The sequence below is a fragment of the Streptomyces sp. MGP-P1 genome (genome assembly GCF_057766565.1).
The window spans coordinates 563,433-620,514 of sequence record NZ_JBYMEM010000007.1; the positions used below are offsets into that span (position 1 = coordinate 563,433).

General features: G+C 71.7%; 50 protein-coding genes (2 of these 50 only partly in view). 19 read left to right on the forward strand and 31 right to left on the reverse strand.

Going from position 1 to position 57,082, the window contains the following annotated elements; all coding sequences use genetic code 11:
• Positions 1-99, forward strand: the 3' end of a protein-coding gene (locus tag AC3CH1_RS24190) for a TetR/AcrR family transcriptional regulator (RefSeq protein WP_488464843.1). It extends 471 nt beyond the left edge of the window; 99 of the gene's 570 nt are visible here — the last part of the coding sequence; the start codon falls outside the window, past its left edge; its stop codon occupies positions 97-99.
• Between the two features lie 259 nt (positions 100-358).
• On the opposite strand, the gene AC3CH1_RS24195 is transcribed toward AC3CH1_RS24190, so the two are convergent.
• On the reverse strand, positions 359-3,469 hold the full coding sequence (locus tag AC3CH1_RS24195) for an acyltransferase family protein (RefSeq protein WP_488466727.1): 3,111 nt from the start codon (positions 3,467-3,469) through the stop codon (positions 359-361).
• Between the two features lie 23 nt (positions 3,470-3,492).
• Positions 3,493-5,229, reverse strand: a complete 1,737-nt coding sequence (locus AC3CH1_RS24200) for a glycosyltransferase family 2 protein (protein WP_488464844.1) — start codon at positions 5,227-5,229, stop codon at positions 3,493-3,495.
• Positions 5,230-5,598: 369 nt separating this feature from the next.
• Here AC3CH1_RS24200 and AC3CH1_RS24205 point away from each other — a divergent pair, with 369 nt between their 5' ends.
• Both AC3CH1_RS24205 and AC3CH1_RS24210 read left to right on the forward strand, forming a co-directional pair.
• Positions 5,599-6,441, forward strand: coding sequence for a phosphatase (locus AC3CH1_RS24205; protein WP_488464845.1), 843 nt, complete (start codon positions 5,599-5,601; stop codon positions 6,439-6,441).
• Positions 6,442-6,519: 78 nt separating this feature from the next.
• The gene (locus tag AC3CH1_RS24210) at positions 6,520-6,954 is read left to right on the forward strand and encodes a YdeI/OmpD-associated family protein (RefSeq protein ID WP_488464846.1); all 435 of its coding nucleotides are present in this window, start codon (positions 6,520-6,522) and stop codon (positions 6,952-6,954) included.
• 173 nt (positions 6,955-7,127) lie between these two features.
• Here the strand turns inward: AC3CH1_RS24210 and AC3CH1_RS24215 are convergent, their stop codons facing one another.
• The 3 genes from AC3CH1_RS24215 to AC3CH1_RS24225 form a co-directional block, all read right to left on the reverse strand.
• On the reverse strand, positions 7,128-8,102 hold the full coding sequence (locus tag AC3CH1_RS24215; RefSeq protein ID WP_488464847.1) for a cation diffusion facilitator family transporter: 975 nt from the start codon (positions 8,100-8,102) through the stop codon (positions 7,128-7,130).
• A 100-nt stretch (positions 8,103-8,202) separates the two neighbouring features.
• Positions 8,203-9,084: an acyl-CoA thioesterase gene (locus AC3CH1_RS24220; RefSeq protein ID WP_488464848.1), complete on the reverse strand. Its 882-nt coding sequence runs from the start codon at positions 9,082-9,084 to the stop codon at positions 8,203-8,205.
• 18 nt (positions 9,085-9,102) lie between these two features.
• On the reverse strand, positions 9,103-10,260 hold the full coding sequence (locus AC3CH1_RS24225; RefSeq protein WP_488464849.1) for an acyl-CoA dehydrogenase family protein: 1,158 nt from the start codon (positions 10,258-10,260) through the stop codon (positions 9,103-9,105).
• Positions 10,261-10,504: 244 nt separating this feature from the next.
• On the opposite strand from AC3CH1_RS24225, the gene AC3CH1_RS24230 reads away from it, so the two are divergent.
• The 4 genes from AC3CH1_RS24230 (at position 10,505) to AC3CH1_RS24245 (ending at position 14,395) form a co-directional block, all read left to right on the forward strand.
• Positions 10,505-10,846: a DUF5713 family protein gene (locus tag AC3CH1_RS24230; protein WP_488464850.1), complete on the forward strand. Its 342-nt coding sequence runs from the start codon at positions 10,505-10,507 to the stop codon at positions 10,844-10,846.
• 76 nt (positions 10,847-10,922) lie between these two features.
• Positions 10,923-11,342 carry a helix-turn-helix transcriptional regulator gene (locus AC3CH1_RS24235; RefSeq protein WP_097867123.1) on the forward strand — a complete coding sequence of 140 codons (420 nt, stop codon included), beginning with the start codon at positions 10,923-10,925 and terminating at the stop codon, positions 11,340-11,342.
• Between the two features lie 10 nt (positions 11,343-11,352).
• Positions 11,353-11,766, forward strand: a complete 414-nt coding sequence (locus tag AC3CH1_RS24240; protein WP_026290780.1) for a VOC family protein — start codon at positions 11,353-11,355, stop codon at positions 11,764-11,766.
• 241 nt (positions 11,767-12,007) lie between these two features.
• Positions 12,008-14,395 (forward strand): ATP-binding cassette domain-containing protein, encoded by a 2,388-nt coding sequence (locus tag AC3CH1_RS24245; RefSeq protein ID WP_488464851.1) that lies wholly within the window; start codon positions 12,008-12,010, stop codon positions 14,393-14,395.
• A 31-nt stretch (positions 14,396-14,426) separates the two neighbouring features.
• Here the strand turns inward: AC3CH1_RS24245 and AC3CH1_RS24250 are convergent, their stop codons facing one another.
• Positions 14,427-14,648: a DUF397 domain-containing protein gene (locus AC3CH1_RS24250; RefSeq protein ID WP_488464852.1), complete on the reverse strand. Its 222-nt coding sequence runs from the start codon at positions 14,646-14,648 to the stop codon at positions 14,427-14,429.
• A complete protein-coding gene (locus AC3CH1_RS24255; RefSeq protein WP_488464853.1) occupies positions 14,581-15,441 on the reverse strand; it encodes a helix-turn-helix domain-containing protein in 861 nt (286 codons plus the stop codon). The genes AC3CH1_RS24250 and AC3CH1_RS24255 overlap by 68 nt, the downstream gene beginning before the upstream one ends.
• 133 nt (positions 15,442-15,574) lie before the next feature.
• Here AC3CH1_RS24255 and AC3CH1_RS24260 point away from each other — a divergent pair, with 133 nt between their 5' ends.
• Both AC3CH1_RS24260 and AC3CH1_RS24265 read left to right on the forward strand, forming a co-directional pair.
• Positions 15,575-15,919: a hypothetical protein gene (locus AC3CH1_RS24260; RefSeq protein ID WP_488464854.1), complete on the forward strand. Its 345-nt coding sequence runs from the start codon at positions 15,575-15,577 to the stop codon at positions 15,917-15,919.
• Between the two features lie 59 nt (positions 15,920-15,978).
• Positions 15,979-16,545, forward strand: a complete 567-nt coding sequence (locus tag AC3CH1_RS24265) for a YciI family protein (protein WP_488464855.1) — start codon at positions 15,979-15,981, stop codon at positions 16,543-16,545.
• Between the two features lie 19 nt (positions 16,546-16,564).
• Here AC3CH1_RS24265 and AC3CH1_RS24270 read toward each other — a convergent pair whose 3' ends face one another.
• Positions 16,565-17,059 carry a hypothetical protein gene (locus AC3CH1_RS24270; RefSeq protein WP_488464856.1) on the reverse strand — a complete coding sequence of 165 codons (495 nt, stop codon included), beginning with the start codon at positions 17,057-17,059 and terminating at the stop codon, positions 16,565-16,567.
• A 26-nt stretch (positions 17,060-17,085) separates the two neighbouring features.
• Between AC3CH1_RS24270 and AC3CH1_RS24275 the strand changes: the two genes are divergently transcribed.
• Positions 17,086-17,676, forward strand: a complete 591-nt coding sequence (locus tag AC3CH1_RS24275) for a GNAT family N-acetyltransferase (protein WP_488464857.1) — start codon at positions 17,086-17,088, stop codon at positions 17,674-17,676.
• Here AC3CH1_RS24275 and AC3CH1_RS24280 read toward each other — a convergent pair.
• Positions 17,663-18,580, reverse strand: a complete 918-nt coding sequence (locus AC3CH1_RS24280) for an alpha/beta hydrolase (protein ID WP_488464858.1) — start codon at positions 18,578-18,580, stop codon at positions 17,663-17,665. The genes AC3CH1_RS24275 and AC3CH1_RS24280 overlap by 14 nt on opposite strands.
• Before the next feature lie 130 nt (positions 18,581-18,710).
• Positions 18,711-19,013: a DUF1905 domain-containing protein gene (locus AC3CH1_RS24285; protein WP_488464859.1), complete on the reverse strand. Its 303-nt coding sequence runs from the start codon at positions 19,011-19,013 to the stop codon at positions 18,711-18,713.
• A 235-nt stretch (positions 19,014-19,248) separates the two neighbouring features.
• Here AC3CH1_RS24285 and AC3CH1_RS24290 point away from each other — a divergent pair, with 235 nt between their 5' ends.
• Positions 19,249-19,929 (forward strand): GOLPH3/VPS74 family protein, encoded by a 681-nt coding sequence (locus AC3CH1_RS24290; protein WP_488464860.1) that lies wholly within the window; start codon positions 19,249-19,251, stop codon positions 19,927-19,929.
• 159 nt (positions 19,930-20,088) lie between these two features.
• Positions 20,089-21,048: an N-acetyltransferase gene (locus AC3CH1_RS24295; RefSeq protein ID WP_488464861.1), complete on the forward strand. Its 960-nt coding sequence runs from the start codon at positions 20,089-20,091 to the stop codon at positions 21,046-21,048.
• A 40-nt stretch (positions 21,049-21,088) separates the two neighbouring features.
• Here the strand turns inward: AC3CH1_RS24295 and AC3CH1_RS24300 are convergent, their stop codons facing one another.
• Complete coding sequence (locus AC3CH1_RS24300; protein ID WP_488464862.1) at positions 21,089-21,985, reverse strand: class I SAM-dependent methyltransferase; 897 nt, start codon at positions 21,983-21,985, stop codon at positions 21,089-21,091.
• A 178-nt stretch (positions 21,986-22,163) separates the two neighbouring features.
• On the opposite strand from AC3CH1_RS24300, the gene AC3CH1_RS24305 reads away from it, so the two are divergent.
• Positions 22,164-23,585 (forward strand): FG-GAP repeat domain-containing protein, encoded by a 1,422-nt coding sequence (locus tag AC3CH1_RS24305; RefSeq protein WP_488464863.1) that lies wholly within the window; start codon positions 22,164-22,166, stop codon positions 23,583-23,585.
• Between the two features lie 61 nt (positions 23,586-23,646).
• On the opposite strand, the gene AC3CH1_RS24310 is transcribed toward AC3CH1_RS24305, so the two are convergent.
• From AC3CH1_RS24310 to AC3CH1_RS24375, 14 genes are all read right to left on the reverse strand, one after another.
• A complete protein-coding gene (locus AC3CH1_RS24310) occupies positions 23,647-24,072 on the reverse strand; it encodes a hypothetical protein (RefSeq protein ID WP_488464864.1) in 426 nt (141 codons plus the stop codon).
• Entirely contained in the window at positions 24,053-24,628 is a 576-nt protein-coding gene (locus tag AC3CH1_RS24315; RefSeq protein WP_488464865.1) for a hypothetical protein, read from the reverse strand. Before AC3CH1_RS24315 ends, AC3CH1_RS24310 begins: the two co-directional genes overlap by 20 nt.
• Before the next feature lie 89 nt (positions 24,629-24,717).
• Complete coding sequence (locus tag AC3CH1_RS24320; protein ID WP_488464866.1) at positions 24,718-25,008, reverse strand: hypothetical protein; 291 nt, start codon at positions 25,006-25,008, stop codon at positions 24,718-24,720.
• Positions 25,009-25,023: 15 nt separating this feature from the next.
• Entirely contained in the window at positions 25,024-27,663 is a 2,640-nt protein-coding gene (locus tag AC3CH1_RS24325; RefSeq protein WP_488464867.1) for a hypothetical protein, read from the reverse strand.
• A complete protein-coding gene (locus AC3CH1_RS24330; RefSeq protein WP_488464868.1) occupies positions 27,660-28,106 on the reverse strand; it encodes a DUF6507 family protein in 447 nt (148 codons plus the stop codon). Before AC3CH1_RS24330 ends, AC3CH1_RS24325 begins: the two co-directional genes overlap by 4 nt.
• A gap of 72 nt (positions 28,107-28,178) precedes the next feature.
• Positions 28,179-28,490, reverse strand: coding sequence for a pore-forming ESAT-6 family protein (locus AC3CH1_RS24335; protein ID WP_488464869.1), 312 nt, complete (start codon positions 28,488-28,490; stop codon positions 28,179-28,181).
• A gap of 60 nt (positions 28,491-28,550) precedes the next feature.
• Complete coding sequence (locus AC3CH1_RS24340; protein ID WP_453714060.1) at positions 28,551-28,883, reverse strand: hypothetical protein; 333 nt, start codon at positions 28,881-28,883, stop codon at positions 28,551-28,553.
• 149 nt (positions 28,884-29,032) lie between these two features.
• On the reverse strand, positions 29,033-30,451 hold the full coding sequence (locus AC3CH1_RS24345; protein WP_488464870.1) for a DUF6177 family protein: 1,419 nt from the start codon (positions 30,449-30,451) through the stop codon (positions 29,033-29,035).
• An 85-nt stretch (positions 30,452-30,536) separates the two neighbouring features.
• A complete protein-coding gene (gene eccCa, locus AC3CH1_RS24350; RefSeq protein ID WP_488464871.1) occupies positions 30,537-34,529 on the reverse strand; it encodes a type VII secretion protein EccCa in 3,993 nt (1,330 codons plus the stop codon).
• Positions 34,530-34,692: 163 nt separating this feature from the next.
• A complete protein-coding gene (locus tag AC3CH1_RS24355; RefSeq protein ID WP_488464872.1) occupies positions 34,693-35,850 on the reverse strand; it encodes a MinD/ParA family ATP-binding protein in 1,158 nt (385 codons plus the stop codon).
• A 55-nt stretch (positions 35,851-35,905) separates the two neighbouring features.
• Positions 35,906-37,249 (reverse strand): type VII secretion integral membrane protein EccD, encoded by a 1,344-nt coding sequence (gene eccD / locus AC3CH1_RS24360; RefSeq protein ID WP_488464873.1) that lies wholly within the window; start codon positions 37,247-37,249, stop codon positions 35,906-35,908.
• 173 nt (positions 37,250-37,422) lie between these two features.
• Positions 37,423-37,713: a hypothetical protein gene (locus AC3CH1_RS24365; RefSeq protein ID WP_488464874.1), complete on the reverse strand. Its 291-nt coding sequence runs from the start codon at positions 37,711-37,713 to the stop codon at positions 37,423-37,425.
• A 73-nt stretch (positions 37,714-37,786) separates the two neighbouring features.
• Positions 37,787-38,671, reverse strand: coding sequence for a GNAT family N-acetyltransferase (locus AC3CH1_RS24370; protein ID WP_488464875.1), 885 nt, complete (start codon positions 38,669-38,671; stop codon positions 37,787-37,789).
• 140 nt (positions 38,672-38,811) lie between these two features.
• Positions 38,812-40,398, reverse strand: a complete 1,587-nt coding sequence (locus AC3CH1_RS24375; protein ID WP_488464876.1) for a PucR family transcriptional regulator — start codon at positions 40,396-40,398, stop codon at positions 38,812-38,814.
• 104 nt (positions 40,399-40,502) lie between these two features.
• On the opposite strand from AC3CH1_RS24375, the gene AC3CH1_RS24380 reads away from it, so the two are divergent.
• The 3 genes from AC3CH1_RS24380 (at position 40,503) to AC3CH1_RS24390 (ending at position 45,134) form a co-directional block, all read left to right on the forward strand.
• A complete protein-coding gene (locus AC3CH1_RS24380) occupies positions 40,503-41,978 on the forward strand; it encodes a sodium:solute symporter family protein (RefSeq protein ID WP_488464877.1) in 1,476 nt (491 codons plus the stop codon).
• A gap of 493 nt (positions 41,979-42,471) precedes the next feature.
• On the forward strand, positions 42,472-43,455 hold the full coding sequence (speB, locus tag AC3CH1_RS24385; RefSeq protein ID WP_488464878.1) for an agmatinase: 984 nt from the start codon (positions 42,472-42,474) through the stop codon (positions 43,453-43,455).
• On the forward strand, positions 43,452-45,134 hold the full coding sequence (locus tag AC3CH1_RS24390) for a thiamine pyrophosphate-binding protein (protein ID WP_488464879.1): 1,683 nt from the start codon (positions 43,452-43,454) through the stop codon (positions 45,132-45,134). The genes speB and AC3CH1_RS24390 overlap by 4 nt, the downstream gene beginning before the upstream one ends.
• A 171-nt stretch (positions 45,135-45,305) precedes the next feature.
• Here AC3CH1_RS24390 and AC3CH1_RS24395 read toward each other — a convergent pair whose 3' ends face one another.
• Positions 45,306-45,518: a hypothetical protein gene (locus AC3CH1_RS24395; RefSeq protein ID WP_488464880.1), complete on the reverse strand. Its 213-nt coding sequence runs from the start codon at positions 45,516-45,518 to the stop codon at positions 45,306-45,308.
• A 474-nt stretch (positions 45,519-45,992) separates the two neighbouring features.
• Here AC3CH1_RS24395 and AC3CH1_RS24400 point away from each other — a divergent pair, with 474 nt between their 5' ends.
• The 3 genes from AC3CH1_RS24400 to AC3CH1_RS24410 all read left to right on the forward strand — a co-directional run bounded on the left by AC3CH1_RS24400 (position 45,993) and on the right by AC3CH1_RS24410 (position 52,006).
• Complete coding sequence (locus tag AC3CH1_RS24400; RefSeq protein WP_488464881.1) at positions 45,993-49,724, forward strand: ABC transporter ATP-binding protein; 3,732 nt, start codon at positions 45,993-45,995, stop codon at positions 49,722-49,724.
• Between the two features lie 350 nt (positions 49,725-50,074).
• Positions 50,075-50,398 carry a hypothetical protein gene (locus AC3CH1_RS24405; RefSeq protein WP_488464882.1) on the forward strand — a complete coding sequence of 108 codons (324 nt, stop codon included), beginning with the start codon at positions 50,075-50,077 and terminating at the stop codon, positions 50,396-50,398.
• Between the two features lie 123 nt (positions 50,399-50,521).
• Complete coding sequence (locus AC3CH1_RS24410; protein WP_488464883.1) at positions 50,522-52,006, forward strand: S28 family serine protease; 1,485 nt, start codon at positions 50,522-50,524, stop codon at positions 52,004-52,006.
• 69 nt (positions 52,007-52,075) lie between these two features.
• Here AC3CH1_RS24410 and AC3CH1_RS24415 read toward each other — a convergent pair whose 3' ends face one another.
• The 5 genes from AC3CH1_RS24415 to AC3CH1_RS24435 form a co-directional block, all read right to left on the reverse strand.
• The gene (locus tag AC3CH1_RS24415; RefSeq protein ID WP_488464884.1) at positions 52,076-53,908 is read right to left on the reverse strand and encodes a glycoside hydrolase family 3 protein; all 1,833 of its coding nucleotides are present in this window, start codon (positions 53,906-53,908) and stop codon (positions 52,076-52,078) included.
• 255 nt (positions 53,909-54,163) lie between these two features.
• Positions 54,164-54,952 carry a sugar phosphate isomerase/epimerase family protein gene (locus AC3CH1_RS24420; protein ID WP_488464885.1) on the reverse strand — a complete coding sequence of 263 codons (789 nt, stop codon included), beginning with the start codon at positions 54,950-54,952 and terminating at the stop codon, positions 54,164-54,166.
• 94 nt (positions 54,953-55,046) lie between these two features.
• Positions 55,047-55,736, reverse strand: coding sequence for a GAF domain-containing protein (locus AC3CH1_RS24425; RefSeq protein ID WP_488464886.1), 690 nt, complete (start codon positions 55,734-55,736; stop codon positions 55,047-55,049).
• Positions 55,672-56,517 (reverse strand): S8 family peptidase, encoded by an 846-nt coding sequence (locus AC3CH1_RS24430; RefSeq protein ID WP_488466728.1) that lies wholly within the window; start codon positions 56,515-56,517, stop codon positions 55,672-55,674. Before AC3CH1_RS24430 ends, AC3CH1_RS24425 begins: the two co-directional genes overlap by 65 nt.
• 198 nt (positions 56,518-56,715) lie before the next feature.
• On the reverse strand, positions 56,716-57,082 hold the 3' portion of the coding sequence (locus tag AC3CH1_RS24435) for an AAA family ATPase (RefSeq protein ID WP_488464887.1). It continues 3,080 nt past the right edge of the window; the window shows 367 of its 3,447 coding nt (coding positions 3,081-3,447); its start codon lies off the right edge, out of view; it ends in the stop codon at positions 56,716-56,718.

A 57,082-nucleotide genomic window follows, 5' to 3' on the forward strand; every position in this document is an offset into this window, starting at 1 on the left:
GTCGGCATCGCCCTGGCCACCGAGCACTTCGCCGAACCGTCGGTCCAGGCCGACCGCCTCTTCACCCTCGCGGTCGAAGGCCTCAGCCCCAGCCCGTGAGGCCGGGGGCCGGGCGCCCCCGGCCGGCCGGCCCGAGCCCTGCCCGAGAGCCGGACGTGGCCAGCCCAACCCATTCTGGCCGCCCCGTTCCGGCTCGTCAGCCGGCCGGGGTTGCCCAGCCCCTGGCGGGCCGGAGCCGCCCAGCCTCAGACGGCGGGCCGGAGCCGCGCCCAGCCCCTGACGGGCCGGGGCTGCCTAGCCCCTGACGGGCCGGAGCCGCCCAGCCACTGACGGGCCGGGGCGAGAGGCGGCCCCCCGGTCAGCCGGCCCGGTCTCTGGTCGCGACCCTGACCAGGTCGACCCGCATCGGGTGGCCCGGCTCGGTCGCGGGGCCCACCGTCGCCCCGTCGGCCTCCGGCAGCTTGCCGCCGACCGCCACGTTCAGGATCAGGAACACCCCGTGGTCCACGGCCCGCTTCCAGGTCCCGGTGTCCATCGCGTCGGCCCGCACCCGGTGGTACACCCGGTCGTCCAGATACCAGCGCACCTCCTCCGCCCCGGGGGAGAGGTCGACCTCGACGGCGTACGTGCGGAACGCCCCACGGCAGTCCGCGCACGCCTGCGGACCTGACGTCAGCCCCACGGGCTCCTCGCACGGGCCGCCGTCCAGGATCCCGCAGTGCATCGAGCCGAAGAAGCTGTCCCGGCCGTTGACCGACTCCATCACGTCCAGCTCGCCGACCCCGGGCCAGCCGGTGTATCCGTCGCGCAGGGGCGCTCCCAGGGTCCAGAACGCCGGCCAGTAGCCCGCCGCCTTCGGCCCCGTCACGTCCGGCAGCGCGATCGACGCCTCGATCCGCAGCACCCCGCCGGGCGGCGGCGCGAAGTCGGACCGCACGGTCGTGATCCGGCCCGAACTCCACTGCCCGCCCTGCCTGGTGGGCACGATCTCCAGTGCGCCCTTCCCGTCCAGGCGTACGTTGTCGGTCGAGTCGGTCATGGTCTCGATCTCGCCGGTGCCCCACCGCGGCGCCGGGCAGCCGGGATAGCAGGTGCCGAGGTCGTGACTCCAGTTCGCGGGGGAGGGGCGGCTGTTCGCCGGTCCGTCGAAGTCGTCCCGCAGCAGTTCGGTCCAGCCGTCCGCCCCGGGTGCGGCGGAAGGCGCGGGAGCGGGGCCGCCGGCCGGGGGCAGTGCGCCCGACTCCGTCAGCAGCCGCTCCAGCCGGGGGGCCAGCACGATGGCCGCCACGTTCGTCAGGTGGGCGTCGTCCCGGTAGAGCAGGATCCGGTCCCGTACCGCCGGGCAGGTCGGGCCGTCTCCCGGGCACAGCACCGGGTTCACACTGACGGACCGCACGCCCGGCACCGCACCCGCCGCGATCCGCCGCGCCAGCGGGTCGGCCACGACCGCGTCCGCCCGGCTGAACGCGCAGGCGGCGGTGGAGTCCGGGGCGCCGGACACGCAGGCGGGAATGTCCGTACCCGGCACGGGGGTGTCCTCGATGTACACGATCGGCGCGCCGGTCGCCCGCAGCGGCTTCAGCGTCTTCTCCCAGGCGGCGGAGAGGAGTTCGCGGTCTGCGGTGTACCGGTTGAGCGAGGCGATCACGATGAGCCGGGGCTTCGGCCCCGTACGCAGACGGTCCAGGGCGTCGGCCCGCCAGGTGTCGCATTCGCGGTACTCGCGCCCCAACTGAGGGTTCGTCACGGTGAGTTCGGGCAGCGGGCAGCCCTGCTTCACCAGCTCCTGGAGCGCCCAGCCGCGCTGGGAGGCCAGCGCGAGCAGCGGGGAGAACCACTGCCCGGCGTGGGAGTCGCCGAGCAGGACGACGCGGTCGGGGCTGTCCACCGCCCCGAACAGGCACTTCGGGCTGCGGGTCACCGCGGGCGCGACCTGGCAGGACCCGTCCGGCGGGAAGTCCTTGCGCGCCTGGGCCGGTCCCGGCACCAGGGGGCCGTCCGCGAGCGGTGAGCTGTCGGCCCGGGCGAGCAGCGAGGGGCCGGCGGCCGCACCCGGGGGGAGGCCCTTGGCGTCGACGGGGGTGGCCGGGCCCATCAGGTGCAGCGTCGTCGTGCCGACGACCAGCGCGAGCACGACCGGCAGGACGACGGCGGAGATCCCCACCGCCAGTCCCCGGCGCGGGAGTTCGGAGACCGTACGGCTGCGGCGCAGCGGCTGCTCGACCCAGCGCATCGTGGCGAGGGCGGGCAGCGCGGCGGCCAGCGTCAACGCCGTCTTCGCGGGCCAGCCGAGCGTCCCGAGCCGCGCCTCGGCGAGGACCAGCACCGGCCAGTGCCACAGGTAGAGGTTGTAGGAGAGCCGCCCGAGGGCCCGAGGGGCCCGGCCGCTCAGCAACCGGCCGACACCATGGGCTTCCTGGGCCTCGCGCTCGCCCCGGCCCGGGATCGCGGCAAGGATCACGGCGGCCGTGCCCAGGGTGGGGACGAGCGCCGCGTAGCCGGGGTACGGGGTCGACGCGTCGTACGACACGACGCACCAGACGATCGCCGCGGCCCCCGCCCACCCGCAGGCCAGCCGCAGCGGGCGCGGCCCGCGCAGCAGGTGCCAGGGCAGCAGTGCCAGCAGCGCGCCGACGGCGAACTGCCAGACCCGCGAGGGGGTTCCGAGGTACGCGAGCGAGACGGAGTCCCGCGTCCAGTGCAGGGACAGCGCGAACGAGGCGAGCGCCACGGCGGCGGTGGCGAGCGCCACGACCGCGCGCACGGCCCGGCCCCGGCGGACCGCACGGGCGGCGACCAGCACGATCACCGCCAGCAGCGGGGCCCAGAACAGGTAGAACTGCTCCTCGACAGCGAGCGACCAGAAGTGCAGCAGCGGGCTCTGGTCGTGCCCGGCGGCCAGGTAGTCGGTCTGCTGGGAGACGAACCGCCAGTTGGCGACGGACAGCGCCGCCGCGAGGACGTCCTGCTCCAGGTCGGCGCGGAGCAGCGGTACGGTCAGCCACGCCCCGGCCACGGCGACGGCGGCGAGGACGACGGCGGCGGACGGCAGCAGTCGGCGGGCCCGGCGGGAGAAGAAGTCGCCGAGCCGGATCCGGCCGGTGGCGATCGCCTCCCGGGCCAGGAGTCCGGTGATCAGGTAGCCGGAGATGACGAAGAAGACATCCACCCCGACGAAGCCGCCCGCCGCCCCCGGTATCTGCGCGTGGAAGGCGAGGACCGCGAGGACGGCGACGGCGCGCAACCCCTCGATGTCGGGGCGGAACGTGGACCGGTGCGGACTGGGCCCGGACTCGCTGCCCGGGCTGCCCGAACCGGCCGGGCTGCCCGGGCTGCCCGAACCGGCCGGGCTGCCCGAGCTGCCCGAACCGGCCGGGCTGCCCACGCCGACCGGGCGCGGGGGTGTGGCAGACGGGGGCGGGGGAGCGGGCCGCTTCCGGCGGGGGCCGGGGGCGAGGAGGAACGGCATCGGGTGGCGCCTTTCGGTGCGGCTCAACTCAGCCACGGGAGCATCGGGTCGACCCACCCGGAGGCGAGCAGGCCGGTGAGCAGGAGCACGGCGGAGGCGGCGAGCGCCTCGGGCCAGCGGCGGGGCAGCACACCCGTCCGGGTCCGGTTCCGAGTCCGAGTCCGAGTCCGGGGCCCGGTCCGCGGACGGCGGCCGGCGGGCGACTCGACGTCGACGGCCCCGGCGGGGGCTCGGCCGTCCGGCCGCAGTTCGGTCAGCAGGTCCCGGATCAGGGGCACGTTGATCTGGAGCTGGACCAGGAGGTAGAGGCCGAGGCCCCAGGCGGGCTCCCAGCCGTTGCGGGCCACGACCAGCGCGAGGCCCCCGGCGGCGGCCCCGTTGGACAGGACCAGCCAGACCAGCGAGACGCCCACGACCCGGCGGGCCATCGATCCCGAACTCCCCCTGCTTCGCACGCCCGTGGGCACCCAGGCTGCGCTGCGGCCCCGCAGGGTGTGCCAGAACGCGGTGGCGGCGGCCACGCTGGTGAGGACGTTGGCGCGGATGACCTCGACCCGCCACCGGGTGCGGCTGATCCGGGGCAGCAGCACGTGCCACAGCCACAGCGGGGCGAGCAGCGGCAGCACGTGCCAGGGGCGGATGTGGTCCGGGTACCAGAACATCATCACCAGCGGCGGCAGCGGGGCGGCGAAGGTGTTCACGGCCGTGGTCAGGTAGCCGACGACACCCTCGTAGAAGCAGAGCCGCATCCGCCAGGGCGCGCCCATCCGCTTGAGCACCGGGGTGCCGAGGAGGTGCAGGTTCCCCATCGCCCACCGGTACTGCTGGTTGACGAACGAGGTGACGGTGTCGGGCGAGGTGCCCTTGGCGACCAGGACGGGGACGTACTGGGTACGGAAACCCCGTTCGTGCAGGGCGAGTCCGGTGTAGAGGTCCTCGCTGTGGTCGAGCCGGGCGAAGCCGCCCGCCAGGTCGATCGCGGAGCGCCGGTAGACGGCGTTGCTGCCGCAGCAGATCGCCGCGTCGCTGGCGTCCCGCGAGGGCTGGATCCAGCGGAAGAACCACTCCTGCGCGGCCCCGGCGGCGCGCTGGATCCAGTCCATGCCCGCGTCGGTGTCGAAGCACTGCGGGCTCTGCACGATGCCGACGGCCGGGTCCGCGAGGTACGGGACCAGATGGCGCAGGAAGTCCGGCCGGGGCGCGAAGTCCGCGTCCAGGATCGCGATGAACTCGGCCCCGGACAGCGTGAGCGCGTGGTTGAGGTTCCCCGCCTTCTTCAGGTGGCCCCGGTCGGGGCGTACGACGTACCGGTAGCCGTGCTCGGCCGCCAGGGCCGCCACCTCGGACCGGTCGGCGTCGTCCAGTACCCAGACGGTGAGCGCGTCGGGCCAGTCGAGGGCGGCGACCGCGCGGTAGGCGTTGGCGAGCACGGGCAGCGGCTCGCCGCAGGTCGGCAGATAGAGGTCCACGCCCGGCAGCCCGGCGGGCCGCCAGGCGCGGACGAGCACCTCGTGCGAGGCCCGGGTCAGCCGGCGTTGTCGCAGGCTGTTCACGGAGGACAGCAGCAGGGCCACGACGTTCAGGCCGAGGATCGCGAGGAAGGCCCACAGCGCGGGGGTCCGTAACGCGAAGGTGAACATCGTGGCCGCCGTGAAGACGAAGGCCAGCGAACTGCTCACCAGCACCCACCGGCGTTGCGGCCCGAAGTACCAGTAGAGCTCGTCGTCGGACGGAGGTTGCGGAAGGTGATGCACGGTCATAAAGCCCCCCACGGCTGTGTATGTGCCCGTTTCAGGTGGCCCACCCTAATGTCAAAGGTATAGACCACTTACCCGAGAGCGTCCCGACGGAGAGAATCGGACACCGGTTTGGCGCGACTCGATTGGTCCAGACCTCTGGGTGGTTCCATTCGAGCCCGACGCCCGCCCGACGGGGGAAGAAGCAGGTCACACGGGGGTGAACAGTCCCGGAAGACTTCGCCGGACCGACCTGCGGGCCACATGCCTGAACGGCTGCCGGCCAGCACGTCCGGCCGGAAGCGGACCCTCCGCAGGGCAGGCCACCCGGCACATCCGTCCGTCGGGCAGGACACCGGGCACACGCCGCACACCGGACGGCACAATGGGTCCATGCCGATACCCAGCCGCGCCGCCCTCGTCGACCACCTCGTCCGTACGCGTATCGCGGGGGACGTCGCCACGCCACGCGACAACAACCTCTCCCACTACCGCAAGCTCGCCAACGGCGACCGCCACTACTGGCTGGGCCTGGAGCTGGGCGACCGCTGGACCGACGAGCAGGACGTGCTCGCCGTGATGGCCGAGCGCTGCGGCGTCAACGACGACCCGGCGCACCGGCAGGGCCAGGACACCATCGACCCGGAGCTGACGGTCGACGCCCTGGAGCGGATGGCGGCCCGGCTGCGCAAGGCCGCGGACGGCCGCGAGCGGGTCCTGTTCGCCACCGGGCACCCCGGCGGCATGCTGGACGTGCACCGGCAGACGGCGGACGCGCTGCGCCGGGCGGGCTGCGAGATCGTCCGTATCCCGTCCGGGCTGATGGCGGACGAGGGCATGGTCTTCCAGTTCGCCGACGTCGCGATGCTGGAACGCGGGGCGACCCTCTGGCACACCCACTCCCCGGCCCCGATGGCCGCCATCCTGGACGCCATGGCCCACCTCGGCCGCCCGCTTCCCGACCTGGTCGTCGCCGACCACGGCTGGGCGGGCTGCGCCGGACAGCGGGGGCTGGACGCGATCGGTTACGCGGACTGCAACGACCCGGCCCTGTTCCTCGGCGAGGCGGAGGGCACCCTCCAGGTCACGGTCCCGCTGGACGACCACGTCACCGACCCGCGCTTCTACGACCCGATGACGGACTACCTGCTGCACGTGGCGGGGCTGCTGGAGGAGGAGCCGGTGGAGGAGCCGGTGGAGGAGCCGGCGGGGTCTGCGGATGAGCCCGCCGCGTAGGGGGCGACGAGGGCCGGCGATGAGTTTCGGGCCCGGCGGGCGTCTTCACTGACACGACGCCGACGTAAGGGGCAGGCCATGAAGTTCAGCACGACGATGTTCCGGACCGGGAACAACACGGGCATCGAGGTGCCGGCGGCCGTGGTCGAGGCCCTCGGCGCGGGAAAGCGCCCCCCGGTGAACGTCACGGTCAACGGGTACGCCTACCGCTCGACGATCGCCCCGATGGGCGGGCAGTACCTCATCCCGTTCAGCGCCGACAAGCGCGCGGAGACCGGCATCGGCGGCGGGGACGCCATCGAGGTGGAGCTGACCCTCGACACCGCGTCCCGCACGGTGGAGCCGCCCGAGGACCTGGCGGCGGCGCTGGCCGCGGCCCCCGGGGCGGCGGAGGCGTTCGCCGCGCTCTCGCCCGGCCGGCAGAAGGCGTACGTCACGTCGGTCGAGGGAGCGAAGGCGCGGGAGACACGGGAGCGCCGGATCGCGAAGACGGTGGCGGAGCTGACGCCGTAGGGATCAGGGGCCGGTGGCGGGGCTGATGCCGTGAGCGTCAGGTGCCGGGGTGCTGTCGGCCTCAGGCGCCGATGCCGTGAGCGTCAGGTGCCGGGGTGCTGTCGGCCTCAGGAGCCGATGCCGCAAGCGTCTGGGGGCGACGCCACCGGCCTCAGGAGCTGATGCCGCAAGCCTCAGGCGCCGGGGTGCTGCCGCCGCAGCCGCTGCGCCCGCCCCGGCGTCGGGTCCAGATAGACCCGCCGCACCGACGGGAACCGCTCGCGCAACTGCGACTCCGCCTCCTCGCAGGCCCACTCGACTTCAGTGGCGGTGGCCATGTCCCGGAAGTCGATCTTCGCGGCGATCAGGATCTCGGACGGCCCCTGGATAAGCGTGGTCAGTTCCAGTACGTCCACGATGTGCGGCACCGACAGCAGCTCCTCGCGCACCCCGGACCGCATCGCCGGGGGCAGCGGCCGCCCGATGAGCAGCTGTGCGTTGGTGCGGCCGAGCACCCAGGCCACGTACACGAGCAGCAGGCCGATCAGGCAGGACGCGATCCCGTCCCAGACCCCCGAGCCCGAGAGCTGCCCGCCGAGCAGTCCGCCCGCCGCCAGCAGCAGCCCGATCAGGGCCGCCGAGTCCTCCATCACGACGGCCTTCACCGCCGTGTCCGGGGTGTGGCGCAGGTAGTACGTGTCCGGCACCCGCAGCCGTGACGCCTCGCGCCGCACCTGCTTGACCCCCGTGCGCAGCGAGTAGCCCTCCAGGAGGAAGGCGACGCCGAGGACGAGGTAGGAGACGAGCGGGTCGCCCAGCTCCTCGCCCTCGACCAGGGTGTGGATGCCGTCGTAGAGGGAGAAGACGGCTCCGCCGACGAAGGTGGCGATGGAGGCGAGCATCGCCCAGATGTAGCGCTCGGGGCCGTGACCGAGCGGGTGCTCCTCGTCGGCCGGCTTCTCGCTCCGCTTGAGCGCGGCGAGGAGCATGACCTCGGTGACGGTGTCGGCGACCGAGTGGGCCGCCTCGGAGAGCATCGCGCTGGAGCCGCTGATCAGCCCGGCGACGGCCTTCGCCACGGCGATGCCGAGGTTGGCGACGGCTGCCACGATCACCGTGAACGTGGACTCCCCGCCATCGGTCGCATGGCCCGCTTCAGCGTCACTCATGGTGGGGAGTATGTCCGAAATGGCGCTTCGGTTGGCGCTCATCCCCGGGGACGCGACATCCCCGGGGCCTTCCCGGGTCCGTAGCCCCCGGAACGCGTCGTCACCGGGGAACGCGGACGACGCCTTCCTGGATGACGGTGATCGCGAGGCGCCCGTCGGCGGTGTGGATGCGGGCCTGGCCGAGCCCGCGGCCGCCGGAGGCGGAGGGCGACTCCTGGTCGTACAGCAGCCACTCGTCCGCCCGGAACGGCCGGTGGAACCACATCGCGTGGTCCAGGCTCGCGCCGACCACGTCCCCGACCGCCCAGCCGCCCCGCCCGTGGGCGAGGAGCACCGAGTCGAGCAGCGTCATGTCGGAGACGTAGGTCGCCAGGCAGACGTGGAGCAGCGGGTCGTCCGCGAGCTTGCCGTTCGTGCGGAACCACACCTGGGACCGGGGTTCGCGCGCCTCGCCCACCGTGCCGAACGGCGGCGCGTCCACGTACCGCAGGTCCACCGCGGCCCGCGCCTCGATCAGCCGGTCCACGACCTCCGGATCGCTGAAGCGGTCCGCGTACCGGGGCAGCATCTCGGCGGCCGTCGGCAGGGTCTCCGGGTCCGGGGCCGTCGGCATGGGCGCCTGGTGCTCCATGCCTTCCTCGTACGTCTGGAAGGAGGCGGAGAGGTGGAAGATCGGCTGCCCGTGCTGGACGGCGACGACGCGGCGGGTGGTGAAGGACCGCCCGTCGCGGATGCGGTCGACGCTGTAGACGATGGGCGCGCCGGGGTCGCCCGCCCGCAGGAAGTACGCGTGGAGGGAGTGGGCGGCCCTGTCGGCGGGGACGGTGCGGCCCGCGGCGACGAGCGCCTGGGCCGCGACCTGGCCGCCGAACACCCGGGGCACGACCGCGCTGCGGCTCACGCCCCGGAAGATGTCCCGCTCGATCCGCTCCAGGTCGAGCAGGTGGAGCAGATCGAGCAGGGGGTCGGGACTCTCGTTCATGGAGGGAACGTAACCCCTTTACAGGCCCATGGACTTGGCGATGATCGACTTCATGACCTCGCTGGTGCCGCCGTAGATGCGGTTGACCCGGTTGTCCGCGTACAGGCGGGCGATGGGGTACTCGTTCATGAAGCCGTAGCCGCCGTGCAGCTGGAGGCAGCGGTCGATGACCCGGTGGGCGACCTCGGTGCAGAACAGCTTCGCGGAGGCGGCCTCCGCCGCCGTCAGCTCACCGGCGTCCAGGGCCTCCAGCGCGCGGTCGGCGACGGCCTGGGCCGCGTCGACCTCGGCCTGGCACGCGGCCAGCTCGAACTTGGTGTTCTGGAACGAGGCGACCGTCTTGCCGAAGACCGTGCGGTCCTTCACGTACTCCTTGGCGAACCGGACGGCGGCCTCGGCCTGGGCGTACGCGCCGAAGGCGATGCCCCAGCGCTCGGAGGCCAGGTTGGTGCCGAGGTAGCCGAAGCCCTTGTTCTCCTCGCCCATGAGGTCCTCGACCGGGACCTTGACGTCGACGAACGCCAGCTCGGCGGTGTCGGAGACCCGCAGGCCCAGCTTGTCGAGCTTGCGGCCGACCGAGTAGCCCTCGGACTTCGTGTCGACGGCGAAGAGGGAGATGCCGAAGCGGCGGTCGTCCTCGCGCGGGGCGGCGGTGCGGGCGCAGACGATCACGCGGTCGGCGTGGACGCCGCCGGTGATGAAGGTCTTGGACCCGTTGAGGACGTAGTGCGTGCCGTCCTCGGAGAGCTTGGCGGTGGTCTTCATGCCCGCGACGTCGGAGCCGGTACCCGGCTCGGTCATCGCGAGGGCCCACATCTCCTCACCGCTCGCGAACTTCGGCAGCCAGCGCTTCTTCTGATCGTCGGTGGCCAGCATCTTGATGTACGGGAGGCCGAGCAGCGTGTGCACGCCGGAGCCGCCGAAGGAGACGCCCGCGCGGGCGGTCTCCTCGTAGATGACGGCCTCGTACTTGTGCGAGTCGATGCCCGCGCCGCCGTACTCCTCGTCGACCTCGATGCCGAAGATGCCCAGCTCGCCCAGCTTGAGGTAGAAGTCGCGCGGCGCCTGACCCGCGGCGAACCACTCGTCGTAGACCGGCACGACCTCGGCCGCGATGAAGGCGCGGATGGTCTCCCGGAACGCCTCGTGGTCCTCGTTGAATACCGTACGGCGCACGGGATGCCTCCTAGGTCGGCAGTCGGTTCGATCGCGTTGTTCTCGTCGTGCTCGGCTAAGCGCTTGCTCAGACTCCCTTCGAAGTTACCCGCCGGTTGTGGTCGCTGTCCAGGGTGATGCTCGGCACGCGGACGCCCGGTGCGCACGGGACCCCCGCCACCCGCGTGCGGCCCGATTGTCAGTGGCGTGGGGGAGTATCGGAACGACGGCGACGGAACGTACGGAACGCATGGGGGAGACCACGGTGACCATCACGAACGAGCGGCTGGCGCAGTACACGTTCCTGGCCCTGCTGTACGAGGACGACTACTTCCCCGACCACCTCCTGGACAAGGGCACGGCGGTCCTGCGCGCCCTCTGCGAGCGGATCGAGGCCGAGGACCCCGCGGACCTCACCGCCCTGTACGCCCTGACCGCCGCGCCGACCCGGGCCTTCAACGACCTGGAGGCGGAGTTCGAGGCGGCGGGCAGCGAGATCGAGACGGTCGCCCGCGAGGAGATAGGCGAGGCCTTCTGGATCATCGCGACGGCGTACGGCTTCGTGGACGCGGACCCGGAGAAGCTGATCGCCGAGCGCGAGTGGTGACCGGGCCCCGCCTCCGCGGGACGGGCCGGGCGCCGGCGGCCGTGGGACGGTGAAGAGGGGGGGAAGGAGTGAGGGTGTGAGGCTGGAGGACCTGGCCCGGTTGCGCCGGGCCCGCGACCGCATGGACCGCGAGTACGCCGAACCGCTCGACGTGCCCTCGCTGGCCCGTGCCGCGCTGATGTCGCCCGGCCACTTCTCCCGCAGCTTCCGGGCGGCCTTCGGCGAGACCCCGTACAGCTATCTCATGACCCGCCGCATCGAGCGGGCCAAGGCACTGCTGCGCCGGGGCGACCTGTCGGTCACGGACGTGTGCTTCGCCGTCGGCTGTACGTCGCTCGGCTCGTTCAGTTCCCGCTTCACGGAGCTGGTCGGGGAGAGCCCGAGCGCCTACCGGGCCCGCCCCCACGACGCGGGCGAGACCATCCCGGCGTGCGTCGCCAAGATGCTCACACGACCGGTCAGGAATGGAGAAGCGGATCGCAAGCCCCGCCCGTAGCGTGAAACGCATGAACATCAACCTCTCGCAGTGCTTCATCGCCGTCGACGACCACGACAAGGCGCTCGCCTTCTACCGCGACGCCCTGGGAATGGAGGTGCGCAACGACGTCGGATTCGAAGGCATGCGCTGGGTGACCGTAGGGTCCCCCGCACAGCCGGACGTGGAGATCGTCCTCGAACCCCCGCTCGCGGACCCGAACGCCCCGGAAGCCGACCGCCGGACCATGGCCGAGCTGCTCGCCAAGGGCATGCTGCGCGGCGTCATCCTCTCCTCCGAGGATGTCGACGCGGCCTTCGAGAAGGTCCGCGCGGCGGGCGGCGAGGTGCTCCAGGAGCCGATCGACCAGCCGTACGGCGTCCGCGACTGCGCCTTCCGCGACCCCTCCGGCAACATGCTCCGCATCACCCAGGCCAAGAAGTAGCACCAGCCCCTGAGGGGCCGGGGCCGAAACAGGCCCTGGCCCTCACGCACGACCAGTAGGCTCCGCGCACCAGCGGGCCGCCCGTACGAGCCGCACCACCCGCCACGAGCCGTACCCACCCGCCACGAGCGGCACGACCCGCCCGCACCGCCCGCCACGAGCCGTACCACCGAGGCCCCCGCACCCGACGGGCTCCACGCATCAGCAGGTCCCGCGCACCAGTAATGGAGAGACGACGAGCATGGCTCCGCGAACGAAGACCCAGCAGCCGGACGCGCCGCACGCTGCCGACAGCCACGACCTGATCCGTGTGCACGGTGCGCGGGAGAACAATCTGAAGGACGTCAGCATCGAGCTCCCGAAGCGCCGGCTGACGGTGTTCACCGGAGTCTCCGGCTCGGGCAAGAGCTCGCTGGTCTTCGCCACGATCGCCGCGGAGTCCCAGCGGCTGATCAACGAGACCTACCCCGCCTTCGTCCAGGGCTTCATGCCCACGCAGGCGCGTCCCGACGTCGACGTCCTCGACGGACTGACCACCGCGATCATCGTCGACCAGCAGCGGATGGGCAGCGACCCCCGCTCCACGGTCGGCACCGCCACCGACGCCAACGCCATGCTGCGCATCCTCTTCAGCCGGCTGGGCAAGCCGCACATCGGCCCGCCCGGCGCGTTCGCCTTCAACGTCCCCTCGGTGACGGCGAGCGGCGCGATCACCGTCGAGCGGGGCAACAAGAAGGCGGTCAAGGCGACCTTCAGCCGCACCGGCGGCATGTGCAACCGGTGCGAGGGCCGCGGATCGGTCTCCGACATCGACCTCACCCAGCTCTACGACGACTCCAAGTCGATCGCCGAGGGCGCGTTCACCATCCCCGGCTGGAAGTCGGACAGCTGGTGGACCGTGCGGATCTACGCGGATTCCGGCTTCCTCGACCCGAACAAGCCGATCGCCAAGTTCACCAAGAAGGAGATGCAGGACTTCCTCTACCGGGAGCCGACCAAGGTGAAGGTCGAGGGCTCCACCCTCACCTTCGAGGGGTTGATCCCCAAGATCCAGAAGTCGTTCCTGTCCAAGGACCGCGAGTCGATGCAGCCCCACATCCGGGAGTTCGTCGACCGGGCGGTCACCTTCGCCACCTGCCCCGAGTGCGAGGGAACCCGGCTCACCGAGGGCGCCCGCTCCTCGAAGATCGACAAGATCTCGATCGCCGACGCCTGCGCGATGGAGATCCGCGACCTCGCGGAATGGGTCCGCGGCCTCGACGAACCCTCGGTCGCCCCGCTCCTCGAAGCCCTCCAGCAGACCCTCGACTCCTTCGTGGAGATCGGCCTCGGCTACCTCGCCCTGGACCGCCCCTCCGGCACCCTGTCCGGCGGCGAGGCCCAGCGCGTCAAGATGATCCGCCACCTCGGCTCCTCGCTCACCGACGTCACCTACGTCTTCGACGAGCCGACCATCGGCCTGCACCCGCACGACATCCGACGCATGAACGACCTCCTGCTGCGCCTGCGCGACAAGGGCAACACCGTCCTGGTCGTGGAGCACAAGCCCGAGGCCATCGCCATCGCCGACCACGTGGTCGACCTCGGCCCCGGGGCCGGCACGGCGGGCGGCACCGTCTGCTTCGAGGGCACCCTGGAAGGACTCCGCGCCTCCGGCACCGTCACCGGCCGCCACCTGGACGACCGGGCCGTCCTCAAGGACGAGGTGCGCAAGTCCACCGGCGCGCTGGAGATCCGCGGCGCGACCTCGCACAACCTCCGCGACGTCGACGTCGACATCCCGCTCGGAGTCCTCACCGTCATCACCGGCGTCGCCGGCTCCGGAAAGAGCTCGCTCGTCCACGGCTCGATCCCGGCGGGCGAGAACGTCATCTCGGTCGACCAGAGCCCCATCAAGGGCTCCCGCCGCAGCAACCCGGCGACGTACACGGGCCTCCTGGAGCCGATCCGCAAGGCCTTCGCCAAGGCCAACGGCGTGAAGCCCGCCCTGTTCAGCGCCAACTCCGAGGGCGCCTGCCCCACGTGCAACGGCGCCGGCGTCATCTTCACCGACCTCGGCATGATGGCGAGCGTCTCCAGCCCCTGCGAGGACTGCGAGGGAAAGCGGTTCCAGGCCTCGGTGCTCGACTACCACCTGGGCGGCCGCGACATCAGCGAGGTCCTCGCGATGTCGGTCGCCCAGGCCGAGGAGTTCTTCGGCTCCGGCGAGGCGGCCATCCCGGCCGCGCACAAGATCCTCGACCGCCTCGTGGACGTCGGCCTGGGCTACCTGAGCCTCGGCCAGCCGCTCACCACCCTGTCCGGCGGCGAACGCCAACGCCTGAAGCTGGCCACGCACATGGCCGACAAGGGCGGCGTTTACGTCCTGGACGAGCCGACCACCGGCCTGCACCTCGCGGACGTGGAACAGCTCCTCGGCCTCCTGGACCGGCTGGTCGACTCCGGAAAGTCGGTGATCGTCATCGAGCACCACCAGGCGGTGATGGCCCACGCGGACTGGATCATCGACCTCGGCCCCGGCGCCGGCCACGACGGCGGCCAGATCGTCTTCGAGGGCACCCCGGCGGAGCTGGTGGCCGACCGCTCCACGCTGACGGGCGAGCACCTGGCGGAGTACGTGGGGGCGTGAGGCGCGGGGCCCTTTCCGTCTGCCCTTCGGGTCAGGAGGAAAGGGCCCCGCTCTTGACCGCGTCCACGAAAGAGGCCCACCCGGCGGCGGGGATGAGCAGGGCGGGCCCGCCGGGGACCTTGGAGTCGCGGACGGGGACGGCGGTGGGGTGGTGGTCCTGGACTTCCAGGCAGCTGCCCGACTCGCTACCGCTGTAGGAGGACTTGCGCCAGCGGGTGGGCGAGAAGTTGGTCGGAATGCTCCGCCTGGCCATGTTCTCTGTAGCCCTTCGCTGTTGCCTTCACCACTGCCAAAGAGTCGTCTCGTGACAGGGAGTCGCTCAGGGAAAGAGCGTAACGGCTCTGAAGTGCCTCGACTACGGCTGGCGAGTCGTGCAACTTCCCTACCCGCACTCCTTCGCTGTAGGCGACTGGCGGCTGGTCATCGAACCACATCAACGTCAGCATGCTTTCCAGCAATGAGTGGAACCCGATCGACATGGGAAGCACGTGCGTGCGGATGAGCTTTGCTTCGGTGAGCTCGACGATGTGGTCCAACTGCTCCGCCATGACCTTCGGTCCACCGATCGGGCGCCGGAGCGATGCTTCGTCCAATATCGCCCAGACCATAGGTGGCTTGGCACTTTGGAAGATTTTCGCGCGATTCAGCCGTGCGACGACGGCCTTGTCACACTCCGTCGGGCTCAACGGTGGGAACGCCATGCCGAGGACGGCGCGTGCGTACGCCTCGGTCTGGAGGATGCCCGGGAGGAAGGACAGGGCGAACTCGCGGATCATCGTCGCCTGCTGTTCGAGGTGTCGCGCCGCGCCGAAGTAGTCCGCGAGGACTCCGTCATCCTCCGCTCCCGGCCGGAAGCTCGCGAGCACATTGCCCGTGCCCAGCGCCAAATCCAGCCGCCGGGCATCCTCCTCGCTCGGCATACGACGCCCCGCCTCGATGTGCGAGATATGCGACCGCGTCATCAACGCCAGGTCCGCGAGCTGCTGCTGCGTCAGGCCGCCTGCCTCCCGCTGATCCTTCAACCACTTGCCATAGGTGCTACTCACAGCCAACTCCTGTGCGACGAGCGCAATGTCACCCCGAACCCCCTGGCGAGCCTAGCCTCGCCGATCGCACTCTGTGAGTGGATCGCTACGCAGCGAAGAATTCACCCCCACCGTGCACGGAGTTGACACCCCCATGAACGAACAGCCCCAGAACGCCGCACGCCTGCTCCCCTGGGCCGGAACGGAAGGCAGGCCCTGCTACGCAGTCGGCGACGGGAACGGCAAGGTCTCCCGTGAGGCCGACAAGGTCGAGGCCATGCAGCTCGGCATGGCGTACGAACTCCTCGACCACGCCGACGACATGGTCGAGGACGACGGCTCCACGGCCGTCCAGCTCCGGCATGTCGCCGCCGCCTTGGCGCACTCCCTGCGGGACGTCCACCGGGTAGCCCGGAGCCGGGGCCTCAGGCTGGGGATTCCCGATGCCTTCGGACCGGGCCACCCGTCGGGCCCGGGGCTGGTCCGGCTGCGGCCGTGAGGCGGGGGCGGGCGGTCGGGCGGCCGGGCCCGCTCCGGCCGCTCCGGTACGGTCGCGGCATGCCGTACTACGTTCACGCTCAGGATCAGCCGGATGTGGCCGACCAGTTGATGGAGCTGTCCGAGGAGCACTGGTCCTACATGGACCGCTTCGACAGTCGGCTGATACTCCGCGGACCCACCCTGTCCGACGACGGGGAGGAGCACACGGGGAGCGTCCACGTCGTCGACCTCGCCGACCGTGCCGCCGCCGAGCGGTTCGCGACCGAGGAGCCGTTCTGGAAGGCCGGTCTCTACCGGGCGTTCACGGCGGTCGCGGCGGTGGTGCTGCTGCGCCGCGAACCGGCGGCGGATGCCCCGTACACGCTGATCACCGCCCGGTGGCCTGCGCAGGACCGTCCCTCGGGCCCGGTCGAGCAGGGGCTGCTAGGAGCCGAGCCGGACGGGCGACTGAGCTTCGTGGCTGTTCTGGTCGACGACGAGGGAGCCCGCACGAGGGGAGTGGTCGCGGCCGTGCAAGCGTTCCCGGACGAGGCGCAGCGCCTGGTCCAGCCGTTCGCGGATCAGCTCGCCGGTGGACCCACACCCCTCGGTGCGCAGCGCTGGCAGCGTGGCGGACGCTCCTGAGAGGGCGGGACACGGGCACTCAGACCCCGGCCGCGCAGAACACGCACACGTCCCAGTACGGCAACGCGTCCAGCACCCGGTGACGTACGCACGAGGCCATCGCGGCGCTCTCCGGCCCGGGCAGAGCAGCCGCGTCGGCCTTCGCTGTCGCAGGGTCGAACTCCTCCACCATCGACCGGTACGTGCGCAGGTATCCCTCGGCGCGGGGAGGCTCGTACGTCAGTTCCTCCCACCGGTGGCGGGAGAGCGCCAGATCGAGGACGCGGAGCAGGAAGTCCTTCGCCGCGGCCCGCTCCTGCGGAGTGTCCCCCCAGTCGAGGTCCGCCAGGCCGAAGCCGACCACCCCGCGTCCCATGATGCTCTGGTCCTGGAGTGTGAGCAGAGCGGCGAAGCGGAAGTCCCACGGGTCGTGGGCGAGCGTGGACACGGCGAGCATCAGCACGTCCACGAACACCGCCGTGCCGCCGTTGGTCATCTCCAGGTATCGGCCGTTACCGCCGTGGAACGTGTTCATGCAGGGAGCGTAAGGAGAATGGGGCTATGACCCGCGTCCTGTCGACACCGCCCGCGATGATCTCCGGCTGCCTCGCCGGCGCCCCGCAGCCGGTGCTCCCGGTAACGGACCGCGGTGACCTGCTGCTGCGCCCCTGGGGGGCGGCCGACGCGGCGGCGTTCCTCTCCGCCTACCGGGACGAGGAGACCCGCCGCTGGCACACGCACCGGCCCTCGACCGAGGCCCAGGTCCGGGAGTGGTTCGAGGGGTACCGGCAGGACTGGGAGCGGGAGAAGGGCTGCCACTGGGCCGTTGCCCGCGACAGCGGCGAGGTGCTCGGCCGGATGGCGTTGCGCGGCCTGGACTTCGACGACGGCGTCGCGAACGCCGCGTACTGGGTGCTCCCGGCCGCACGCGGCGCTGGGGTCGCCTCCCGCGCACTCGCGGCGGTCAGCGCGTGGGCGCTGGACGGCATCGGCTTCCACCGGCTGGAGTTGGACCACTCGACGCGCAACCACGCCTCGTGCAGGGTCGCCACGAAGGCCGGCTACCGCCTGGAGGGCACCAAGCGCAGCGCGGCCGTGCATGACGACGGCCGGCACGCCATGCATCTGCACGCCCGGGTCAGGGGCGACTGATCCTGTCGCGCAGCCAGGAGTGGATGCCTTCGAGCGCCGTCGCGGCCAGGGCGGTGGGGTGGCCGGTGAAGCCGTGGGGCGACTCGGGATAGACGCGCAGCTCTACGTCGTTGCCGGCCGCCGACAAGCGACCGGCCAGCGTCAGGTTGTCCTCCAGCAGTACGTCCTCGCTTCCCACGACCAGCAGGGCCGGGGGAAGCCCGCTCAGGTCGGCGTAAAGGGGCGAGATGTCGGGGAGGGTGCGGTCGGCGACATGACCCGCGTACGCCTGGATGAAGTACTCGTCCGCGATGCGACGGCCGCCGGGGGTCTGTGCGCTCAGGTCGTAGGTGCCGAAGCGGAGCGCGGCCCCTGCGAACCGGTCGACGAGGTCCCGGTCCCGCAGCCGGAGCAAGGTCGCCAGGGCGAGAGTGGCCCCGGCCGAGCTTCCGCCGATCGCGAGTCGGCAGGTCCCGAACCGGGCCTCGGCCTCCTCGACGAGCCAGAGCGCCACCGCCGCGCAGTCGTCGGGCGCGGCCGGCCAGGGGTGCTCGGGCGCGAGCCGGTAGTCGACCCCGACGACGGCGATCTGGAGCGCGTCCGCGAGTTCGCGGTGGCGTTCGTCGCCCTGTGCTGCTGAGCCCATGTAGAAGCCGCCGCCGTGGATGCCCAGGTAGACACCCCGGGGCGGACCATCGGACGGCAGGAAGATCCGGACCGGGACCCGTACGCCGGCGGCTTCGACCGTCTCTTCGACGGCAGGCGGAACGGCGGCCCGAGGAGCGGGCTTCTTCGCACGGGCCTCCTTCAGCTCCTCGTACGAGCCGGGCCCCCGGCCTGCCACCCTCGACCGGTAGAAGGCGTGAGCCTCGGCGACCTGCTCGGCCGGCACGTCGACCAGCAGTGCTTCCAGCGCGAATCGCACGCGTCGCTCCTCATCCGTCGTCCTGGCCGACCCCTGCCTGCCGGCAGCCAATGTAGCGGCGGATCGTGGGGCGCGGTTCGTCACCGCCGCGGTGATCGCCGCTGTCACGGCGAGGCCCTCGATCCGCAGGTCAAGCGTCCACCCGCTCCTCCAGGAGGACGGTCACACGGTCCCCTTCCTCCTTGCCGATCGCCTTGCGTACATCGGCCTTCACCGGCAGCTTGTGCGTGCCGTCGCCCAGGGCCATGAACGAACTGCGGAACGGATGACCGTCGATGGCGCCCCGGACCTTCACCAGGCCGCGGGTGCCGAAGAACTCGGCCGACTCGGGCCAGACGACGTAGGTCCACCCGCCCTTCTCCGGACTCTTCCGCAGGGTCGCGGTGAACTGCTTGTTCAGCTTGTTCGTCGTGCTGTTCGTCGTGCTGTTCATCGTTGATACCGCCTGTCCAGGAGCTTGCGCTGAGGAGGGCTGTCGCCGTTGCCGTTCACCAGTAGGACCGAGGCGGGCGGGAAAACTCATCGGGGACACACGACGACGAGCGCCGGACTGTTCATGACGTCTGTCATGAACAGTGGTGACAGCCCACACCGCTCTGCCCGCTCTCCGCGGGGCAGGCTTGGGCGGGAGAGCCGGGTACATCCGACGCCGACGGTGGGACACGACCATGCAGACCGAGAACGAGATGCTCATCGTCGAAGACCTGACGCTGCTGATGATGGACGACAGGTCCGGAGCCATCGCGGGGGCGGGCACGCTGTACTACACGCTGGGCGGCGCGGTCCTCGTCGAGCTGGGCCTCGCCGGCCGGATCAGGGCCGACGAGAACGATCAAGGGCTGAACGGCGTGAAGGTCCACGCCGTGGCCGGTCGTGCGCCGTCCGATCCGCTGCTCCGGGCCGCCCACGCGAAGGTCGGGGAGCGCGTGCGCGGCGTACAGACGCTGCTGATCGAGATCGGTACGGGGGTGGTCACACGGGAGGCGGTTCTCGAACGGCTCGTCGAGCGGGGCGTGCTGCGCCAGGAGACGAAGAAGACGCTGGGCCTGTTCCGTACGACGTCGACGACGGTCGCGGACACCGGGTACAAGAAGGCCCTGGTGGAGAAGGTCCGGGCCGTCCTGATCGACGGAGCGGAACCCGACGCCCGTACGGCGACCCTGGTCGGACTGCTCTCCGCGAGCGGCACACTGCCGACCCTGCACCGCTCCATCCCGTGGTCCGGCAAGGTCTACAAGCGCGCGAAGGAGCTGGAGCAGAGCAGCTGGGGCGCGGAAGCGGTGAACGCCGCAGTGATGCGGACCGTGGCGGCCATCTCCGCGGGCACGGTCGTCGCGGCCATCACGTAACCGGAGCGCACCGCTCCGTGGAGGCCATCACGTAACCGGGAGGCACCGCTCCGTGGAAGCCGTCACATCCGGGCCCGGGGCTCCTCATGTGAATCTGTTAGCGTCGTGGTGTGCCGCATCGCATGGCGGTCTTCCCTCCGTTCCCTCCAGAGGATCGCCATGTCCTTCTCACCTGCCGTGCGCACTTTCCGCCGCAGCGACCGTCACCAGCTGACCGACCTGGTGAACCGCCATGTCGCCGCGGTGCTTCCCGGCGTCAGTACCTCGGTCAACACCGTCCTGAGCAGCCTTGAGGCGCGGCCGGACGAGTACGTCGTCGATCCATGGGTCGCGGAGCGCCTCACGCTCGTGACCGAGCACCGCGGCCGCGTCGTCGCGGCGGCTCATCTGCACCGCTACCGCGACGAGCCGGACGTCGGCCCCGACTACCGGGGAGCCGCGGCCATCCAATGGGTCGTGCACCATCCCGGCGACGGCGACGGCGACGGCGACGGCGACGGCGACGGCGACACCGTCTCCTCGGACGCGGCGGACCGCTTGCTCTCCGCGTGCCTGGCGACCGCCACCCGCTGGCAGGCTCGCGGCGTCCACGCCGACGGAACACTTCCCTGCCCAGGGGTGTACGGCGTACCCGACGCCTGGCCGCACGTCCGCTCAGCGCTGGAGCGGGCGGGTTTCGTGCACACGGGCGCCACGGAGGTGCTGCTGCTCGCCGAGGTGAGCGACCTTCCCGGCACCGGTGAGCAGCCCGGCCGGGACAGTCCGACTCTTCTGCGTACGCTCGGCTCCCTCGGCACCCGCTTCACCGCCCTCGCCGGTGACCGCGTGCTGGGCCACCTGGAGCTGGACACCACTCTCGACCGCCCCGAACGTGTCGGCCGTGGAGGCGGGTTGGCGGAGTTGGCCGATGTCGACATGGTCACCGACGCTCCGGAGGTAGCCGAGGAGACTCTCGCCCGGCTGCTCGCCCAGGCCCGGGACTGGCTGACTCTCTGCGGGATCGACCGTCTCATCACCTGCGCGTACCCCGAGGACCTCGACGAGATCGACGCCCTGCACCGCCACGGCTTCCGCGAGGTCACGCGGACGGCCCGGGGATGGGAGCTGCGCACCGTCTGAGACCTGGCCGGGGCCGGACCGGGCCGGGCGGGCCCCGGCGTCAGGCGGGGCGGCGGGCCATCCACGTCTCACGTGTCGACCGTACGACGAGGTCGTCCCGGTGGCGTACGTCCTCGGGCCCTCCGTCGATGAGCCGGTCGAGCGCGGCCAGGTCCTCCGCCGAGATGCGCCCGACCAGGTTGTCGCGGACGCGCTCGAAGACGAGGTAGGCGTACCGCCCCGCCCCCTCGGGCAGCGGGGCGCGCAGCTCCCACGGCTCGGCGCGTTCCTGCTCGACGGAGAAGCCGGCGGCCACCAGCAGCGAGCCCCAGTCGGCCCCCCGGTGCGGCAACTGCTCGGCATGCAGGCCGTCGAGGGCCTCCCGGCAGCGGCGCTCCAACGCGCCCGGCTCCCCACCCTCGGGCAGGAAGGTCGGCATCCCGTCCACCTCCGCGACGGCCAGCAGCCCGCCGGGACGCAGCGCGGCGCGGATGCCGGCCAGGGCGGTGGCGGGGTCGTCCAGGTGGTGCAGGGACGCCGACGCCCAGACGAGGTCGGCGTCGACGACCCCGGGAAGCCCCGCACCGGCGTCGGCCTCCAGGGTGTGCACGCGGTCGCCGAGCCCCCGGTCCCGGGCTGCCGAGGCGAGCCGCTCCAGCATTGCGGGGGAGCTGTCGACAGCGGTCACCCGGGCGGTCGGGAACCGCTCCAGCAGGGCGAACGTGCCGGTCCCGGTGCCCGCGCCGAGATCGACGATGTTGCGGACGTCGTCACCGGCCAGACAGGCGATACGGCCGGTGAGCGCGGTCAGGTGGGGCGCGAAGAGGGCGGCGTCGAGGTCGAGGATCTCGGGGAGGCCGTTCGGCGTCGCGTCGGAACCGTGGGAGTGAGCCGCATGTCCGTGCTGGTGCTGGTGCTGGTGCTGGTGCTGGTGCTGGTGCTGGTGTTCGTGAGCCATGAAATCGAGCGTACGGGCTCTTGCGTCAGATGCATGCAATCTTGCTGATAGCGCAAGAAGATGGCACCGGAGCCATCCTCCTACGCAAAGGGATCTGTCCCGGAGTACACAACCATTCGCGGCACGGATGGTCTTTCTCAGCAGTGAGCACGTGCGCACACCAGGGGGATGAACAACGATGAAGACTTCTCGACTCCGTACCGCTTCGGCGGTCTTCGTGACGCTCGCCGCCACGGTGGCCGCCGCACCGGCCTTCTCCGGTACGTCGGTGGCGGCCGCGCCGGTCGCCGCCGCGCGTCAGCAGGTCGACTTCAACGGGGACGGATACGAGGACATGTACGCCTCGGTGCCGGACGGGACCGTGTCCGGCCTCAAGAAGGCCGGGTACCTGGTGGTCTACCCGGGTGACGCGAAGGGCATCAGCCCGGCCCGCCACCGGGTGATCAACCAGAACACGTCCGGGATCCCCGGCACGGCCGCCGCGAACGCCCGCTTCGGAGCGGGAACGCCCGCCGACATCGACCGGGACGGATACACCGACCTGCTGGTCTCGGCCGGCAACGGCCCGCGGGTCATCCTGTTCGGCGGCACGAGCGGCCTCGGCACCCGGGCGGTCGAGTACCGGGGCCAGGGATACACGCTGGGCGACTTCGACGGCGACGGCCGGACGGACGCGGCCGGCATCGACCGCACCGAGTGGGTCGGAAAGATCGTGCTGGACGAGAACATCGGCGCGGACGGATCGGTCGGCGGAACGCGCACGGCACTCACCGCCGACGGCGTCACCGTCTTCGAGCGAGTGCAGGCCGTGGACATGAACAACGACGGCAAGGACGACCTGCTGGTGAGCAGTGGCTGCGACGACGAGCCGGACTGCGGCGGGCGGTCGCTGTACCTGTCGACGGGTACGGGCTTCACCTACACGCCCATCGTCACCGCGCCTGGGACGTACCTGAAGCACTCCACGGTGACGGTCGGTTCCGTCAACGGCGACGCCTACCCGGACCTGGTCTTCACCCGCCGGCCCACCGGCATGGACAGCGACCTGGACTTCCCGAGCAAGGGCGGCGCGGTGGCGGTCGTCCTCGGAGGCCCCAAGGGCCAGAACACCGCCGTGAAGCCTAAGTGGATCACCCAGGCCACCACCGGAGTGCCGGGCGCCGACGAGAAGGGCGACGCCATGGGCGCGAGCGCCGCCGTGGGAGACCTGGACGGCGACGGCTACGGCGAGGTCGTCGTGGGCCTGGCGGGCGAGGACGTGGGAACGGCCAAGGACGCCGGCGGGGTCCTGGTCTTCAAGGGCCGCGCCTCGGGCATCACGGCCGCCGGCACGAAGGTGATCGGCCAGTCCACGGCGAACGTCCCCGGAGTCGACGAGCAGGGCGACGCGTTCGGCGGCGAGGTCCACGTAGTGGCCCCGGCCAAGGGCGTACCGGCGACGCTGGCGGTGGCGGCCCCCGGGGAGAACACCAACCAGGGAGGCGTCTGGCTCCTCAAGGGCAGCCGCACGGGCCCGGTCACGAAGGGCAGCGTCTCCTTCGGCGAGTCGAGCCTGGGCGTGAAGCCGTCGGCGGTCCGCTTCGGGGGCTGGCTGGGCTGAGGGGTTTTGCGGGGCCTGGAGCGCGCACCTTCCGGGCCCCGACAAGGGCGCAATGACTGCTCTATTCGCCGGCCATCCTTCGAAGCGCCCAGAACTCGATTGTCGCAGTCGGTGACTCACTCACGATATGTCCTGAAGTTCTGTCAGCGGGAGAATCCCTGAAGCTCTCCAGGGCTGCGGAGGGCGTCAAGCCACGCTCGAAAGCTTCATGTAGCTTCTTCAGCCATGCCAGCCCTGCGTGATATCCGGCTAGATCGGCATCATCGCGTGGCTCGAAGCCCGCGGCACCCTCAGCCTCCGATGCCCACAAGTAGCCCAAAATCTCGTTCTCGCCATGCACGGGAAGGTAGGCAACTCGGCCTTTGGCCTCGCGCTTGTACGTTGACTGGAACGGTGGAGTGTGGCTGAACACGCTGTTTCGCTGCGGAATTTCGAAGCGGATCCACACATTGGAGGCGGATTCATCGTCATCGAAATGGTTGTTCACCCCTTCTTCGGTAGCAATACCAAGCCGGGTTGGATCGCCTGGATCCAACCCGGCTTGGTATTGCTACCGAAAGATCCTTCAGGAGATCCGCGAGGCGTGGTCGATTCAATTGGAACAGAGAATCGTTCTCCTTGCCTTTGAGGTCGTATTGCATCCAAGCGTCTGAAAATGTCGCCAGCGCTACGGTGAAGTAACTTTCGGATACGTCCACAGAGAGATTGAAGAGCCCTTCTGTCGCCACGGGGCCATCTTCTTTTTCCAGGACGCCGTCGCACGACGTGAACATCTCCACACCGCTGATGTTTCCCGCCTTTGTGCCTTCTTCTATGGCGCCCAAAAGACCACTGGTGGCTGGGTATTCCTGCTGTGTCAGGAAACTCCTGTGCCCTGGCTCCGGAATCTTCACGGAGACCTGACCGCTGTGCGGTGTTCCGAGGTGGTGGCGGTCGAGGATTTCAAGGGCAGCCGAAAATCTGCGAACGGCCTCGTGGATCAAGACGATGTCGTACCCGCGGTCGCCCCAATTCCATTGAGCGACCGGTGTGCTGGCGATCAAGGGCGTCTTTCTTTTTTCGCCGCCGGAGGCCTGTCTGGCCCTCGGATCGAACCCGTAATTTATCGAAGCTCGATACCTCGCGTAGGGTGTTAGTAGCCTGGCGGCATTGGCTGCTCCGGCGCATCATTGAAAAGGTAGTCGTACATGTCGCGGAGATAGGTGTGAAGAGTTTCTCTGTCGGGGAATTCGATGTCGGTCAGTCCTTCGTACTCGTCCGGACCGAAGGACTCGTCCGACATGATCTGCTCAAATCCCTCGCGGATCAGTTTGACGTATGAATCGCTGAAACTCAGCAATGTAGGCCTCAGTTCGCCTGTGTTTTCGTACCCCCGCTCAAGGTCCAGATACACCCTGAAAAAGTTCCTGAAATGCGCGTCCATTGAAAGACTTCCTTATTACGGATGGCGGCCGGGATTCGGATTGGCAAACATGGTATGCAGACGGTACTGTCCATCGGGGAGTTGATGGTACACAGGTACGATAGTTCCACCTTCGAAGTCCACCGGCTTAAATTCATCAAGGTTGGCCGGGTCGCGATAATAACCCGTGAACCTTTCCTCAGCTCCAGCACCTAGTACGTCCTCGATCGGCGTCTCGCCCGAAACGTTTCCGGTACGTGCCATCTCGTCGCGGAAATAAGCGTCTGCGCGCACCATGTCTTCCGCGTTGTCGAAACGCGTCGCGAACGCGCCGACACGGTGCGCACGGCCGGTCACACCGTCCACTGCCGTACCGGTCAACGGGTCGATGTTATTTTCGGACTTGACTAGTCCCGGATAGTTCGAATTCGGCCCGTACAGCTTCGGTGCCCCGTTACTGTCGCGGAGTACCGAGCCGAGCCGGTCGGCCAGTGCCTGGTCATCCGGGTGGAGGTGGCGGCCTGGCGCATGCCCTTGGCCGCCTTGTCGATCGTCCAACTCCTTGATGCGTTCGTCGACCACCTTGGGGTCCATCGGCTCGTCTCCCGCACCACCGGGCGATGAGTTGGGCGAATCGTTAGGACCACTGCCCGTATCGGAGCCACTCGGGGCGTCGTGGCCCCCGCTGCCACCCTGGTGTGGGACGCCTGAGCTAGCACCGTCGCTGCCTGTCGTACTGGCGTCGCCATGAGGGGCGGTTCCTGTCTCCGACGCATGGGTGCCAGTGCCTGCATTGCCGCCATGCCCGCCACCACGGGTGGGCATACTCGAACCAGTCCCGCTGCCCGAACTGTCGGCGTTCGGATGGTTAGACGCTTGGCCACCAGTGGGCGTGCCGTTGTCCACGCTGTTGGTCGGCAGGTTGTTCGCGGTGCCGCCCGGTGCCCTGTTCGGACTTGGCGCGTCGTTGCCCGTCCGGCCGAGGTCGTCGCCGACCCGCCCCGCGTCGCTCACGTCCGAGCCCAGCCGGGCCGTGTCGCTGCCACCGCGTGCGCCTGCGCCGACGAGGGCTGATTGTTCGGCCGGGGTGCGGGGCAGGGGGCTGTCCGCGTCCGTCCTGGCGGAAGCGCCGTCCGTCGGGTTCTCGCGTTGGGCACCGGTGTGGTGCTGCTTGAGGGTGCCGTCCTCCCCGAGGATGTTGCCCTGGCGGTCGAGGTGGACGACGTTGCCGTCGGCGTCGAAGTCCTTGAAGGTGCCCTCGGGCAGGGCCGTGGTGCCTTCGGGGAGTTTGAGGGCGCCTTCCTGGATCGGCAGGGAGCCTGCGGGCGGGGCTACGCCTTCGGGGAGGTGGACCACGCCGTCGCCGAGGTCGATCGCTCCGGCGGGGATCTCCGCTCCGTCCGGGAGCTTGACCGAGTTCCTCGGGATCTCGAACGCGCCGTCCGGGAGTGCTGCGCCCTCGGGCAGGTGCAGGGTGCCGTCCGCGAGTTTGAACCCGCCGTCCGGCAGAGTGATCGCACCCGGCGGCAGCGTCGGGATCTCGACGCTGCCCGTGCCCCTGAGGCCGGCCATGACGTCGCTGATCTTGGTCAGGCCCGCTCCGGCGCCCTTGAAGAGGTACGTCGTCGGGTCGGCGTAGCGGCCCGCCTTGTTCGCGAACGACAAGGCCTTGGCCGCTGCCGCCGCCTTGCCCGCGCCGGAGACCGCGCCTCCGGTGCCACCGGTGAAGATTGTCGTCAGGGCGTTGAAGGTGACCGCGCCGCCGGCGCGGGCCGGGTTCTCGCCCCACTGGTCGTAGGCGATCAGGGCCTTGCCGGTCTCCTTCATCGCGTTGCGTGCGTCGCGGGCGAAGCCCGGCAGCTTGTCCTCCGGAGTGAGCCACAGGACATGGGGTGCGGCGACGGTGAGGACGACGCCGGTGGCGAGGTTGCCCAGGCCGGTCCAGGCCTGCTTCATGGAGTCCCAGCCCTCGGTGCCGACCAGGGTGCCCAGGCCCTTGACCGTGCCCCAGACGCCGTCCACGACGAAGCCCTTGCCGAAGTCCCAGACGTGCTCGTAGAACTGGAACCACCGGGTCGACTCCTTGACCGGGTCGCCCCAGGGCAGACCCTTGGCCTGCTTCAGGGCTTCGGCGTCGTACCCGTACATGCCCTTCCCGCCCGACCCGTCATCGGTCTTGAGCGGTGTGCCGCCGGGCACCATGGAGATGATCTTGTTGTAGCAGGCGCGCTCCACCGCCTGGAACGCGGCCCAGGTCTCGGCGATCTCGTTGCGGCGGCGGTTGTTCTCCTCGACCAGATCGCCGTCCTCGCGCCACGTCTCGTCCGCGTTCGCCTTGTCCAGGAAGGCCGAAGCCTCCTGCCTGAGCCGCTCCAGCTTCGCCACCAGCGGCTGTGCGTCGTCCCCATAGGCGCCGAGTGCGCCGGTGACGACCGTCAGGTCGGACTTCAACGCCGCCCCGCGGTCCGCGACCGGCTTGGTCGTCGCGAACAGCTGGTCCGCCTCCGGCGCCGTGTAGAAGGCATGCAGGCCGCCGAAGCTGCTGTGGACGTCGCCCGTGGTCGTCGCGATTTTCGCGGCGTCCGCGACCAGGGCGGTCACCTTCGTGTCCAGCACCGCGAGATCACCGGTGAACACCGGTACTCCGTACGGGTCGACCGGCTCCGTGTCGCTCACTTCGTGCCCCGCAGTTCCTTCAGCAGGTCCAGACGGACCGCCTTCGCCGCGTTCTGCGCCTGCTTCGCCGTGTCGAGGTCGCCCTCCACGTACTCGTTCGTCGCCGTTGCCGCACCCAGCACCGCCGCCTGGATCCGCTCCGACATCGACTTCAGCTGGGCCTGCCGGGCGGTGACGTACTCACCCAGCGCCGCCGCCACCGGACCCGTCGCGGTCGGCGCGACCACGCTCGCCGCCACAGGGCTGAGCCGGTGGCCCGGAGCCACGGGCCCCATTGGTGAGCCCGCCTTCGTGCCACCCGGCACCGCGGTCCCCGCCGCCTGCGCGGCCTCCATCAGGTCCTTCATCAGCGCGTTGAGCGCCTTCTCCAGCTCACCCGCGTGCCCGCCGACCACCTTCAACTGGCCCTGCACACCCTGCGGCTTGATATCCCACCCGGTCATCCCACGCCCCCGTACGCACAACAAAGCCGACCCACCCCGCAGGGTGGGCGAACACCTGAACCACCCCGGCGGTCAGCCGATGCCGTCGACCGCGGCCTTCGCCCGCGCCAGCGTCTGCGTGGCCGTGCCGTCGTTCTTCTCCAACGTCGTCCGCAGCAGCCGGATGATGTTGCGCACCTCCTGCGACGTCGCGTTCCACCGCTGTTCCTTGCCGTGGTACTCATCCGCCACGCCATCGGCCGCGAAGTCGTTCATCGCCGCCTTCACCTGCGCGTCCCGCGCCGTGATCACCTGCTCCAGACGGCCGATCACCACCTGGAGAGCCGCCTGTACCTCCGTCGAAGCCCCCGTGTCGTACGAACGCCGATCCGTGCTGCCCGCCATCAGTCCTTCAACTCCCCGTCAGACAGAAATGTGTGGCCGAGCCGGTCACCATGACCGGTTTCAGCGGCCACCGAAACGCGCCGCGTCGAAATTCGCCGACGCCATCTGCGACTTCGCGTTCTCGTCCTGCTCCTGGTCGCCCGAAGCGAACGCCGCGTCCATCCCCGACTGGCCGCCCAGGATCCCCGACAACGACGCGTTCAACGCCTTCGTGATCTCGTCCGAACGTGTCTTGAAATCGTCGAACGCGACCTTCCCCGCCCCGTTGAACTTCCCCTCCAACGGCTCCGCCGCCGCGATCAGCTGCTGGATCAGCGTCCCCAGATCCGTACTCGCACTCTGCGAGTCCGACAGCAGCCTCGACAGGACCGACGCCCCCATGTCGAACTTCATGACATCCCCCGTTACCTCGAAACATCGAGCGCATCGACTACATCGACCGAACGCACGCCTACTTGCGCGTACATCCTTGTCTATCAACCTCGGCATCACTACTGCAATCTGCAATCGGCCAGATTGAAGCCAGGGAGTCGGGCGAGTCCTTACGCCCCCTTGAGGTGCCGCATCAGCCTCTCGAACTCCCGCCACCCCGCCAGATCCGAGGGGTTCCCCGGCAGCGGGTAGTACAGCGCCGGCCTCGTTCTCGGGCCGAGCCGCACCGGCTGTTCCGCCAGGGGCGTGCGTCGCGCCCGGTCGCCCGGCATCGCGCGGACCTCCTCCGCGCCCAGCACGAAGGCCAGCGGGACCCCGGGGCCCTCGAAGCGCGGCGGGACGGCCACATCGCGGCGTGCTTTGCGAAGTTGTACGAGCATGGACTGGAGGTGGTGGCGCGCGGCGAGCGCCTCGGCGGCCGCGGGCAGGGCGTCCAGCGGAGGTTCCTCGTCGGCGCCGTAGCCGAAGGCGAGGGTGACCTCCTCCTCCACGCCCGCTTTCGTCCGCGTGACGCGCACGGTCGCGATGCCCGGTCGCGAGCGGTTCCCGACCACGACGAACCATGTGGGTTCCGGCGCCCGTTCGAACGCGATGTCGGTCAGCCGGCCCGGGGACCAGGGGAGGGTCGCGGGTTCCGACGTGCCCCAGCCGGCCGGCGGTTCGCCCGTCAGCTCCCGCCAGACCGTCTCCAGGCCGCCGCCCAGCACCAGCCGTTCGTCCGCCGGGTGCACCATGCGGAACGTCAGGCCCAGTTGGCGGTCACCGGTGTCGTGGACCTCCTGGTAGGCGGCCGCCACCGGGGTGCGCGGGTCGTCCTCCGTGGCGTCGGAGGAGAGCACCGGGTCGAACGCGCCGTCCTGCCAGCGCAGTACGGCTCCGGTCAGTCCGTCGTAGTAGCCGTCCCGCTCGTCCTGGACGATCCAGCGGGACGGCCAGCCGCCCAGCGCGTCCCGCACGGCGGGGGAGAGCGTGGTGCCCGCCGGGCTGACGATCTGCATGCCGAGGCCCGCCTTCGCCGCCGCCCGGAAGGCGTCGGACAGCCAGGCCGTCATCGCCACCACCGGGCGGTCCTGGATGACCACCGCGACCTTGCCGGTGAGCACGTCGATGGCCGGCTGGGCGGCGGCGGGTTCGGGCGCGACGCTCACGCCGTCGGTCTTCACCACGGCGAGCGATCCGGCCGCGTCCGGCGGCCAGGCGGAACCGCCCACCAACGCGGCGAGTCGGGTCGCGAAGGTCCCCGCGAGCCGCTCCGCCTCCGCGACGCCCGTGGTGGCGCGGGCCTCCGTCCACCAGTACGGGACCGGCGGGGCCGTGGTGCCGAGCAGCCGCTCGGCCTCACCCTCGACGGAGACCACCAGCGGGGCCTCCACGGAGACGAGCGGGCGCCCCTCCGTGTCGCAGAGCTGGATCACCGCCCCGTCGCCCCGCGTGCCCACGAGCCTGTCCGGGCCGCCCGAGAGGAGGCCGGCCAGCACGGCCCAGGGGTCGGGCATACGAGGGGTGAGAGCGATGACGTCCTTGGTCATGGAGTGGTCGTCCGGTCCTTTCGGTCCTTCGTCGTTCCGCGGTGGGCATGCACGGGCGGCGGGCGTTGTTCCGCGCCCAGGAGTCTCACATCGGCGCGTACACCGTCTGGATCAGGCGGTTCGGCTGCCCCCGGCTGACGAACACGCCGCGCCCGGGCGGCTGCTGGGATGCGTACACGCCGGGGAACAACTGGCCCTCGCTGCGGTCGCCCGCCATCAGGAGCGCCGAGGCGCCCGACTCCCGCAGACCCTGTACCAGCGGCTCGTACATGCCCCGTGAGGCGCCGGCGACCCGGCGCGTCAGGACGAAGTGGAGGCCGATGTCGACCGCCGAGGGGATGTACGGCAGGAACGGCGACAGCGGCGACTGTCCGGCGGTCGTGAGGACGTCGTAGTCGTCGACGAGAACGACGATGCGCGGGCCCGCGCCCCAGTGGCCCGGCTCCAGGTCCTCCAGGCGGGCGTTCTCGTCGGGCAGGCGCTTCTCCAGCTCGGTGGCGATGCCCGCCGAGAGACCGGCGCAGAGCTTGGAGTTGTACGCGTAGCCGCCGTTGAACTCCTCCGGGACCGCGCCGCGCAGTGAGCGCCGCGGGTCCATCACGGCGAACACCAACTCGTCGTCGCCGTAACGGTCGATGAGACCGTGCGCGACGGTCCGCAGCAGGTTCGTCTTGCCGCATTCGCTGTCCCCCAGCACCAGTAGGTGCTGATCGTGCTGGAACAGGTCGAGCAGTACGGGCGCGAGCGCCGACTGGTCGAGCCCGATCGGTACGCGCGTGGGCTCGGCCGCCGGACCGGGCAGCGAGTGCGGCTCCAGAATCTGCGGCAGCACGCGCACCGGTTGCGCCACTTCGCCGCTCCAGGTGGCCCGGACCGTACGCGCCGTACGCTCCAGGACCGGGCCGAGGTCCGCCGTGTCGGCGACCCCGTCCGTACGGGGCAGCGCCACCTGGGCGAAGAGCCTCCCGTCGGTGAGGACGCGCCCGGGCTCGTCGGGTGACAGGGTCTCGGCGAGCTTGCGGTCGATGCTGGACTCGCCGGGGTCGTTGAGGCGCAGTTCGACGCGGGTGCCGAAGTTGGACTGGATGGCGATGCGTACGTCGTTCCAGCGCAGCATGCCCGCGACGACGTGGATGCCGTAACCACCGCCGCGCTTGAGGATGTCGGCGATCGCGTCGTCCAGCTCGTCGAAGTCGTCGCGCAGCGCGCCGAATCCGTCGATGACGAGGAGGACCTCGGCCGACGCGAGTTCGGGCAGCCGACCGGCCGCGTGCAGGGTGCGCAGTTGCTCGACCGAGTCGATGCCGTGCTCGCGGAAGAGGTCCTCGCGCAGCGCGAGCATCGTGCGGACCTCCTCGACGGTGCGGGCCGCCCGTTCCCGGTCGGCGCGGCCCGCGACACCGCCGACGTGCGGCAGACCCGAGAGCGCCTGGAGACCGCCGCCGACCAGGTCCAGTCCGTAGACGCCGATCTCGCGCGGGGTGTGGGTGAGCGCGAGGGAGAGGACGAGCGTGCGCAGCAGCGTCGTCTTGCCCGACTGAGGACCGCCGATCACCGCCGCGTGGCCGCCCGCCGTCGTGAGGTCCAGGAACCACTGCCCCTGCCACTGCCTGGCCGGGTCGTCGAGCAGGCCTACGGGAACGCGGAGAGGCCGTCGGCGTCCGTCCGCGACCGCCCCGGTGAGCCGCATCCCACGCGGCCCGATGTCCAGCGGCCCGGCGACGCTGTCCAGCGTGGTGGCCGTCGGCAGGGGCGGCAGCCAGATGCTCCGTACGGGTGGAGCCGCTCCGGTCAACTGGGCGACCATGACGCCAAGTTCGGTCGGACCCGTCTCGCGGCGACGGGACGTCGGCTCTGCGGACTGCTGCGCCTCGTCCGGTCCGGCCAGGGTGTTGTACGCCTCGTACGGCAGCGCCAGCGGGCCGGTCTCCTCCTCGTCGGGGCCGCGGACCGGACCGCGGTAGCCGCCCGAGACATAGCCCGCCTTGAACCGCGCGTAGTGGCTCGTGTCGACCTTCAGATAGCCGAATCCGGGCAGCGGAGGCAGGTGGAAGGCATCCGTCGTGTCCAGGACGGTGCGGGACTCGTCGGCGGAGAAGGTCCGCAGGCCGAGACGGTAGGAGAGGTAGGTGTCCAGGCCCTTGAGCTTGCCGCCCTCGATGCGCTGGCTGGAGAGCAGCAGATGCACGCCGATGGAGCGGCCGATCCGTCCGACGGAGAGGAACAGGTCGATGAAGTCCGGCTTGGCGGTGAGCAGTTCGCCGAACTCGTCGATCACCACGAACAGGTGCGGCAGCGGATCCAGGTCCGGCCGCTTCTCGGCGCGCAGAGCCGCGTAGTCCCCGATGTCCGCGACGTTCCCCGCGTCCTTGAGGGCCTGCTGGCGGCGCTTGACCTCCCCGGCGAGGGAGGAGTGGACCCGTTCGACGAGCCCCGCCTGGTTCTCCAGGTTGGTGATGACCCCGGCCACGTGCGGCAGGTCGGCGAAAGGCGCGAACGTCGCCCCGCCCTTGTAGTCGACCAGCACGAGCGCCAGGTCTTCCGGCGGATGGGTGGCCACCAGGGCGAGGACCAGGGTCCGCAGCAGCTCCGACTTGCCCGAGCCCGTCGCGCCCACGCACAGCCCGTGCGGGCCCATCCCCAGCTCCGAGGACTCCTTCAGGTCCAGCAGCACCGGCTCGTGGGAGTCGCTGATGCCGATCGGGACGCGCAGGAAGGCGCGCTCGCCGCGCGGCGCCCACAGGCGTTCCAGGTCGAGGCGGGCCACGTCGTCGATGCCGAGCATCGCCGCGAACTCCACCGGACCGGAGAGCGGGGCGTCGACCAGGGACTCGGCGGACAGCCGCAGCGGGGCGAGCATCCGGGCCAGGCCCTCGGCGAACGGGACGCCCGCCTCGTCCACCGTGCCGTGCGCCTCCATGGGCTCAGGCGTCCGCAGGTCCTCGATGGTCACGTCCGTGCCGTCGACCGTGATCCGTACGCTGACGTGTCCCGGTTCCTGCACCCGCCGCTCCAGCAGATGCAGCACGGTGACGCCCATCTCGCGCAGGCCGACGGCTTCGTCCGGGCGCGGCAGGTCGACGGCGTCCTCGCCGTGCCCGTCGGTGACGACGAGCAGCCGTGAGTTCATGGACAGCGCGTCCCGGCCGGCCAGGCCCCGGCGGACCTCGGCCGCGTACGAGGCCCGGCGGCGCAGCTCCGCCCCGATCTGCCGGGCGAGCTGTGGGGCGGAGGGGGCGATGCGGCGGGCGGCCACGGGCCCGTCGAACCGCTCGGTGTCGAGCAGGTGCGGCAGCCACTTGGCCCATTCCCAGTCGGCCATGCGATCGCCCGGCGCCGCGACGGCGATCGCCACGTCGTCGGGTGCGTGCAGGGCCGCCGTCTGGACCAGCAGGGCACGGGCCACCCGCAGGCAGTCCTCGCGCGGGCCGATCACACTGACGTTGCCGATCCGGTCCAGCGGGACGGTGAGGGGCAGTTCGGTGCCGTTGCGGAACCGGTTCACCAGCGCCGAGGCCTCGTTGAGCATGAACAGGTCGGGTGGTGCGAGGACCGTCGAGCCCGGCTCGGCGATTCCCAGATCCCGTACGGGCATCTCGCCGGTGCCGACCCGCACCCGCAGGAAGTCGTCGTCGACCCTGCGCCGCTCCCAGAGCCGCGCCGGGTCCCGCACGATGTCGTACAGGGCGTACGGCGGGGGGTTCAGGACGTCGGCGCGCTCACGTCGTTCGCGTTCCTCGCCCGAAAACTTCTCCCGCAGGTCCTCCACATAGGCGAGATACGCCTCGCGCTGCGTGCGTCGGGTGCGCTGGGCCTTGCCCCGCTGCGAGAAGAGCAGCGCCACGGAGCCGATGACGGTGACCAGGAGGATGATGGCGCCGAGGGCGGCGAACTGGCTGTTGCGGACGACCGTCATCATCACGACGGACGACATGACCCCGGCGACCGGCAGCAGCGACATCGCGATGTTGCCCGCCTTCCCCTCGGGGAGGTTGGGCGGGGCCTCGATGGTGCGGGGCGTGGGCGCGGCCGGGGGACGGGTGGTCCGGGCGGGGCGGTGGATCAGTCGGGTGCTCATGGGCGTGGTCCGGCGTTCGCGGTGGCGGAAGAAGCGGGGGAAGCGGTGGCGGACGAAGTGGCGGAAGAAGCGGGGGAAGCGGTGGCGGAAGCGGTGGAAGCAGCTGCTGCGACGGCTGCGACTGTGGCGTCGGCCGTGGCGGGCGCAACGCCCCCCATCGCGGTCACCGGCGCTCCTGGGAGAGCTGGAAGACCTCGGCGGCCAGGCGGGTGGCGGCCAGCCGCGTGGGCCGGGCGAGCAGTTCGGTGCGGAGTGCCCCGCCTGCCGCCAGATGCCGGTCGTGGGGCAGCACGTGGACGGTCGCGCCGGTGGACCGCAGCTTCTCGGCGGCCGCCTCCACATCGATGCCTGGGCGGGACGTGGTGCTCGTGAGCGCCACCACGGTCCCGGCGATCATGTGGCGCGGCAGCCCCTGCATCCACTGGAGGACCGCGTACGTGCTGGTGATGCCGTCCAGTGTGGCGGGCGCGGCCAGTACCCGGGCCTGGGCGGCGGAGAGCGCGACCCGGGCGACCTCGGCGGGCAGCGTCTCGCAGTCGACGACGGTCACCCCGAAGTAGCGGCGGAGCGCGACCATGACCCGCTCGTACGCCGCGGTGTCCAGCATCGCCCCGATCCTCCCCTGACTGCCGGGCAGCAGCCAGGCGTTGTCGGGGAGTTGGACGAGGTATCCGGTGACGTCGAGCAGTGACATCTGCGGTTCCACGATGTCCGCCAGATCGGCCGTGGTCCACCGCAGCGTCTCGGCTCCCAGACGCAGGGGCAGCGAGCCGAGCGCCGGATCGGCCTCGACGAGGAGGACCGGGTCCTGGCGGTAGTGCGCGTACGCCGTGCCGAGCAGGGCGGCCACCGTCGTCTTGCCCGCGCCGCCCCGGATGGAGGTGACGGCGATCTGCCGGCCGGTCGTCACCGGCTGCTGGATCCGCTCGGCGGTGCGGGTGATCTCGGCGACCTCGCGGGCCGCCGACGAGGAGACGATCCGGCGTACCGCGCGTGAGACCCGCGCGGCGGCCGGCTCACCCTGCCGGGGGCGGCGTGCGGTGCCGGACAGCGCGCTGTCGATCACGGGCCGGGAGTCGGGGGACCGGGCGGGCTGTCGCGCACGTGCCGTGGGAGTGGCGGGAGCGGGGGGCGACGCGGGCGTTCTCGGCCCCGGCGCTCGCGCACCCGTACGCGGTTGCGGCTGCTCCTGCGGAGGCTGTTGCTGTTCCTGTGCCGGATGGTGGCCGTGTGCCGCACTGGGGCTCTGCGCGCGCTGCGGAGGAGGGGTTCCCCTCAGGTCGCGCAGCACATCACCCTGCCAGTTGTCCGCGTTCGGCATGTCTGCCCTTCTCCTCCGCTCCGATGCCCCGACCGGAGCCGCCCGCGCATGAATGTCAGAACTTGTCGAGCAACTGGCCGTAGACGCCGAACACGCCGATGGCGAGCGGGAACAGCCCCACCATGCCGATGGACTCGATCAGGTCGGCGGTGCGCCGGAGCCTCACCCGTACATGCTCGGGAGGCTCCACCGCCAGGGTGAGCAGGGGCAGCAGCGCCGCCACGCCGAGCACCACGACGGGGCCCGCGCCGCCGGACGGCTGCTCCATCCACAGCGTCACGAGGCATACGAGCAGGACCGCCGCGCCGACGAACAGGGCCACCACCTCGGCCACCAGAGGGAACGCGCGAGCCCTCGACAGCAGCACCACGGCTACCAGTGAGGGCAGGAGCACCGTCCACACGGTCGGTCGCGCGGTCAGGGTGAGGAGCCAGCCCGCCGCCGTCGCCGACGACGCGGTGACCACGGTGGCGAGGGCGAGTCCACGGTGCGTGGCGGTCAGTGCGTCGGCCACGTCGTGACGGCTGACCGATGCCCCGCCCGACCGCCGGTCATCGAGCGCGGTGAGGCCGGACGCCATCAGCGCGAGTCGGGGCAGCACGCCGAGCAGCACCACGGAGAACACCGCCATCACGGCGCCCAGCCGGGCCGGATCCGGCTCCACGGCGGCGACGGCCTCCCACACCGCGGTGACGGCGGCGGTGGCTCCGGCGCCGATCAGACCACCGCGGCCGAGCGGCGAGAAGAACCCGAGCAGCAGCAGCGCCAGGGCCACCGCCGTCGCCACGGCGGCGAGCCGGGCCGGGCCCGACCAGCCGTACGCGTCGGCGGCGGTCCAGGCCGTGAGGACGCCGAGGCCGCCCGAGACGAACAGCAGCGCGGTCGCCAGACCGCGGTTGCCCGTTCCGATCCGGGCGCACAGCGCACCACCCACCAGCAGGACGACGGTGGCGGCCGCCAACGCGACGGCCAGGGTGCCGAGTGGGAATTCGCGCCGGGCCAACAGGGCGGCGATCACCGCGAAGGCCACGGTCGACGCCCCGGCGGTGACCCTGCGAGCGGCCGGACGCCAGCGCCAGGCCTGCAGGTCGAGGCTGTCGGCCACCTGGTCCGTGACGTCGTGGACGACCGGGGCGGGTGGAGCCGCGTGGGTCCTGACCAGGCGCAGCACGGCGCCGTCGCTGACGCCGGCCGAGGCGAGCGTGCTGTCGTGCGGCAGGGCCGAACCGTCGGAGGCGATCAACTGCCGGGTCAACGGCCGTGAAGCCGCGCGGTCATCCAGCAACCGCAGTATGTCCGGCAGTAGTTGACCGATGGGCGTGTCCGAGGGCAGCACGATGTCGGCCCGGCGCCGCTCGCCGACCAGGGTCACCCGGCTCAGTTCCGATCGGGACGTCATTGCTGTGCTCACCACTTACGGAAACCTATCATCGTGATGTACCGAAATTTCGGGCCAATGAGGCATAGGGCATTGCGTGGTTGGCGCATTTCCGTGCTCGGCGAAATCTCGCCTGCGATAGGTGCCCGCCTGGTGAATTTCGGGCCGCTTCGTCGTTTCTCGGCCGGAGCTGATCAGGGGCCCTTCGCCGGGCCGGAGGAATGCGTCGGCGGCTCGTACCGCTGTGCCTGCCGCTGCTGTTTCTCCTGCTCGGCCTTCTGTTTGTCCAACGTGTGCTGGAGGAAGGACCAGCCGACGCACCCGGCGCAGAGCACGGCGGTGATGGCGATGCCCGCGAATACCTTCCCGAGCCGTTCGTCGGCGGTGCGCCGTGCGCGCCCCATGCCGAAGAGCAGAGCATCCCGCGTCCTGCGGCGGCGTACCCCTACCGATTCCAGCAACTGACTGTCGTAATCCCGTGCCACACCGTCCCCCTTTGCCACTGCAACATACCGAGGGGCGGTTGTGGAGTACACACCAGGGGCCGGGACGCGGTGTTCACACCCGGCCGGGGCGCGTCCAGTCGTGGTTCTCGCGTACGAGGGTGAATCCGGCCGACCGGTACAGCGCTGCCGCCGCCTCGTTGCCGGCCGGCGTCAGGACGGCCACCGCGCTCGCGCCCCGGTCGACGAGCGCCGCGCACGCGCCCCGTACGGCGTCGCGCCCGTAGCCGTGGCCGCGGTGGTCCGGATGGGTGCCGACCGGTTCGAGCAGGCCGCATCGGCCCGTGCCCCCGAACCAGCCGGTCGCGGCGGCGGCGGGGTCCCCGGCGGGCGTGCGGACGAGCGTCTCCACGGCGAGGTGGCCCGCGGGGGACTCCTTCATCCTGCGCCAGTGGTCGACGGAGAACGTGGAGCCCGCGAAGGCGGCTCGGTGGACCAGCGCCCGGTCGGCGGCGTCGGACCCGGTGAGCTGTACCGCGCGGCTCGACATCGGCTCCGGGGCCCAGGAGAAGACGAGCCACGGCTCCTCGGTGTCCGGCTCCCAGCCGGGCACCGGCAGGCCGTCGGTCGCGTCGTTGCCGGGTACGAGCAGGTGCTCCGCGTCCGCCGCGAGCGCTCCGAGGTCGGCGTCGGGCGCGGCGGTCACGCGCAGCACGGGGCCGTCGAGGAAGCCGACCGCCACGGGTGCCGCCTTCGCCGCATCGCCGGACCGGACCTCGGCCTGCGAGGAGGACCGCGAGGAGGCGCGGGCCTCGGTCCCTGCGGAGGTCCGGGCGTCGGTCCAGAGGTAGACGGCCGCGTCGCCCAGTCGCAGGAGCCAGCCCACGTCGCCGGGGTGCAGGCTCCCGGACGGGGCGTCGGGCGGTGTCCACGCGCGCAGGGCGCGCAGCGCCGGGCCGGTGCCGGCAGGGGACAGGCGGTGCCGCGCGAGTGAGGCCATGCGCGGAGACTAGTCAGCGCGCCACGGAGGCGCGAAGGCTTATGTGCCCGGGGTGCCCGGGGTGCCCGGGGTGCCCGGGGTGCCCGGGGTGCCCAGTGGGCCCGGGGTGCCCAGTGGGCCCGGTGGGTCCGGGCCGGTGGTCATGTCTGTCGCAGCGCGAACCACAACTCCGCCCGTACGTCCATGTCGTCCAGGTCCGCGTCCAGCAAATCCCCGCACCGCCCGACGCGTTGACGGACGGTGTTGCGGTGGACGCCGAGGGCCACCGCCGTACGGTCCCAACTGCCGTGGAGGGAGATCCAGCAGCGCAGGGTGTCGGCCAACGGCGCGGTGAGCGGGGCGAGGAGGGCGCGGGCGTGGGCGGCCGCCTGTTCGGGCGGGACCAGCGCGGCGAGGCCGCTCGTCGGGGCGTCCACCGTCAACGGGGCGCGGGTCGCCCGCGCGTGGGCCAGGGCGCGGGCGGCCAGGGTGTCGGCGGTGGCGAGAGCGGTGACGGGGGTGGGTGCGGACGCGCCGAGCGTCCAGCCGGGCCTCGGGGTGAGGTGGGCGGAGCGGGACGGTGGTGGATCCGTCACCGCAGGATCGTCGTTCAGCGGCTCCCCGCCCTCCGCCGGGCCCGCTCCGCCGCCCGGGCCCGCTCCGCCGCCCGGGCCCAGCAGCAGCCGGACCGCCTCGCCCGCCCCGCGTCCCGCGTCGACCAGGGCCGTGCCCAGCGACGCGCCCAGGGCCCCGGCCGTCAGGGCGTCCGCCGGGGCGCCGTCCGTGCGGCGGGCGTGGATCACCGTCCAGGGGCCGGCGGAGCCGAGGAGCGAAGCCACCTCGGCGGGGGAGGCCCCCAGGAGCATGCGGACCAGGGCCGCCGAACGGCCCGCCGCGTCCGCGCCCTGGTGGGGGGCGGCCAGGAGGGAGAGGAGGACCACCGCGATGCCCGCCACCGTGTGGTCGCCGGACTCCCGTCGCCGGGTCGCCAGCGCCAGGACCAGGCCCTCGCCGCCGCCCAGCGCGTACGCGGACAGGTGGGTGCCGCCGTGGGTGTCGGTGGCCGAGGAGGGGGAGCCGGGGCGTTCGCGGGCGACCACCCGGGCCAGCCGGGTCAGGGCCCCCGCCGCCTCCGGGTCCGGGCGGCGGCCCGCCGCGTGGACCTCCTCGCCCCGCGCCGTCAGCAGGACCGCCCGGCCGCCGAGCTGCGCCGCGAGCTGGTGGAGGACCGCCGGTACGGGGTCGGGACGGGCCGCCGCCGTCGCCAGCGCCTGCTGGGCGCGGGTCACCCGGCGCAGCTCGCGGTGGCGCGCCTCGGCCATCAGCCGCCAGACCGCCCGCGCGATCGCGGTGAACGGGGTCTCGGGCGGCACCTCCAGCAGCGGCAGACCCGCCCGGTCGCACGCCTCGATCAGGGCCCGGGGCACCGTCTCGTGCACCGGCCGGACCCCGAAACCCAGCGCCGCCGCCCCCGCCTCCACCAGTCGGCCGACGTAGTGGTCCGGGTCGGTCAGCAGCACGCCCGCGCTCAGCAGCAGTTCGCCGCCGAGCAGATACGGATACGGGTCGGCCATCTCCGAGGTGTGCACCCAGAGCAGATCGGCGTCGGCCGGGCCCGCGATCCGGCGCAGGCCCAGCTCCTCGCGGGCCAGGAGTTCCGCCAGCGGGATGGGCGGGGTCGGCGGGCCGGCCGGCGGAGTCGTCTGCGGGGGGCCCGCGGAAGGGTTCGGCATGGACGTTTCATCCATTCAGTGCGTCGAGGATGGAGGAAACGTACACTTCAGCGTCGGCTTTCGGCCACCTACCGTCTTCCTCGCACGTACATCTGTTTGCGCGAGACGGAGGGAAGCCCATGGCTGTCGACTACGCCGTGATCGTCGTCTACCTTGCCGGCATGCTCGCCATGGGCTGGTGGGGCATGCGCCGCGCCAAGTCGAAGAGCGAGTTCCTGGTCGCGGGACGCCGCCTCGGCCCGGGGATGTACTCCGGCACCATGGCCGCGATCGTCCTCGGCGGCGCGTCCACCATCGGCGGCGTCGGTCTCGGCTACCAGTACGGCCTCTCCGGCGCGTGGATGGTCTTCACCATCGGCCTCGGCCTGCTCGCGCTGTCCGTCTTCTTCTCCGCGCGGATCGCCCGGCTGAAGGTCTACACCGTCTCCGAGATGCTCGACCTGCGCTACGGCGGCCGGGCCGGGATCATCTCCGGCGTCGTGATGTGGGCGTACACCCTGATGCTCGCGGTCACCTCGACCATCGCGTACGCCACCATCTTCGACGTCCTCTTCGACGTGGACCGCACCCTCGCGATCGTCCTCGGCGGCGCGATCGTCGTCGCGTACTCGACGCTCGGCGGCATGTGGTCGATCACGCTCACCGACATGGTCCAGTTCGTCGTCAAGACCATCGGGGTGCTGCTGCTCCTGCTGCCGATCGCCGTCGTCAAGGCGGGCGGCTTCAGCGAGATGAAGGCCCAGCTGCCGACCGAGTACTTCGACCCGCTCGGCATCGGCGGCGAGACGATCTTCACGTACGTGCTGATCTACACGTTCGGCATGCTCATCGGGCAGGACATCTGGCAGCGCGTGTTCACCGCGCGCAGCGACAGGACGGCGCGCTGGGGCGGCACGGTCGCCGGTACGTACTGTCTCGTCTACGCCATCGCCGGGGCCGTCATCGGCACCGCCGCCAAGGTGATGTACCCGAACCTGGCCAGCTCGGACGCCGCCTTCGCGACGATCGTCAAGGACGAGCTGCCGGTGGGCGTGCGCGGACTGGTGCTCGCCGCCGCGCTGGCGGCCGTGATGTCGACCTCCTCCGGCGCGCTGATCGCCTGCGCCACCGTCGCCAACAACGACATCTGGTCCCGGATCCGCGGGGCGGTCGGCCGGGGGGGGGGGGGCAGCGAGGAACCGCACGACGAGGTCAAGGGCAACCGGGTCTTCATCCTGATCATGGGCGTCGGCGTCATCCTCATCGCCATCGTGCTGAACGACGTGGTCGAAGCGCTGACCGTCGCGTACAACCTGCTGGTCGGCGGGCTGCTCGTGCCGATCATCGGCGGGCTGCTGTGGCGGCGCGGCACGGCGGCGGGGGCGCTGTCGGCGGTGTGCGTCGGGGGTGTCGCGGTGATCGGGCTGATGGCGCACTACGGGATCCTCGCCAACCAGCCGATCTATTACGGGCTGCTGGCGTCGCTGGCCGTGTACGTCGTCGTCTCGCTGGCGACGCCGCCGACGGACGCGGTGGTGCTTGACGCTTGGCGCGAGCGGTTGGCGGGGCGCGCATCCAGCCCGTCCGGCGTGCACCCCAGCCCGTCCGGCGTTTGAGGACGGAACCCTGGCACCGGTCCGGCCGACCTCAAAGATGCCCTCAATCGCCGGGCGGGCTTGATGTGGCCGACCTCAATGATGCCCTCAATCGCCGGGCGGGCTTGATGTGGCCGACCTCAATGATGCCCTCAATCGCCGGGCGGGCTTGATGTGGCCGACCTCAATGATGCCCTCAATCGCCGGGCGGGCTTGATGTGGCCGACCTCAATGATGCCCTCAATCGCCGGGCGGGCTTGATGTGGCCGACCTCAATGATGCCCTCAATCGCCGGGCGGGCTTGATGTGGCCGACCTCAATGATGCCCTCAATCGCCGGGCGGGCTTGATGTGGGCGGCCGGGCCCAGAGACGTCCTCAATCGCCGGACGGGCTGAATGCGGCCGGGAGGGCGCGAGATGGCCGGACGGGCTGTCTGCGGCCCGACGGGCCGGGGTTGTCCGTCGCACCCCGCACACTTGACACCGTACGAAACCGAAGGAAAGGCACACTCCCATGAGCAGCACCGATGCGCCGCGCGGCCCCATCGACTCCTCCCGCGTCCCGCGGTACGCCGGGCCCGCGACGTTCGCCCGGCTGCCCCGGCTCGACGAGGTCGGCCGCACCGACGTCGCCGTGGTCGGCGTGCCCTTCGACACCGGGGTCTCCTACCGGCCCGGCGCCCGCTTCGGCGGCAACGCCATCCGTGAGGCCTCCCGGCTGCTGCGCCCGTACAACCCGGCGCAGGACGCCTCCCCGTTCGCCCTCGCGCAGGTCGCCGACGCCGGGGACATCGCGGCGAACCCGTTCAACATCAACGAGGCCGTCGAGACCATCGAGGGCGCGGCCGACGACCTCCTGGGCACCGGCGCACGCCTGATGACCCTCGGCGGCGACCACACCATCGCCCTGCCCCTCCTGCGCTCCGTCGCCAAGAAGCACGGGCCCGTCGCCCTGCTCCACTTCGACGCGCACCTGGACACCTGGGACACCTACTTCGGTGCCGAGTACACCCACGGCACCCCGTTCCGCCGCGCCGTCGAGGAGGGCATCCTCGACACCTCCGCCCTCTCCCACGTCGGCACCCGCGGCCCGCTCTACGGCAAGCAGGACCTGACCGACGACGAGAAGATGGGCTTCGGCATCGTCACCTCGGCCGACGTCATGCGGCGCGGCGTCGACGAGATCGCCGACCAGCTGCGGCAGCGCATCGGCGACCGGCCGCTGTACATCTCCATCGACATCGACGTCCTGGACCCGGCGCACGCCCCCGGCACCGGCACCCCCGAGGCCGGCGGCCTCACCTCCCGCGAGCTGCTGGAGATCCTGCGCGGGCTCTCCTCCTGCCACCTGGTCTCCGCCGACCTGGTCGAGGTCGCCCCGGCGTACGACCACGCCGAGATCACCTCCGTGGCCGCCTCGCACGCCGCGTACGAGCTGACGACGATCATGTCCCGCCAGATCGCCGCGGAGAAGGCGAAGGGGGCCGCGTCCAAGTGAGCCACGACCACGACGACCGGCCGCAGCTCACCGCCGACCAGGCCGCCGCCGTCCTCGCCCCGCCGGCCGGCCGCAACGGCGGCGACCTCGTCGTCGAGTCCCTCCAGGGGCTCGGCGCGACCACCGTCTTCGGGCTGCCCGGCCAGCACGCGCTCGGCATGTTCGACGCGCTGCGCCGCTCCTCCCTCCGTTACGTCGGACTCCGCGTCGAGAACAACGCGGGCTTCGCCGCCGACGCGTACGGCCGGATCACGGGGGAGGTCGCGCCGCTGCTCCTGTCCACCGGGCCCGGGGCGCTGACCTCGCTCGCCGCACTCCAGGAGGCGGCCGCCGCCTCCGCGCCCGTCCTCGCGATCTCCAGCCAGATCCCCACGGCGGGGCTCGGCGGCGGGCGGCACGGCTATCTCCACGAGCTGCGCGACCAGCAGGCCTCCGTCCGCGACATCGTGAAGTCCGTGCACACCGTGCGGTCCGCCTCGCAGATCCCCTCCGCCATCGCCGCCGCCTGGGAGTCCGCGCTGTCCGCCCCGCACGGGCCGGTCTGGGTGGAGATCCCGCAGGACGTGCTGCTCGCCGAGACGGCGCTCCCGGTCGTCAGCGCCATGGACGCCACCCCGCGCGACCTCTACCCGCGCCCCGAGCTGACGGTCGCCGCGGCCCACCTGCTGTCGAACGCCGAACGCCCGGTGATCATCGCGGGCGGCGGAGTCGTACGCTCCGACGCCTCCGGCAAGCTGCGCGCGCTGGCCGAGAAACTCGACGCCCCCGTCGTCACCACCTTCGGCGGCAAGGGCGCGTTCCCCTGGGAACATCCGCTCTCGCTCCGCTCCTGGCTGGAGGACCGGCACACGACCGACTTCCTGGAGGACGCGGACGTCCTCCTCGTCGTCGGCTCGGGGCTCGGCGAACTCTCCTCGAACTACCACACCTTCCGCCCGCGCGGCCGGGTGATCCAGATCGAGGCGGACGCCGGGAAGCTGGAGTCCAACCACCCCGCGCTCGGCATCCACTCCGACGCCCGCGAGGCCCTGTCCGACCTCCTGGAGGCCGTCGAGCGGCGCGAGGACGCGGGCGCCGCGGAGCGCGTGGCCACGGTGCTGGAGAAGGTACGGGTACGGATCGACGCCCAGGAGCTGACCCTGGAGCAGCAGGTCCTCGCCGCCGTCCGCGAGGCGCTGCCCGACACCGCGCCCAGCTTCTGGGACATGACGATCCTGGCGTACTGGGCCTGGTCCGCGTTCGACGCCCGCCGCCCCAACACCATGCACTCGGCCCAGGGCGCGGGCGGCCTCGGCTACGGCTTCCCGGCGGCCATCGGCGCGGCGGCCGCCGACCCGACGAGGCCCGTGCTCGCGGTCTCCGGCGACGGCGGCGCGATGTACTCCATCGCCGAGCTGGCCACCGCCCGCCAGTACGACCTGCCGCTGACCTGGCTGATCGTCGACGACGGCGGCTACGGCATCCTGCGCGAGTACATGACGGGCGCCTTCGGCGAGACGACCGGCACCGAGCTGTCCCGCCCGGACTTCGTCGCGCTCGCCGAGTCCTTCGGCGTACCGGCCGTCGTGACGACACCGGAGTCCCTCGCCGCCGACCTCGGCAAGGCGCTGGCGGCCCCGGGTCCGTCCGTCGTCGTGCTCCCGGCCCTGCTGCGGATGTTCGAGCCGACGCACCTGTAGGCCGTACGCGTAGGCGGTACGCGCACGGCCGTACGTGCAGGCCGTGCGTGCAGGCCGTACGTGCGGGCCGTGCGCGCGGGCCGTACGCGTAGCCGTGCGCGCAGGCCGTACGCGTACGGAGCGCGGCGGGCCGGTCCGGGCCGGGGTGCCCCCCGGCCCGGACCGGCCCGCTCACAGCTCCGCGAGCGCCTTCTCGATCGCGGCCTCCTGCGCCTGGACACCCTCCTGGAACCGGGCCCGCTCCGCCGGGTCCCGGATCTCCCCGGGCAGCTCACGGCCAAGGGGCAGCAGGTCCGGCAGCTGCCGGAACACCACCGCGGCGGCGGGCCCCTCGCCCCGGTTGGCGGCGGCGGCCAGATACCGGCCCGCCTGCCACAGGTGCACGGTGAGGTGCTTGCGCGGTTCGGTCGACGCCTGCCGCCGCTTTCCCGGGCCTCCCCAGGGAGTGGTGCGTGCCCTCGCCGAGGCGCTCCAGCGCGGCGAGCGCCGCGTAGAGCCGTCCGCAACGGTAGGCCTCGGTGAGCCGGTCGTTCGCCATGCTTCCTGTCCCCTTCGGCGGCCCTTCCGACGGCCTTCCGACGGGGAGGCCGCCCATGCCGCTGCGGATGACTACCCGCCCGGCCGGGGCTCCGAACCGCTCCCAGGACCCGGGCCGGGGCTCCCGGCCGGGGCCTGGGACCCCGGTACCGCACGCCCCCGACCATCGGCCCCGTTCGCCGCCCCCTTTTGTTGCGGCGGGATGAAATCCGCAGCCCCGGGCGTTGGTGCCTTGCGGTAGGCCAGGGGGAACCAGTGGAACAACTGGATCAGCTGGATCAGCGGACAGGCCGAGGTGAAGGCCGCGACGGGAGGCAACGCGTGACGGGCGCAGAGCAACAGGGGTGGGGCCGGCGGCTGACCGGGTACGCGTGGCGGTACCGGCGCAACGTCGTGCTCGCTCTCGGCTCGTCGCTCGCCGGAATGGCCGTCATGGCCCTCGTTCCGCTCATCACCAAGGTGATCATCGACGACGTGGTCACCGACCACACCCGCTCCCTCGCCGTCTGGACCGGACTGCTCATCGGCGCGGCCGTCCTCGTCTACATAGCCACCTACATCCGCAGGTACTACGGCGGCCGGCTCGCCCTGGACGTCCAGCACGACCTGCGTACGGACATGTACACGACGATCACCCGGCTCGACGGGAAACGGCAGGACGAACTGTCCACCGGGCAGGTCGTCGGCCGGGCCACCAGCGACCTCCAGCTGATCCAGGGGCTGCTGTTCATGCTCCCGATGACCATCGGGAACGTGCTGCTCTTCGTCATCTCCCTGGTGATCATGGCGTGGCTCTCGCTGCCCCTGACCCTCGTCGCGCTCGCCGTCGCCCCCGCCCTCTGGTTCATCGCCCGCCGCTCCCGCACCCGGCTCTTCCCCGCCACCTGGTACGCCCAGAGCCAGGCAGCCGCCGTCGCCGGAGTCGTCGACGGGGCCGTCTCCGGGGTCCGGGTCGTCAAGGGCTTCGGCCAGGAGGACCAGGAGACCGGCAAACTCCGCGAGGTCGGACGCCGGCTGTTCGCCGGGCGGCTGCGCACCATCAAGCTGAACTCCCGCTACACCCCCGCCCTCCAGGCGGTGCCCGCGCTCGGCCAGGTCGCCATGCTCGCCCTCGGCGGCTGGCTGGCCACCCGGGGCGAGATCACCCTCGGCACGTTCGTCGCCTTCTCCACCTACCTCGCGCAGCTCGTCGGCCCCGTCCGGATGCTCGCCATGGTCCTCACCGTCGGCCAGCAGGCCCGGGCCGGTGTGGAACGCGTCCTGGAGCTCATCGACACCGAACCCTCCATGCGGGACGGTACGAAGGAGCTGCCCGCCGACGCCCCGGCCGGCATCGAGTTCGACGACGTACGGTTCGGTTACGACGACGAGCGGCCCGTCCTCGACGGCTTCTCGCTCACCGTCGAACCCGGCGAGACCGTCGCCGTCGTCGGCGCGTCCGGCAGCGGCAAGTCCACCGTCTCGCTCCTGCTGCCCCGCTTCTACGACGTCTCCCACGGGGCCGTCCTCATCGGCGGCCACGACGTCCGCGAGCTGACCCAGGCGTCCCTGCGCTCCGCCATCGGGCTCGTCCCCGAGGACAGCTTCCTCTTCTCCGACACCATCCGCGCCAACATCGCCTACGGCCTCCCCGACGCCACCCAGGAGCAGATCGAACAGGCCGCCCGCGCCGCCCAGGCCGACCGGTTCATCGCCGACCTGCCGAAGGGGTACGACACCACCGTCGGCGAACACGGGCTCACCCTCTCCGGCGGCCAGCGCCAGCGCGTCGCCCTCGCCCGCGCCATCCTCACCGACCCCCGGCTCCTCCTCCTCGACGACGCGACCTCCGCCGTCGACGCCCGCGTCGAGCACGAGATCCACGAGGCCCTCAAGCAGGTGATGGCGGGCCGTACGACGCTCCTCATCGCCCACCGCCGCTCCACCCTCCAGCTGGCCGACCGCATCGCCGTCCTGGACGGCGGGAAGCTCGCCGCGATCGGCACCCACGAGGAGCTGGAGCGCACCTCCGCGCTCTACCGCCGCCTCCTCACCGACCCCGACGAGCTGGGCGGCACCTCGCCCGGCCACCGGCGGACGCTCCCGAAGGCCGGCCCCGAGGACGACCGCGCGCTCCAGGAGGAGCTGGACGCCGAGTTCGACGCGGAGCGCGGCATCACGCCCGCGCTCTGGATCCGCGAGGAGGAGGAGCGGGACACCACCGTCGCCGGCATGCCCGCGACGCCCGAGCTGCTCGCCCAGGTCGAGGCCCTGCCGCCCGCCACCGGCACCCCCGAGGTCGACGAGGCCGCCGCCGTGCGGCCGGAGGACTCCTACGGGCTGCGCCGGCTGCTGCGCGGTTTCGGCGCGGTCCTGCTGATCAGCCTCGGGCTCGTCGCCGTCGACGCCGGCATGGGCCTGCTGCTGCCGGTCCTGATCCGGCACGGCATCGACGAGGGCGTCTCCCAGCTCTCCACCGGTGCGGTGTGGGCGGCGTCCGCGATCGCGCTCGTCGTCGTGCTCGTCCAGTGGGTCGCGCAGACCGGCGAGATCCGGATGACCGGCCGGACCGGCGAGCGGATCCTCTACGCGCTCCGACTGAAGATCTTCGCCCAGCTCCAGCGGCTCGGCCTCGACTACTACGAGCGGGAGCTGACCGGCCGGATCATGACCCGGATGACGACGGACGTGGACGCGCTCGCCACGTTCCTCCAGACCGGGCTCGTCACCGCGTTCGTCTCCGTCGTCACCTTCTTCGGCATCATGGCCGCACTGCTCGTCCTGGACGTCCAGCTCGCCCTGGTCGTCTTCGCCACCCTGCCCGTGCTGATCATCGGCACCGTCTTCTTCCGGCGCAGCAGCGTCAAGGCGTACGAGCTGGCCCGGACCCGCATCAGCGCCGTCAACGCCGACCTCCAGGAGTCCGTCTCCGGCCTCCGGATCGTCCAGGCCTTCGGCCGCGAGCACGACGGGGCCGCCCGCTTCGCCGAGCACAGCGACCACTACCGCCAGGCCCGGGTACGCGGCCAGTGGCTGATCTCCGTCTACTTCCCGTTCGTCCAGCTGCTGGCCTCGATCGCCGCCGCCGCCGTGATCATCGTCGGAGCGGGCCGGGTCGACAACGGCACGCTGACCGTCGGCGCCCTGGTCGCCTACCTCCTCTACATCGAGCTGTTCTTCGCCCCCGTCCAGCAGCTCTCCCAGGTCTTCGACGGCTACCAGCAGGCGACCGTCTCCCTGGGCCGCATCCAGGAGCTGCTGCGCGAGCCCACCTCGACCGCCGACCCGGACGAGCCGCTCGACGTGCTCTCGCTGCGCGGCGAGATCGCGTTCGAGGACGTCTCCTTCGCGTACGGCTCCGACGAGGAGGCCCTGACCGGTGTCGACCTGCGCATCCCGGCGGGCCAGACGGTGGCGTTCGTCGGGGAGACGGGGGCCGGGAAGTCGACCCTCGTCAAGCTCGTCGCCCGGTACTACGACCCCACGGGCGGCCGGGTCACCGCCGACGGAGCCGATCTGCGCACCCTCGACATGACCGCCTACCGGCACCGCCTCGGCGTCGTCCCGCAGGAGGCGTACCTCTTCGCCGGCACGGTCCGCGACGCCATCGCCTACGGGCTGCCCGACGCCTCCGACGCCCAGGTGGAGGCCGCCGCCCGCGCGGTCGGCGCGCACGAGATGATCGCCACGCTGGAGGACGGCTACCTCCACGAGGTCGCCGAGCGCGGACGCAACCTCTCCGCCGGACAGCGCCAGCTCATCGCGCTGGCCCGCGCCGAACTCGTCGACCCGGACATCCTGCTCCTGGACGAGGCCACCGCCGCCCTGGACCTCGCCACCGAGGCCCTGGTCAACCAGGCCACCGACCGCCTCGCAGGCCGCCGCACCACGCTGGTGGTGGCCCACCGGCTGACCACCGCCGCCCGCGCCGACCGGGTCGTGGTCATGGACCACGGGCGCGTCGTCGAGGACGGCACACACGACGAACTGCTCGCCCGGGGCGGGCGGTACGCCCGGCTGTGGCGCACCTTCATCGGCGAGGGCATAGGGGAGGACGAGCCGGCGGGCGTCTGAGGGGCGGCGGCCCCCCCCCCCCCCGCGTGCAACCTCCCGCCCGTCCGCTGCGTCGTAGCCAGAGACGCACGGGTGCGTACAGACGTCAGGTGGGGGCGAAGGTGTTCGACAGGACTGCGGAGCCGGTGAGACCCATGAGACCGACAGGATCGACAGGGCCGGCTGGATGGGCAGGGCCGACCCGGTCGCCAGGGCCGACCCGGTCGCCAGGGCCGACCCGGTCGCCAGGGCTGACCCGGTCGCCAGGGTCGACCCGGTCGCCGGGACCGGCGGGATCGGCAGGGTCGCCAGGCACGGCGGGACGGCCCCTCCTGGTCCGCCTCCTCGTCCTGCTCCTGCTGGCCGGACTCGTGCCCCTTCTCGGCGCCCCCGGCGTCGCCCGGGCCGCCTCCGGCTGCTCCGGCCGCCCCGCGAAGACCGTCGAGTTCTCCACGGGAGAGCTGCGCGTCTACAAGAGCCGCGCGCAGGCGTGCGCGGTGACCGTCGCCAAGAAGCCCGGCAAGCGGCGGACGATGAGCGTCACGCTCCAGGCGCGCGGCGGTCGCGCCGTCTCCGACAAGGGCAAGTACACGAAGATGGCCGGCCCGGTCACGGTCAACGCGCTCAACCGTTGCGTACGCGCCACCGGCGCGATCGGCAGGAAATCCGCCTCCACCGGATGGATTCTCTGCTGAATACGCCGGCCGGTCTTCCCCGCCGACAGGGATCTTCTCCCCTGACACGGACAACCAGGTCTGGCGTGGCGTGTGTTGCCCCGATAAGTTCACGGCGACTGTCGTGAATCAAGGGGAGCGTGCATGCGCAAGTCACTCACAGGGGTTCTCTCGCTCGCCGTGCTCATAGGCACGGTCGGAGCCACGGGGGCCTCGGCCGGTGCGGCCACCGCCGCGGAGCCGGCCGCGAAGCGGAGCAGCGGCGCCGCCCAGGGCGGCGAAGCGAGCAACGAGGACATCAAGGACCGCATCCTGGCCATCCCGGGCATGAGTCTGATCCAGGAGAAGCCCTACGCGGGCTACCGCTACTTCGTCCTCAACTACACCCAGCCGGTCGACCACCGGCGCCCGTCCAAGGGCACGTTCCAGCAGCGCCTGACGCTGCTGCACAAGGACGTGAGCCGCCCGACGGTCTTCTTCACCAGCGGCTACAACGTCTCCACCAACCCCAGCCGCAGCGAGCCGACGCAGATCATCGACGGCAACCAGGTCTCGCTGGAGTACCGCTACTTCACCCCGTCCCGGCCGGCCCCCGCCGACTGGTCGAAGCTGGACATCTGGCAGGCCGCCAGCGACCAGCACCGGGTGTTCACGGCGCTGAAGAAGATCTACGACAAGAAGTGGCTGGCCACCGGCGGGTCCAAGGGCGGCATGACCGCCACGTACTTCGAGCGCTTCTACCCGAAGGACATGGACGGCGTCGTCGCCTACGTCGCGCCCAACGACGTCGTGAACGACGAGGACTCCGCGTACGACCGGTTCTTCGCAGACGTCGGCACCGAGGAGTGCCGCGACAAGCTGGCCGACGTGCAGCGCGAGGCGCTGATCCGCCGGGCCCCGCTCCAGAAGAAGTACAAGGAGCTGGCCGCCGCCAAGGGCTGGACCTTCAACACCATCGGCTCCCTCGACCGCGCCTACGAGGCCACGGTCATGGACTACGGGTGGGCGTTCTGGCAGTACAGCCTGGCCGCCGACTGCGTGGACCTCCCGGCCGACGCCGAGAAGGCGACCGACGAGGACATCTGGAACTCCGTCGACGCCATCTCCGGCTTCTCCGCCTACGTCGACCAGGGCCTCGAGACGTACACCCCGTACTACTACCAGGCGGGCACCCAGCTCGGGTCGCCGGACATCGAGCAGCCCTGGCTGAGCGAGCTGAGCCGCTACGGCTACCAGCCCCCGCGCAACTTCGTGCCCCGCTCCATCCCGATGAAGTTCGACCGGGGCGCGATGCGGGACATCGACCGCTGGGTCAAGCGCAACGCCCGCCAGATGATGTACGTCAACGGCGAGAACGACCCGTGGAGCGCGGAGCCGTTCCGTCTCGGACGCGGTGCGAAGGACAGCTACGTCTACACCGTCCCGGGCGGCAACCACGGCGCGAAGGTCTCCGGTCTCGTCGCCGACGAGAAGGCGAAGGCCACCGCCGCGATCCTGCGCTGGGCGGGCGTCGCCCCGGCGGCCGTCGAGGCCGACCCGGCCAAGGCGAAGCCGCTGGCGAAGTTCGACAAGAAGCTGGACCAGCGCAACGGCGAGATCGAGCGCGACGAGGCCACGCTGCGCCCGTAGCGGCGTCCCCTCACACCTGGCGCGGGCCACGCCAGGTGTGAGGGGCGCGGTGCCGTCCGGTCGCCCGGGCTAGTACGACAGCCCGTGGCCCACCGGATACAGCACCTGCGTCGGGTCGTCGGCGCGCTGCACCGGGACCGGGAGGGTGCCCTCCGGATCGGCGTGGCCCGCGATCACCCGGGCGGCGGCGCGGAGTTCGACGTCGGTCCAGGAGTACGCGGCGAGGCTCGCGGCGACCCCGGTCCCGGCGAGGTGGGCGACGTCGTAGGGGTTGCGGACCGCGACGGTGACCACCGGGACGCCGGTCGCCACGAGGGCCGTGACCAGGGTGCGCTGCGAGCTGGTCGCCGTGACGTTGTACGTCGCCACGACCACCGCGTCCCTGCCCTCGGCGGCGGCGACCGCCTCGGCGATCTTCGCCTGGTTCGGAGCCGTACCGGTGGACAACGCACGTGCGGAGAAGCCCAGTTCGCCGAAGGCGTCGCGCAGGGTGCTGGTCGGTGGGCCGGTGGTCCCGGAGGGGGAGGCCGGATCGGCTCCCACCACCAGCAGGTCGCGGTGGCTGCGGCGGGAGAGCGGCAGCAGGGCGCCCGGATCGGCGAGCAGGGTCGTCGTGCGCTCGGCGATCCGGTCGGCGGCGGCCCGGTGGGCGCGGCTCCCGACCGTGCGCTCGACGCCCCGCCGACTGACGAACGGGTCGCGGAACAGGCCCAGTCGGCTCTTCAGCCGCAGGATCCGCAGGATCGATTCATCGACTCTCGCCTCGCTGATCTCACCGCCCCGCACCGCCTCCAGCACGGCGTTCCAGGCGACGGAGAGGCTCGGCGGGTTCAGCAGCTGGTCCACGCCCGCCAGCAGCGCGAGGACCGGCACGCGGTCGTCGCCGTACTTCGTGCGCACCCCCTCCATGCCGAGCGAGTCGGTGACCACCACCCCGTCGTAGCCCAGCTCCTCGCGGAGGATGCCGGTGAGGATCGGCCGGGAGAGCGTGGCCGGGTCCTCGGACGGGTCGAGTGCGGGGACCACGATGTGCGCGGTCATGATCGAGTCGATACGGGCCCGGATCGCGGCGCGGAACGGCGGGGCGTCCAGCTCCTCCCACTGTGCGCGGGTGTGGTTGATGACGGGCAGCCCGGTGTGGCTGTCGGTGCTGGTGTCCCCGTGGCCGGGGAAGTGCTTGGCGGTCGACGCGATGCCCGCGCCCTGATAGCCCTTCACCTGCTCGGCGACCAGGGCGGCGACCGCTGCGGGGTCGGAGCCGAAGGACCGTACGCCGATGACCGGGTTGGCCGGGTTGACGTTGACGTCGGCGTCCGGCGCGTAGTTCTGGTTGACGCCGAGCGCGGCCAGCTCGGCACCCGCGATCCAGGCCGCCCGGCGGGTGTCGGAGCGCGAGCCGCCCGCGCCGAGCGCCATCGCGCCGGGCAGGAGGGTGGCGGGTTCGCCGACCCGGCAGACGATGCCGTGTTCCTGGTCGGTGGAGACGAGCAGCGGCAGCCGGGAGCGCCCGGCGAGCGCGGCGCGCTGGAGGCCGTTGGAGAGGTCGGCGATCTGGAGGGGGTCGCGGGTGTTGTGCGCCCAGGTGAAGTAGATGATGCCGCCGACGTGGTACGTGGAGATCAACTCGGCGGCCGTACGGACCCCGATCTCCTTGAGGTTCGCGTCGATGTCGGCCTGGTCGGGGTCGGTGGCGGAGTGCCCGTAGACCCGCGTCACGAAGAGCTGGCCGACCTTCTCCTCCAGGCTCATCCCGGCGATGATCCGTCGCAGCCGGCGGTCGGTGGAGGCGTTCGTGGTGGGCGCGGACGCGGCGGAGGGGGTGGCGGGGGCGCCGATCGCCGCCGCCGCCGTGGCGGCCGCGGTGGCGGTGAGGAGGGTGCGTCTTGAGGTGCGGTGGGGCACGTGAGCTCCTTCCCGGGGTGAAAGAAACTTCCAAGTGAGTACGCTTATATGGAAAATAACTTCCAGTCAAGGGGCCCGGCCGCCCGCGTCACGACCCGCACGCGAACGGAGGGGCGAGAACGGACGGGCCGGAAGCAGGGGCGCGCCGCCCCACCCGGTCACGGAAGCGCACGGGCGCACACCGCCCGCGCGCACGCGAAAGCGCGGGGTACGCCGCCTCGCGCCGGCCCCCGCGCCCTGGTACCGCCCTCGCCGCTACTGCTTCGGCGCTCCGAGCCGCAGCAGGTACTCGCGTCCCGCGCGCAGCAGCCCCGGCAGCTCCGCCGCCCCCGGGTACCAGCGCTTCTCGTACTCCCAGCACACCCACGTGTCCGGATCGAGCCCGTCCAGGCAGTCCGCCAGCGGAACCACCCCGGAGCCCAGCGCCACCGGGGTGAGGTCGTCCGCCGACGCGACGTCCTTCACCTGGACGTAGCCCAGGTGCGGAGCGAGCACCGCCTGACTGGCGGCCGGCTCCTCACCGGCGAGCCACGTGTGCAGCACGTCCCAGATCGCGCCGACCCGCGGGTGCCCGACCGCGGCGACGATCCGGGCGACGTCGAGGCCCGCCCGGTGCGAGTCATGGGTCTCCAGCAGGATGCTCACACCCATGTCGGCGGCGGCCGGCGCCGCCGCACCGAGCCGCCGGGCGGCCGTCGCGTCGGCCTCCGCCTGCTCCTGGTCGCCGCCGCCCGGGAAGACCCGGACGTAGGACGCGCCCAGGTCCCGGGCGAGCTTCACCAGCTCGGACAGCTCCGCCAGGACCGGCTCGTCGTCCCCCTCGGCAGCCGCCCCCACATACCCGGCGAGGCCCAGGATCTCCACCTCGCCGGCCTTGAACGCCTCGACCACATCGGCCCGTTCCAACGACGAGAGCCCCAGGTGCACCGGCTCCTCGGGGTGGACGCGCAGCTCCACCCCGCCATAGCCGTTCCCGGCGGCGAGCCGGACGACCTCGGATACCGGCGTTCCCGGCACTCCGAGGGTGGAGAATGCGAGCTTCATCGTTCGGGTCCCTTTCCTTGTGCCGACGCCCCGCTCCTGCCCGCCGGGCCGGTGGCTACTCCCATCCGGACGACGGATGCGGTCGCCGGCCTCCTCAGCCGACGCCCCGCAGCAGTCGCTCCAGGCTACCCAGCAGCTTCAGCGCGTCCTCGCGCCGCGCACCCTCCGGCAGGCCCGCGCCGGACGCCGCGCGCTGCTCGGCCTCCCGCACCCGCTCCGGGGTGACCACCCGCAGCGCCGCGGCGGCCTGCCGGGCGAACATCGCGAGCAGGTCCAGCTCCCGGACGCCCGACCTGGCCTGCGGGGACGGGTCCAGCACCTCCAGCACGCCGAGGATCCGGGAGTCGCTGATGAGCGGGGCCGCCATCAGGGCGTTCGGCACGTACGCGGTCGACTCGGCCAGCGAGCGGTCGAAGGACGCATCCGCGCTCAGGTCGTCCACCACCATCGGCTCGCCGGAGGTCGCCACCCATCCGGCGATCCCGCGGCCGGCCGGGAAGCGGCGGCCCACGAGGAACTCCTCGCCCTGCCCGGACACGGCCTGGAAGACCAGCTCGTCCGCCTCCTCGTCGAGCAGGAAGACCGAGCTGGCCTCGGCCCCGAAGATGGCGCGGGCCACGTCGACCACCGACTGGAGCAACTCGCGGCGCGGCGCGTCGGCGGTCCGGGCGTCGGCGTCGGCGACCGGGGCGGCGGTGGGGGAGAGGGAGGGAGCGGGATCAGTTCTCGGAGTCGTCACGGATATCTCCTGCCGCAGTGGAAGGACGCGGCGTGTGGCGCACATTGGCCGCGGACAGATAGAGGGCGTTCTTGAGCTGGAAGGCCGTCATCCGCGGATGCGCGGACAGGACGCGGGCGCAGAGCCCGGCGACGTACGGCGTGGCGAAGCTGTTCCCCGTGGTGCGGATCGTCCGGCCGCCCAGCCACGGCACGGTCACGTTCTGGCCGGGACCGAAGAACTCCACCGGGGGCTCCGGGTTGTACAGGTGCAGTTCGGGGTCGTCCTCCTGGTGGCTGCCCACCGAGATGACCGACGCGAACCGCCAGGGGAAGCTCTCCACCGGGGTGTTGTGGGCCGAGGCGACGATCACCGTACGGGCGAAGTAGGCGCTGTCGGCCAGGCTGTGCAGCTCCTGCGCGAACCGTGTGCGGGTCGTCGACAGGCTGAGGTTGACCACGTCGAAGCCCTGCTCCACCGCCCAGCGCAGCCCGGCCATCAGGACGTCGCCGGTGCCGGAGAACCGCTCGCCGAGCACCCGCACACTGTGGATCTCGCACTCCGGGGCGGTCCGGCGGACGATGCCCGCGCACGCGGTGCCGTGCCCGCAGGTGTCCCCGGTGGTCGTCGGCTCGACCGTGATCTCCCCGCTCCCCGCGTCCTTCACGACCACCCAGGAACCGGCCAGCGGACCGATCAGCGGATGGTCCCGCTCCACGCCCGAATCCACCACGCACACGCGTACGCCGCGCCCGGTGGCGGGCCCGGCGGGGCGGCCGAGCGGCGGCCCGGGGTCCGCCAGCACCGGTACGTCCTCGGGGCCACGGCCGCGCAGACTCCAGGTCAGCCCCTGCCCCGGGGTCCCGCGGGCTCCCGGGGCCGTGCGGGCTCCCGCCTCCGTCCGTGACCGTTCCGGTCCCGTCCGTGGCTGTCCCTCCTCCGGCCGCGGCTGCCCCGGGTCCGCTCCCGGCCGGCCCGTCCCCGTCCCCGTCCGCGGTCGTTCCGGTTCCGCCTGTGGCCGTTCCGGTTCCGTGGTCGTCATCGGTCAGCTCCTCTCCCTCGTCGTGGCCAGGGGCCGGGGCGGGTGCGCGAGGAAGCCGGAGACCCGGCGCATCCCCGGCAGATGCCCCTTGCCCGTGAAGTGCGCCCCGGCCGACCGGGCCGAGGCCCCGGCCTCCGGCCACCGGCCCAGGGCGGCGAGCGCCTGCGCCCGGTCCAGCTCGGCGGTCGCCTGCACCAGCGGGGAGTCCGTGAGCAGCGAGGCCCGGACCGCCAGGTCCGCGTGTTCCGCCGCCTCCTCCGGGCGGTCCCGCACCGTCAGCCGGGCCCGCAGCCCCGCCAGGTCCACCGCGTCCGCACGGCTCAGCCCCGACGTGTCGCCGACGCCCGCCAGCCGGGCCGCCGCCGGAGCC

Excerpts from the sequence above, each read along its gene's own strand:
- AC3CH1_RS24370 (WP_488464875.1), bottom strand. The coding sequence starts at position 38,671 with ATGGCCTCACTCGCGCGGCACCGCCTGTCCCCTGCCGGCACCGGCCCG.
- AC3CH1_RS24340 (WP_453714060.1), bottom strand. The coding sequence starts at position 28,883 with ATGAAGTTCGACATGGGGGCGTCGGTCCTGTCGAGGCTGCTGTCGGAC.
- AC3CH1_RS24375 (WP_488464876.1), bottom strand. The coding sequence starts at position 40,398 with ATGGATGAAACGTCCATGCCGAACCCTTCCGCGGGCCCCCCGCAGACG.
- AC3CH1_RS24215 (WP_488464847.1), bottom strand. The coding sequence starts at position 8,102 with ATGAGTGACGCTGAAGCGGGCCATGCGACCGATGGCGGGGAGTCCACG.
- AC3CH1_RS24300 (WP_488464862.1), bottom strand. The coding sequence starts at position 21,985 with ATGGCTCACGAACACCAGCACCAGCACCAGCACCAGCACCAGCACCAG.
- AC3CH1_RS24320 (WP_488464866.1), bottom strand. The coding sequence starts at position 25,008 with ATGGACGCGCATTTCAGGAACTTTTTCAGGGTGTATCTGGACCTTGAG.
- AC3CH1_RS24260 (WP_488464854.1), top strand. The coding sequence starts at position 15,575 with ATGAACGAACAGCCCCAGAACGCCGCACGCCTGCTCCCCTGGGCCGGA.
- AC3CH1_RS24420 (WP_488464885.1), bottom strand. The coding sequence starts at position 54,952 with ATGAAGCTCGCATTCTCCACCCTCGGAGTGCCGGGAACGCCGGTATCC.
- AC3CH1_RS24270 (WP_488464856.1), bottom strand. The coding sequence starts at position 17,059 with ATGAACACGTTCCACGGCGGTAACGGCCGATACCTGGAGATGACCAAC.
- AC3CH1_RS24285 (WP_488464859.1), bottom strand. The coding sequence starts at position 19,013 with ATGAACAGCACGACGAACAGCACGACGAACAAGCTGAACAAGCAGTTC.
- AC3CH1_RS24290 (WP_488464860.1), top strand. The coding sequence starts at position 19,249 with ATGCAGACCGAGAACGAGATGCTCATCGTCGAAGACCTGACGCTGCTG.
- eccD (WP_488464873.1), bottom strand. The coding sequence starts at position 37,249 with ATGACGTCCCGATCGGAACTGAGCCGGGTGACCCTGGTCGGCGAGCGG.
- AC3CH1_RS24275 (WP_488464857.1), top strand. The coding sequence starts at position 17,086 with ATGACCCGCGTCCTGTCGACACCGCCCGCGATGATCTCCGGCTGCCTC.
- AC3CH1_RS24205 (WP_488464845.1), top strand. The coding sequence starts at position 5,599 with ATGCCGATACCCAGCCGCGCCGCCCTCGTCGACCACCTCGTCCGTACG.
- AC3CH1_RS24250 (WP_488464852.1), bottom strand. The coding sequence starts at position 14,648 with ATGGCCAGGCGGAGCATTCCGACCAACTTCTCGCCCACCCGCTGGCGC.
- speB (WP_488464878.1), top strand. The coding sequence starts at position 42,472 with ATGAGCAGCACCGATGCGCCGCGCGGCCCCATCGACTCCTCCCGCGTC.
- AC3CH1_RS24305 (WP_488464863.1), top strand. The coding sequence starts at position 22,164 with ATGAAGACTTCTCGACTCCGTACCGCTTCGGCGGTCTTCGTGACGCTC.
- AC3CH1_RS24410 (WP_488464883.1), top strand. The coding sequence starts at position 50,522 with ATGCGCAAGTCACTCACAGGGGTTCTCTCGCTCGCCGTGCTCATAGGC.
- AC3CH1_RS24295 (WP_488464861.1), top strand. The coding sequence starts at position 20,089 with ATGTCCTTCTCACCTGCCGTGCGCACTTTCCGCCGCAGCGACCGTCAC.
- AC3CH1_RS24195 (WP_488466727.1), bottom strand. The coding sequence starts at position 3,469 with ATGCCGTTCCTCCTCGCCCCCGGCCCCCGCCGGAAGCGGCCCGCTCCC.
- AC3CH1_RS24265 (WP_488464855.1), top strand. The coding sequence starts at position 15,979 with ATGCCGTACTACGTTCACGCTCAGGATCAGCCGGATGTGGCCGACCAG.
- AC3CH1_RS24240 (WP_026290780.1), top strand. The coding sequence starts at position 11,353 with ATGAACATCAACCTCTCGCAGTGCTTCATCGCCGTCGACGACCACGAC.
- AC3CH1_RS24200 (WP_488464844.1), bottom strand. The coding sequence starts at position 5,229 with ATGACCGTGCATCACCTTCCGCAACCTCCGTCCGACGACGAGCTCTAC.
- AC3CH1_RS24210 (WP_488464846.1), top strand. The coding sequence starts at position 6,520 with ATGAAGTTCAGCACGACGATGTTCCGGACCGGGAACAACACGGGCATC.
- AC3CH1_RS24335 (WP_488464869.1), bottom strand. The coding sequence starts at position 28,490 with ATGGCGGGCAGCACGGATCGGCGTTCGTACGACACGGGGGCTTCGACG.
- AC3CH1_RS24425 (WP_488464886.1), bottom strand. The coding sequence starts at position 55,736 with ATGTGCGCCACACGCCGCGTCCTTCCACTGCGGCAGGAGATATCCGTG.
- AC3CH1_RS24380 (WP_488464877.1), top strand. The coding sequence starts at position 40,503 with ATGGCTGTCGACTACGCCGTGATCGTCGTCTACCTTGCCGGCATGCTC.
- AC3CH1_RS24245 (WP_488464851.1), top strand. The coding sequence starts at position 12,008 with ATGGCTCCGCGAACGAAGACCCAGCAGCCGGACGCGCCGCACGCTGCC.
- AC3CH1_RS24220 (WP_488464848.1), bottom strand. The coding sequence starts at position 9,084 with ATGAACGAGAGTCCCGACCCCCTGCTCGATCTGCTCCACCTGCTCGAC.
- eccCa (WP_488464871.1), bottom strand. The coding sequence starts at position 34,529 with ATGAGCACCCGACTGATCCACCGCCCCGCCCGGACCACCCGTCCCCCG.
- AC3CH1_RS24330 (WP_488464868.1), bottom strand. The coding sequence starts at position 28,106 with ATGACCGGGTGGGATATCAAGCCGCAGGGTGTGCAGGGCCAGTTGAAG.
- AC3CH1_RS24345 (WP_488464870.1), bottom strand. The coding sequence starts at position 30,451 with ATGACCAAGGACGTCATCGCTCTCACCCCTCGTATGCCCGACCCCTGG.
- AC3CH1_RS24355 (WP_488464872.1), bottom strand. The coding sequence starts at position 35,850 with ATGCCGAACGCGGACAACTGGCAGGGTGATGTGCTGCGCGACCTGAGG.